We start from the raw sequence: 55,501 nt of genomic DNA, 5'->3' as shown, positions 1-55,501 counted from the left end.
CGGGTTCGCGGACCCGCCGGTGCACACGCGGCTGCGCAAGCTGCTCACGCCGGAGTTCACCATGCGCCGGCTGAGCCGCCTGGCCCCGCGCATCGACGAGATCGTCGCCGGCCAGCTCGACGCGATGGCCGCCACCGACGGCCCGGTCGACCTGTGGCAGGCGTTCGCGCTGCCGATCCCGTCGCTGACCATCTGCGAGCTGCTCGGCGTGTCCTATGAGGACCGCGAGGACTTCCAGCGGCTCAGCACCGCGCGCTTCGACCTCTTCGGCGGCGCGGGCGCTTCGCTCGGCGCGATGTCGGAATCGCTGACGTACCTGCTGGACATCGTCAAGAAGCAGCGCGAAGAGCCCGGCGACGGCCTGCTCGGCATGCTCATCAAGGAGCACGGCGACGAGATCGACGACCGCGAGCTGGCCGGCCTGGCCGACGGCGTGCTCACCGGCGGCCTGGAGACGACGGCGAGCATGCTGGCCCTGGGCGCGCTGGTGCTGCTGCGCGACGAGAAGGCGATGGACGCCGTCCGCGGCGACGACGAGGCGGTGCACCGGTTCGTCGAGGAACTGCTGCGCTACCTGACGGTGGTGCAGATGGCGTTCCCGCGGTTCGCCAAGGAGGACATGGAGATCGGCGGCGTCCGCATCGCCGAGGGCGACATCGTGCTGGTGTCGCTGTCGGCCGCGGACCGCGACCCGAAGCTGGGCGAGGACATGGAGGTGTTCGACGCCACCCGCGAGCCGACGTCCCACCTGGCGTTCAGCTACGGCATCCACCGCTGCATCGGCGCGGAACTGGCCCGGATGGAGCTGCGCACGGCGTACCCGGCACTGATCCGCCGCTTCCCGAACCTGCGCCTCGCGGTGCCGGAGGAGGAACTGTCGTTCCGCAAGGTGTCCATTGTGTACGGTCTGGACGAGCTGCCGGTCCTGGCGGACTGACGGCGGCGTCCGTCCTCTGTGGATTCTCAGCGCACCCCGCGCGGCCGGAACTGGATGCTGATCCGCGGCCCGGCCGCCCGGTTCGTCTTGGGAATCGCGTGTTCCCACGTGCGCTGGCACGAGCCGCCCATGACGATCAGGTCGCCGTGGCCGAGGGCGTAGCGGCAGGACTCGCCGCCGTCGCGGGGGCGCAGGGCCAGCTGCCGGGCCGCGCCGACCGAGAGGATCGCGACCATCGTGTCCTCGCTGCTGCCGCGGCCGAGGGTGTCGCCGTGCCACGCGACGCTGTCGCGGCCGTCGCGGTAGTAGCACAGGCCCGCGGTGCGGAACGGCTCGCCGAGCTCGCCGGCGTAGTGCTCGCTCAGCGCGTCACGGGCCTCCGCCAGCACGGGGTGGGGGAGGGGCGCCGCTTCGCGGTAGAAGCACAGCAGTCGCGGGACGTCGACGAGGCGGTCGTACATCCGGCGCCGCTCCGCCTGCCACGGGACGCCGGTGACGAGGTCGGTGAACACCTCGTCGGCGCCGTCGAGCCAGCCGGGCTGGACGTCGATCCAGGCGCCGGAGCCGAGTTCGGTCCGCCGCGGCGCCAGTGCGTGCAGCCTGACGGGACCGGATTCGCCGAATAGCGAGGCCTGGAGAGCCGGGGTCGTCATGGGTCCGACCGTACACGATGTTCGAACAGATGTTCTACGTGAAACATCGGCCGGACCCGGCGCCGATCAGCGCACGACGTCGTAGACCAGCTTCTGGATCCCGTTTCCGTAGGACTCGCTCTCGACGAGCTTCAGGTTCTGCTTGTCCTTGTCGGTCTCGCTGAACAGCCGCTTGCCCGCGCCGAGCAGGACCGGGAAGACCAGCAGGTGGTAGCGGTCGATCAGGCCGGCGTCGGCCAAAGCGCGGTTGAGGGTGGCGCTGCCGTTGACGATGATCGGGCCGCCCTCGGTCTCCTTCAGCGCGGCGACCTCGTCCAGCGAACACAGGATCGTCGTCTCGCCCCAGTTGTCCACCAGGTCCGCCTCGGTGAGGGTGGTCGACACGACGTACTTCGGCATCGCGTTGTAGCCGGCGAACTCGACGGTCATGCCCGGCCAGACCGGCGCGAACGCCTCGTAGCTGACCCGGCCCAGCAGCAGCGCGGTGGCTTCGTCCTGCTCGGAGCCCTTGATCGCGTAGGCGGCCGGCTCGAAGTCGACGTCCTTGAACGTCCAGCCCGCGTTCCGGTAGCCCGGCTCCCCGCCGGGGGCTTCGACGACGCCGTCGAGCGAGACGAACGAGGTGGAGATCAGGGTGCGCATGGGGTGCTCCTCGGTGGTCGATCTTGCTTCTGCAAGTCTGTCGAACGGGCCGGGCCGGATTCGACAGCGGGCCGGAAGAAAACTTCCGACGTACCCCGTGGGCGGGACGTGGGTCTTGCCCGGGGTGGTCCGGGCTCGTACAGTCACTCCCACGCCGGGTAGAGGTCTGGACCTTTGACCGAGCCACCGCCGCCTCGAGTGACACAGGAGGTTGACGGTGCGCAGACTTCACGGTGCGGGCGTGGCCGCGGCGGTCGCGGCGGGACTCGCGATCCTCGCCCCGGCGGCGGACGCCCAGGTCGGGACCGGTCCGTGGACCGCGGACTCGCCGGGCTACACCGAGCAGGAACGCGGGTGCGGCCAGGCGTCCGGGCTGACGTTCCAGCTCACCTGCTCGACGGGCAGCGGCGACCAGCGCGCGGAACGCCGCTACACCACCTACACCGGCGGCACCCACCAGTTCGAGGGCTCCTTCAAGATCACCAGCATGTCCGGCACCCGGATCAGCCTCAAGCAGACGTTCCGGGACGGCTCGAACGCCGGCCCGTACTTCCTGCTGGCGGTCGAGAAGGGCGGCCGGATGTACGCGGTGGAGGGCGGGGCGACGCTCGGCAGCGGCGCCACGGTCGGCACGTCGGTGCGGGTCAACACGATCAACCAGGTCGGCAGCTCGCACAAGGTGTACCTGAACGGGTCGCTCAAGCAGACGATTTCGAGTCCCGGCGGCAGCTACTACGACAAGTTCGGCACCTACCGCACCGCGAGCGGCGCCGGGCCGATCACCGTGCAGTGGAGCGGCGTCAAGTTCTGGCACAAGTGAGTCCGCGGTGGCGCCCCCGGTTCACGCCGGGGGCGCCGCCCAGGCGTCGAGGTCGTCCCAGGCCGTCAGGCGCCGCCCGCTGGTGAAGCGGCGGTGCGCGCCGGTCAGCGGGTCGTCGAAGTCGAGCACCTTGGCCAGCAGCTGCAGCGGTTTCGTGAAGTCGCCCAACGGCTTTTCGTGCAGCTGCGGGTAGAAGTCGTCGCCGAGGATCGGGACGCCGAGGCCGCTCAGGTGCACGCGCAGCTGGTGGGTCCGCCCGGTCGACGGCGCCAGCCGGTACCGGCCGAGCCCGGCGCGGTGCTCGAGCAGCTCGACGTAGGTCTCGGCGTTCGGCTCGCCCGGCACCTCCTGGGCGGCCAGCACCCCGCGTTCCTTGACGATCCGGCTCCGGACCGTCCTCGGCAGCGCCAGTTCCGGGTCGTACGGCGCGATCGCCTCGTACTCCTTGTGCACCCGGCGGTCGCGGAAGAGGGTCTGGTACCTGCCGCGCAGCTCGGGCGTGATCACGAACATCACCAGGCCCGCGGTGACGCGGTCGAGCCGGTGCGCGGGGGACAGCTGCGGCAGGTCGAGGTCCCGGCGCAGCCGCACGAGCGCGGTTTCGAGGATGTGCTGCCCGCGCGGGATGGTGGCCAGGAAGTGCGGCTTGTCGACGACCAGCAGGTGCTCGTCGCGGTGCACGACATCGATCGCGAACGGCACCGGCACCTCGTCCGGCAGGTCGCGGTGGAACCAGATGAACGAGCCGGGCGCGTACGGCGTGTCGACGCCGAGCGGGCCGTCGGTGCCGTGGATGCGTTCTTCGCGCAGCATCTCTTCGATGCGGTCCGGCGCCACGCGCGGCAGCCGGTCGACGAGGTGCGCCAGCAGCGTCGGCCACTCGCCGTCGGGCAGTTTCAGCCGGGCGGGGTCCAGCCCGTGGCGGGGCGGGATCGGCGGGCGGAGCTTGCGTCTCATCGTCCCCCGACTGTAGCTAACCCTCCGACGGCGTCCGGTAGCGCGCGAGGTACCGGGCGGTCGCCTCGGCGTTCTTCGCCTCCGCGGCCTCGGCGCGGAGGCGGCGGCCGGTGTGGTGCGGGAAGCCCTGCCGGCCGAGCCGGTGCTCGACGCTCTCCTCCATGTACGCGCACGAGTAGAAGTACGCGACGAGCGCGGCCATGAGGACCAGCGAAAGCCGCAGCCAGATCGAACCGGGCAGCAGCAGCCACACGGCGCACAGCGGCACGATGCCGATCGACCGCTGGAGCACGAACCGCGCCCGCCAGTGCTTCGACGTCGCGTCGTGCAGCGCCCAGTCGTTGAAGCGCTCGGGAAGCCGGACGCCCACGGCGTAACCGAACCAGCGGAGCACACTCGGTCGTTCCATGACAGTGATAGTACACTAATACTTAGTGCACTAACTATTAGCGGCGACACAGTAGGATCGGGACATGATCGACCTGGGTGAGGACCCCCTGAAGCTGGACCGGCAGGTGTGCTTCGCGCTGTCGGTGGCTTCGCGCAGCGTGATCGCGATCTACCGGCCGCTGCTCGAACCGCACGGCCTGACCCACCCGCAGTACCTGGTGATGCTGGCCCTGTGGGAGCAGTCGCCCCGTTCGGTGAAGGAGCTCGGCGAGGCCCTGCGTCACGAGCCGGCGACGCTGTCACCGCTGCTCAAGCGCCTGGAGGCGCTCGGGTACGTCACGCGCAGCCGCAGCCGCGCGGACGAGCGCCGGCTGACGGTCGAGCTGACCGCGCCCGGCCGGGCGTTGCGGGCGGAGGCGGAGAAGATCCCGTACAAGGTGGTGGAGACGCTCGGTATGGAGGTGGCGGAGCTGGAAGCCCTGCACCGCGTCCTGAGCCGCGTCATCGCCGCGACGGCCTGAGGAATTCCCGGCCGCCCGGCGCGTTGCTCCCGGAGAGAGCCTTCCGGGAGGAACCGTGGTGAAGATCAGGTTGGGTGTCGCCCCCGCGGCGGGCACCGGGCCGGCCGAGTTCGGCGGCCTCGCGCAGCGGCTGGAGGAGGCCGGCGTCGACTCGCTGTGGCTGTCCGAGCTGGTCTACTCACCCGAGGTCGACCCGATGATCGGCATGGCGCACGCGCTGGCCCGGACGTCGAAGCTCAAGGTCGGCACCGGCGTGGCGATCCTGCCGGGCCGCCACCCCGTCCTGGTGGCCAAGCAGCTGCTCACCCTGGCCGGCCTCGCGCCCAAGCGGGTCCTGCCGGTGTTCGGGCTGCGCCCGGCCCGCGCCGCGGAAAACGACCTGTTCCCGGTGCCGCCGGGCCGCCGCGCCGCGGTGTTCGACGAGTCGCTCGTGCTGCTGCGGCGGCTGCTCGAAGAGGACGAAGTGTCCTTCCACGGCGAGTTCTTCGACGTCGACGGCGTCCGCCTCGGCCCGCGCCCGGCCAAGCGCCTCGACGTCTGGCTGGGCGGCTCGGCCCCGGCGGCTCTGCGCCGGACGGGCCGGCTCGCGGACGGCTGGCTGGGCAGCTTCCACACGCCCGCCCAGGCGCGGGCGGCCCGCATCGCCATCCAGGAAGCCGCTGCGGACGCGGGCCGCGAGATCGAAGAGGACCACTTCGGCCTCAGCCTGGCGGTGGCCGACCGCGGCGTCCCGGACGAGCTCGCGGCGATCGCGGCCCGCCGCAGCCCCGGCGTGCCGCTGACGGACCTGGTCGCGACGAGCTGGCCCGAGGCCCGGCGGCTGGTGGAGCAGCACATCGAGGCCGGGCTGTCGAAGTTCGTCATCCGCCCGTCGCACGGCGATTTCGCGGGCTTCCTGGAGCGGTTCCAGGCGGAACTGGTGCCGTTGCAGAACTAGCCGTGGTTGAGGTTGCCGTGCACGTGGCCGACCTGGATCGCGGTCCCGCCGTGCATGTCGTGGATGACGTTGTGGGTGCCGGCCGGCTCCGGCACCGGTTCGATCGCCGCCTTGGCCGCGGCCAGCTCTTCGGCGTAGTCGCCGGCCCCGTACCGCAGCAGGTCCCCGCTGGGGTTCGGGATGTAGAGGTAGACGGTCCCGCGGTACTCCTTGACCGAGACGTCCGCCGGCACCACCTTCGTCGCCGGGAGGGTGGCGTATTCGCTGGCGAGCACGTCTTCGAAGACCCGCTGCGACAACGCGACGGCGAGGAAGGTCTGGTCCGGATCCGACCGCTCCAGCACGGCCCGCACCGGGCCGGCATCGAGCAGCCGGTGAGTGGTGATGACGGCACTCCCGACCGCGGCGGCCGAACTGGTGCCCGGAGCCGGTTCGAGCACGGGCCCGACGTTCAGGCTGGCCCGCATCCGCAACCGCACGGACCGCCCCCCGGCCCGCAACCGCGCATCCCGCGCAGCCAGCACGACCTGCAGCTCATCGAAGAACCGGCTGACGACGGCGGGCAGGAACCGCGGGTCGAAGCCGAGGCCGTAACCGTCACCGGTGCCGTGCGGGAAGAGGGCGGTTTCCCAGACCTCACCGAGCCCGGCACGTTCGAAAGCGAGGCCGAGCACATCCGGAATGGCCTCGGAAACGGTGGCCTGGACAGCATCGGCGTTGCTGCCGAACCCCTTGGTGTCGACAACGAGCAGAGCACGGTACGGCGGGAGTTCGGCGAGCACGGTGGAGCCTTCCTGATCGCGGCCGTGGCCACCCGATTCTGACGGACGGGGTGCGTCACCGGCACGACCGGGACACGATCTCCGGCACCGGCGCCGGAGAGAGCGGGGCGGTTCGCGAAGGTTCGCTCAGGCCGAGCAGTTCGTACATCACCTTCCGCAGGATCGTCGCGGCTTCCCCCGGCCGAGAGGTCAGCAGGCCGGCGATGCGGGCACCGAGGCCGCGGCTCTGCGCGCCGGCCGCCGCATCGAGCTGGGGGAGGAGGGGGCGCGTGACGTCCCACAGCGGGGCGCGCTCGGCCAGGACGGCGGAGGGGCTGCCCGCCAGCATCGGCTGCGGTCCGTGCGGGATCCGCAGGACGGGGGTGCCGAGGCCGGCCGCGAAGGTGCCGACCGACGTGTAGTCGGCCAGCACGTGGTCGGCGGCGGCGACCGCGCCGCGCCAGTCGGTGTGCGGAGCCAGCACGGCGAGCCCGCCTTCGACGCCTTCGGAGAGCCAGCCGAGCACCTGGCCGGTGCCGTGTTGCGACCAGATCTGCGGGTGCAGGGAGGCGACGACCCGGAACCGGTCGCGCGGCGCGGCGGCCACGACCTGCCGGAAGAGCTCGGGATTGCTGCCGAACCCCGACCGGGGCGACCAGGTCGAGGTGACCAGCAGGATTTCGCGGTCGTCGGTGACGCCGAGGGCACGCCGGTGCCGGTCCCGGTGTTGCCCGGTGGCGACGAGCCGGTCGAAGGCGATGTCCCCGGTGACGACGGCGTGCGGGACGGCCTCCGGGCAGAACCGGGCGAGGAGGTCCCGCTCGCGTTCGTGGGCGAGCGCGATCCGGTCGGGCCGGACCCGGCCGTCCCGCACCAGCTGCTCGGGGTGGAGGCCGGTGACGAGGCCGTCGTCCGTGGCCGTGCGCCAGGGGCGGTACTGCCCGAGGCCGCCACCGTGGGCGACCATGAGCGCCGGGCCCCGCACGTCCCCGAGACCGCGGGAACTCGCGGCGAGCACCAGCCCGTGGGTGTCCCGGCGGGCTTGCCGCATCGACAGGAGCACCTCGCCGCGGGCGCGGATGCGTTCGGCGGTGTCGGGCCGGTCCTCCCCGTCGTCCGGAACGGCGTAGACCCGTTGCGTCCGGTGGTCGGTCTCGATGAGGCGGACGAGGTCTTCGAGCCTGGTGAGCGCCACGACGTGCGGGGCGAGGACGAGGACGGACGCGCCGATCCGGGTCGCCCAGTTCTCCGTGGCCAGCGCTCAGAACTCCAGCTGCTCGGTCTTCCGCGGCATCAGCAACAACGCCCCCACGGACAGAACGGCCACCGCCAACAACCCCAGAAACACATAGTGCGTCGCATCCGCCAGCGCACCCCGCACGTACACCGCAGCAGGCGAGTCCGCGTGCCCGCCCAGCACCAGGCTCGTCGCATCCACCGAAGGCGGCAGCGGACCCACCCCCGCAGGCGGCGAAGCGAACCGCGAAGCCAACGTCGCGTTCGCGATCGCCCCGAACACAGCCGCCCCCACCGCGCTCCCCAGCGACCGGCTGAACAAGTTCGTCGCCGTCACCACTCCGCGCCGGTCCCAGCCCACCACCGACTGGATCGCCACCAACGTCGGGCTCGCCGCCAACCCCAGCCCCACCCCGAGCACGAACGCCGCGAACGCCGCCGCCCACAGCGACGAACCCGCGCCGAGCAGAGCCACCAGCACCCCGCCCAGGATGATGAACACGCTGCCGATCAACGCCGTGTCGCGGAAACCTATGCGCAAATAGATCTTGCCCGCCAATGACGCCGAAATCGGCCAGCCCACCGTCAGCGCCGCCACCGCGAAGCCCGCCACCAGCGCTCCCGCGCCCAGCACCCCCTGTGCATACGTCGGCAGGTACGACGTCAGGCCCATCAGGACCGCGCCCACCACCAGCGCCACCAGGTTGCCGCCCACCAGGACGCGGCGGGTGAACACCCACAGTGGCAGCACCGGCTCCGCCGCGCGCTTCTCCACCAGCACGAACGCCACCAGCAGCGCCGCGCCCGCCACGAAGATCGCCACGCTCGGCACCGAACCCCACGCCCACGCCACGCCGCCTTCGAGGAGGCCGAGGATCACCAGGGAACAGCCGATCGTCAGCAGGGCCGCGCCCAGGTAGTCGACCTTGTGCGGCTTGCGCTCCACGCGTTCGCTGAAGTTGCGGTGCAGCATCAGCGCCGCGATCGCGCCCAGCGGCAGGTTGATGAAGAAGATCCAGCGCCAGTCCAGGTACTCGGCGAACAGGCCGCCGAGCGTCGGGCCGACCACCGAGGCCGCGCCCCACACGCTGGCCACGTAACCCTGCACCCGCGCGCGCTCCTCCACCGTGTAGAGGTCGCCGATCACCGTCATCGACATCGGCTGGATCGCACCCGCGCCGATGCCCTGCACCGCGCGGGCCGCGATCAGCACCGGCATGCTCCACGCGGCTCCGCACAGCACCGAGCCGACCAGGAACGCCGCGATGCCGAAGAACATCACCGGGCGGCGGCCGAGGACGTCGGCGAACTTGCCGTAGAGCGGCACCGTCACGGCCTGGGTGAGCAGGTAGATCGAGAACAGCCACGGGAACTGCGCGAACCCGCCCAGGTCCTGCACCACCGACGGCACCGCGGTCGCGATGATCGTGCTGTCCAGCGCGACCAGCGCCGTGCTGAGCATGACCGCGATCAGGACCGGGCCGCGGTCCGACCGGAAACCGACCCCTCTCGCGGTGGCGGACGTCGTCATCGGCGGGGTGCTCCTCGGGACCGTCATGACCGGAGTCAACTGCTTTGCAGTCCTAAGCATTCCAGCCCGGCGGCGCCGGTCCCAGCGAATTTCCGCCTCCGGTGCCGGAAGATGGGCAGGATGAGCGACTGGATCCGGCCGATCAGGCGGGGCTGGGTGGTCCGCGACGCGGTCCCCGGCCCCGACGTCGACGAGTTCGCCGAGCCCGACCGCGTGGTCGCCGCGCTGGCCGCGCCCGGTGCCGCGGACAGCCTGCTGGCCGTGCAGCACCCCGCCCGCACGCCCGCGGCCCTGGCCCGCGGCCTCGACCTGGCGGCCGCCGTCCCGGTCGCCCGCGCCGTGCTCGAACGGCTGCGCCGGCGGTTCTACCGGCCGGTGCACGACATCGTCGCGCCCTACCGCGTGGAAGGGCCGGACGGCGTGGCCCTCGGCCTGCTCTGCCTGGTCGACCCGGCGGCGGTGACCGACGACGGCGCCGCGCGCGTGCGCCACACCGAGGACGTCTACCCCGACGTCGTCGCCGAACGGGCCGCCGTCCTCGCCGGGCTGGGCTGCGCGACCAGCGCGGCCCTGCTCGTCCCGGCGGCCGGCGGCCGGGCGCTGACCGAGCAGGTCGAGCAGGCGTGCGCCGGGCTCGGGCTGCCCGATCTGTCCACTTCGGACGCGGCGGGCCGTCGCCACGACCTGTGGCTGGTGCCCGCCGGGCCGCTGCAGAGCCGGCTGCTGGCCGCGGTCGCGGACGCGGACCTGCTGGTCGCCGACGGCAACCACCGCGTGGCCGCCGCCGCGGCCGCCGGGCACAGCGCGCTGCTGGCCCTGGTCACGGCCGGGCCCGCGCTGAAGATCGGCGCGATCCACCGCGTCCTCACCGGCACCGGCCTCGGCCCGGAAGACCTGGTGTCGCGCTGGTGCGCGGCCGGCCTGGACGTCCGCTACGACGAGCACGCCGTACCGGTCACCGGCGAGGCCGTCGTGCGCGCCGGTCCGGCCGTGCTGCGGGTGCCGCTGCCGGCCCCGGCCGGGCCCGGGCCGGTGATCGACCACGAGCTCGTCGAGCAGGTCCTGTTCGCCCGCGCGCTCGGCATCGACCCCGACGGCCCGTGCGTCCGCCCGCTCCCGGCCGGGCGCCCGCTGCCCCCGGACGCGGACGCGGTGGTCCTGCTGGCCCCGGTGAGCTACGCCGACGTCCTGGCCGTGCACGCGGCCGGCCGCCGGATGCCGCGCAAGGCCACCTACTTCACGCCGAAGCCGCGCAGCGGGCTGGTGCTGGCGGAGCTCTAGCGGGCGTCCCACCAGTTCAGGACGCGGGTGGCGGACAGCGTCAGCCACTTCGACGGCTGCCCGGCCGGGACGTCGACCTCGAACCACACGCGGCCGGGGTCGTCCCTCGCCTGGAGCCACCTGCCGTCCGGTTGCCGCGCCGCGCGGATCAGCTCGATGGCCTCCGCCAGGCGCGGGTCGGGCCGGTCGGCCGCGCGGAAGTACTCGGCCGCGTTCAGCGCCGTGAACCGCCAGCGGACCGGGGCGGAGAACTCGCCCACCCCCGGCACGATCGGCTCGCCGGTCGAGAGCCGCCGCAGGAGGTGGCGCTCCAGCAGGTACTCCTCGCCGCCGCGGCGGGCGGCGCGGGTGGCGGGCGAGCCGCCGGTGGCCGTTTCCCAGGCGAGGAGGCCCTTGAGCGAGTTCAGTGTCGAGTGGACGGACGAGCGCGTCGAGCCCTCGACCCATTCGCAGTTCCAGCCGCCGTCGGGCAGCCGGTGCCCGGCGAACCAGTCCGCGATGCCGGCGACGTCCGCGCCGAGCCACACCCCGTTGGCCAGCGTCCAGGCGTTGATGCAGCAGTCGACCTCGCCGCCCCAGTACGGCAGGTCGTGGTACTCCCAGCGGCAGTGCCGGTCGAGCAGTCCGGCCGTCCCCCGCAGGGCGGCGGCGTCGAGCCCCCATTCGCGCAGGGCGTTCAGCGACCACGTCGTGGCCGTCCACGGCTGGGGTTCGTCGCCGCGGAAGCCCGCGGGGAAGAACGCGCCGCCCGCCCACTGGCCGTCGGCGTCCTGCAGGGCCAGCAGCCGGGCGCCGAACCCTTCGGTGGCGATCCGCGCCCGCGTCGCCTCCCAGACGGCCGGCGGCTCGCCCGCCAGGTCGCGCTCGACCTGCCAGCGCAGGGCCGGGTCGGCGTCGCGCAACCAGGCGAGCACGTCCATCAGGCGCCCGTGACGCCGTCGATGGCTTCCCGCAGGAAGTCGGCGTGGCCGTTGTGGCGGGCGTATTCGTGGATCATGTGCAGCATCACCAGCCGCAGCGAGACGTCCTCGCCCCAGCGCGGCTGGTGGCCCGTGACGTCCAGGGACTCGGCCGCTTCTTCGATCTTGCGCGATTGCCCGACCTCGGCCTCCCACGCCGCGAAGGCTTCCGAGCGCGTCGACGAGCTCGCGTCGTAGGCGGCCTGGTAGTCGCCCTCGGCCGACCACACGAGCGGGACGTCTTCGGCGCCGATCACCCGCCGGAACCAGGTGCGCTCGACCTCGGCCATGTGCCGGACCAGGCCCAGCAGGGACAACGTCGACGGCGGGCTCGAGGCCCGGCGGAGGTCCTCGTCGGACAGTCCGTCGCACTTCATCGCGAGGGTGGCGCGGTGGAAGTCGAGGAAGGTACGCAGCATTTCGCGCTCGCCCCCGGTCAGGGGCGGTGCGGGGCGTTCGGTGGTCACGAGGGAGTGTGTATCACGCCCGGCTGGGTCGTTCTCCCGGAATTGTCGTACCCGTGTTTTAAGCTCGCGCCGTGGACTTGCCCGTCATGCCGCCGGTGCGGCCGATGCTCGCGAAAGCGGTGCACGAAGTACCTCGTGCCCCGGGGCTGCTCTACGAGCCCAAGTGGGACGGCTTCCGCTGCGTCGTGTTCCGCGACGGCGACGAGATCGAGCTCGGCTCCCGCAACGACCGCCCGCTGACCCGCTACTTCCCGGAGCTGGTGGAGCTGCTGGCCGCCGCGTTGCCGCCCCGCTGCGTCGTGGACGGCGAGATCGTGCTGGTCACCCCGTCCGGGCTGGACTTCGAGACGCTGCAGCTGCGGCTGCACCCGGCGGCCTCGCGCGTGCGCAAGCTCGCCGAGGAGACCCCCGCCAGCTTCATCGCCTTCGACCTGCTCGCCCTGGGTGACACCGACCTCACCGAGGAACCGTTCCGCGAGCGGCGAAAACAGCTCGAAAGCGTGCTCGCCACGAGCGCCGAAGGGCTGCAGCGCGTCCACCTGACCCCGCTGAGCGAGGACCCGGCGCAGGCCGAGGACTGGTTCACCCGGTTCGAGGGCGCGGGCTTCGACGGCGTCATGGCCAAGCCGGCCGACCTGCCGTACGAGCAGGACAAGCGGGTCATGCTGAAGGTCAAGCACGAGCGCACGGCCGACTGCGTCGTCACCGGCTTCCGCTGGCACAAGGACGGCGCCGGCGTCGGCTCGCTGCTGCTCGGGCTGTTCGACGACGACGGCGTGCTGCACCACGTCGGCGTGGCCAGCAGCTTCACCAAGGCGCGGCGGGCCGAGCTGGTCGAGGAGCTGGCGCCGCTGCGGGAGAACGCGCTCGAGAACCACCCGTGGCGGTCCTGGGCCGAATACGAGCCCGAACCGGGGCGGCAACCGGGCGTGAACAGCCGGTGGGCCCCGCAGAAGGACCTCTCGTGGGAGCCGCTGCGCCCGGAGTGGGTGGCGGAGGTCCGCTACGAGCACCTGCAGGGTGGCCGGTTCCGGCACGGCGGGCGGCTGGTCCGGTTCCGGCCCGACCGCACACCGGAGTCGTGCACGTACGCCCAGCTCGACGAGGCGCCGCCCGCCGAGCTCGCGAAACTGTTCGGGGAGGCGCGGTGAGCGGGGCGGTCCTGCTCGACGTCGACGGCGTCGAGGTCAAGATCAGCAGTCCGGACAAGGTCTACTTCCCGGAACGCGGGGAGACGAAGCTCGACCTGGTCGAGTACTACCGGGCCGTCGCCGGGCCCCTGCTGGAGCGGCTCGGCGGCCGTCCGCTGCTGCTCGAACGCTATCCGGATGGCGCCGGCGGCAAGAACTGGTACCAGAAACGCGTGCCCAAGGGCGCGCCGCCGTGGCTGACCACCACGGTCGTCTCGACGCCGAACGGCACGACGAGCGACGCGCTGGTGGCGAAGGACCTGGCGCACATCCTGTGGGCGGTGAATCTCGGCTGCCTCGGCTTCCACGTCTGGCCGTACCGCGCGGACACCCCCGAGGTCACCGACGAGCTGCGCGTCGACCTCGACCCCTCGCCCGGGATCGGCTTCGACGAGCTGCGCGAGGCCGCGGTGCTGACCCGGGAGTTCCTGGCCGAGCACGGCATCGAAGGCCACCTGAAGACGTCGGGTTCGCGCGGGCTGCACCTGTACGTGCTGCTCGAGCCGCGCTGGGACGGCTTCCAGGTGCGGGCCGCCGCGGTCGCCCTGGCGCGCGCGCTCGAACGCCGGCACCCGGAGAAGATCACCGCGCAGTGGTGGAAGGAAGAACGCGGCTCGCGCGTGTTCGTCGACTTCAACCAGAACGCCCCGCACAAGACGGTGTTCGGGGCCTGGTGCGTGCGGCCGCGCGTCGGCGGCCAGGTGTCCACCCCGATCGGCTGGGACGAGCTGGACACCGTCGAGCCGGCCGGGCTCACCCTGAGCACGGTGCCGGCGCGGCTCGCCGAGGGCGGCGATCCGTGGGCCGGGGCGGGGGAGCGGCCGCAGTCGATCGAGCCGCTGCTGGCGATGTCCGAACAGGACATGGCGAACGGGCTGATGGACGCGCCGTGGCCGCCGGTGTACCCGAAGATGCCCAACGAGCCGCCACGGGTCGCGCCGAGCCGCGCGAAGAAGGCGTGATCACGGTGGCCCGAGGCGGGGGTGCAGCTGGCTCCACGCGGTGAGCGCGAGCAGGGCGGTCAGCCCGAACACCGTCGCCGACCCGAGCCCACTGGCCAGCGCGCCGGCCAGTGGTGACGCCACGGTCTGGCCCACGCCGAGCCCGGCGAACGACCACGTGATGCCCCGCGCCGGCCGCGTGGGGAACACTCGCGCGGCCCAGAGGATGCACAGGCCGGTCAGCGCCAGGTAGGTGACGCCGAACAGCGCCCCGGACAGCAGCGCGACGGGCACGCCGGGGTGGGGCAGCGCGAGGAGGGCGAGGCCGGCCGCGGAGAGGGTCCACGTCACGAGGTTGACCGTCCGCAGGCCCGCGCGCTCGGCCGCCCGCCCGGCCGCGCCGCCGAGCAGCCCGGCCACGCCGATCGTGGCCCAGCACCAGGTCGCGGCCACCGGGCTCAGGCCGGCTTCGGCGAGCCGGGAAGGGGAGAACGTCCAGTACGGCGCGCTCGTCACGCCGATGAGGACCGAGTTCACCACGAGCGGTACCGCCCCACGGACCGGCCCGGAATCAGGTTCGTCCGCGGGCCCGGCCGGTCGCGGCAACGTCCGCCAGGCGATCCACGTCACCAGCACGCCGAGGGCGGCGAACCCCGACCAGATCACCGGCCAGCCGAGCGCGAGCAGGGGAGTGAACGCCGACGCGGCCAGCCCGAGGCCGGTGCCGGTGTTGGCCCAGGTCTGCGCCCGGGCGCGGGTGCGCTCCGCGACCGTCTCGCCGATCAGCTGGGCGACGCCGGGCGAAACGAGGCCCGCGCCGGCCCCGGCGACGACGATCCCGGCGCCGAACACCGTGACGTGCGGCGCGAGGGCCATCAACCCCAGGCCGAGCGTCGCCGACCCCGCCGCCAGCAGTACGGTGCCGCGCGCCGACCGCGCGGACGTCCTCGGCGCGAGCAGCAGCCCGAGGCCGTACCCGGCCGTGGACAGCCCGCCGAGCACGCCGACGCCGACCGGCGTCAGCCCGAACGTCTCGCTGAACCGCGGCACGAACGGCCCGTAGGCGTAGCGCGCGAACCCGTAGCAGAGGGCGATCACGACCGCGCCGCCCACCGCTGTGGCCTGCCAGCTGTCCGTCTTCGTCCGCGTCACCATTACCTCCACCAAACAGACAGGTCTGTCTGGTGTCAAGCAGTGCTACGATCAGGCCAGGTAGATACCCATACCGATCTGTTCGAAGGGGAAGCGCGGTGGGCCGGACTCGTCCAGGCGACGCGGGTGCGAAGGTGCTCAAGGCCGCGTCGGCGCTCTTCTACCGCGACGGCATCCACGCGGTGGGCGTCGACACGGTGGCGGCCGAGGCCGGGGTGACGAAGGCGGCCCTCTACGGCAACTTCGGGTCCAAGAGCCGGCTCGTCGTCGCGTACCTGCGGGACCGCGACCGGCGGTGGCAGGAGGAGATCGACGCGATCACCATCGCGCACGCCGGTCCGCGGGAACGGGTGCTGGCGGTGTTCGACGCCTACGAAGCCTGGCTCTCGGCCGACGGCTACCGCGGCTGCGCCTTCCTCAACGCGACCTCGGAGTTCCCCGATCCCGCCGACCCGGTCCGCGAAGTGGTCCGCCACCACAAGACCGCGCTGCACGGCTACCTGCGGGCGCAGCTTCAGCGCGCCGAACCGCAGCGTGCCGACGTCCTCGCCGACGAGCTGATGCTCCTGCTGGAGGGCGCCGCGGTCACGTCGGTGGTGGCCCAGAACGCGCAGCCGTTCCGCACGGCGAAGCGGCTCGCGCGGACCCTGCTCTAAACCGGCAGGTCGAGGGCCAGCTGGCCGCGGTCCTCGCCGATGCCGGACAGCGTCGCGACGCACGCCGGGCACGGCGTGATCTCGGACGTGGTCAGGTCCAGGGGCTTCCAGCTGCGGGATTCCCGCTCACCGCAGGCCGAGCGGCGGTAGCGGAGGTCGCCGGAGCGGGTCATCAGGTGGGCCAGGGGGACGTCTTCGGGCAGCACGCCGACCAGGTACCAGCGTGGTGCGCTCACCGCGGTGGTCGTCATGGCCGCCAGTGTCCGCGGGCCGCCCGGGCCCCGAGCGCATTTGCCGGTCTTCGGCGTGGCGGCGGGGCTCAGGCCTCGTCGGGCAGGTAGCGGAGGATGTGCAGCAGGCCGCGCTCGTCGACGGTGTCCGGGTCGTCGGCCAGGCAGCCGTCCAGGTTGGCGAGGACGGCGCCGGTGTCGAGGCCGGCGCCGATCAGCACCAGCTCGGTCCGCCGGGGTGCGCCCGGTGGCCAGGCCGACCGCTCGAGCTGCACGAACCCGCCCACGGTGTGCAGGTGGAACCGCGACTTCGGGCCGGTGGGGCCGAAGTCGGCCTGGCCCTTCATCCGGTAGAGCCCGGCCGGCCGCCGCTCGAGGAACCCGACGAAGGCGCGCGGCGCCAGCGGCTCGTCCGCGGTGAACGTGACCGTCTGGTACTCGGCGTGCAGGTGCTGCGAGTGGTCGTGCTCCTCGCGCAGGTCGTCGAACGTCAGCTGGCCCACCCGCTCGCCGCGGGGTTCGGGATCGAAGAACAGCCGGGGGTCGACGCGGCCGTGCTCGGTGACCAGCAGCGGACGGCCGGGCGCGAGCTCTTCGACGGTCGCGGTGAGCTTCGCGAGCGCCTCGGCGCCCACCCGGTCGGCCTTGTTCAGGACCACGAGGTCGGCCAGCCGCAGGTGGTCGGCCAGCTCGGGGTGGCGTTCGCGGGCGGCGTCGAACTCGGCGGCGTCGACGACCTCGGCCAGCCCGCCGTAGCGGATGTCGGGGTTCTCGCTGGCGATCATCAGCCGGATGAGGTCGCGCGGCTCGGCGATGCCGCTGGCTTCGACGACGATGACGTCGATCCCGGCTTCCGCGTCGGACAGCTTCGCGAGCATCGCGTCCAGCCCGCTGGCGTCGACAACGCAGCAGAGGCAGCCGTTGCCGAGCGAGACCATCGTGTCGACCTGGCCCGCGACGGCGAGCGCGTCGACGTTCACCTGCCCGAAGTCGTTGACCACGACGCCGACCCGGGCGCCCTCCCGGTTGGCGAGCAGGTGGTTGAGCAGCGTCGTCTTGCCCGCGCCGAGGAACCCGGCGACGAGGACCACGGGGATGCGCTTGGTGCTCACGAATCGTCCCTCCTCTGCCGATCACCGCGACTCTAACGCGGGCGCGCGTACACGGGCGGCCGCCCCCGGTGAAGGCCGTTCGTCGAATGCCCACGAAAAGACGCAGGCGGCCGCGCGGGAAAGGATCACGCGTGTTTCGTAAGCCGTCGTGATCAATTGACGGAAAATGCGCAGTGCCATGTCCGGATAACGCTTGGTAGCAGTTATTTTTTCCGGAACTTCCCTGGCGGGAAGGGAATTCCGGGACGGTCGGGACGGCGGTCCCGACCGGCGGAGTGCGGGCCGCGAAACGTGGGGTATCCTCCCCCGCCTGGCCGGAGTCCCCAGGGCGGTGGGGACTTCCGGCCGTCAGTGTCGACGGCGACCTTCGGAGGAACGGTGGACCTTTTCGTCGGGATGCAGATCGTGATTTCGGAGAGTGGGGTAACGCGGTGACTGTTACACCCGAGCGGGTGACGCCCCCGCTGCCGCTTTACCCTCAGCGTGTCTCGGGGGAGCAGAGCGTCGATTCCGCGGCCGCCGAAGAATTCCTGGACCGGATGTTCGCCGAAGGCGCCGCGGAAGAGGGGGACCGGTTCGAGACCCGGCTCGCCGAGGTCCGCGCGGAAATCATGGAAACCGGCACCTACCGGCACACCGCGGCCGAGCTGGCGTACGGCGCGCGCGTCGCGTGGCGCAACTCGGCGCGCTGCATCGGCCGGCTGTACTGGCGCAGTCTCCGGATCCGGGACCGGCGCCGGGTCACCGACCCGGCGGCGATCGCCGGCGAATGTGTCGCGCACCTGCGCCAGGCCACCCGGGGCGGCCGGATCCGCCCGACGGTCACCGTCTTCGCGCCGGACACCCCGGCCGCGCCGGGGCCGCGCATCCACAACGAGCAGCTGATCCGCTACGCCGGGTACCGCCTCGAAGACGGATCGGTCCTCGGCGACCCGCGGTACACCGGGTTCACCGAACAGGTGCGAAGACTCGGCTGGCGGCCACCCGAGCGACGCGGGTCCTTCGACGTCCTGCCCCTGCTGGTCGAGGCCGAGCCGGGCGAGCCGCGGCTGTTCACCCTCCCCCCGGACGCCGTCCTGGAGGTGCCGCTGACCCACCCCGACCACCGCTGGTTCGCGGGGCTGGGGCTGCGCTGGCACGCCGTGCCGGCGATCAGCAACATGCCGCTGGAGATCGGCGGCGTCACCTACCCCGCCGCGCCGTTCAACGGCTGGTACCTCGGCACCGAGATCGGTGCCCGCAACCTGGCCGACGAGCAGCGCTACGACCTGCTGCCGGTCATCGCCGAGCTGATGGGCCTGGAAACGACGTCCGAGCGCACGCTGTGGCGCGACCGGGCGCTCGTGGAGCTGACGCTGGCGGTGCAGCACTCGTTCGACGCGGCCGGCGTCACGCTGGCCGACCACCACACCGAGTCGCACCGGTTCCTGTCCCACCTCGAACGAGAGGAACGGGCCGGCCGCCGGTGCCCGGCCGACTGGAGCTGGATCGTGCCCCCGGTTTCGGGCGGGCAGACCGCGGTTTTCCACCGCTACTACGACGAGCCCGACCCCGCGGAGCGCCCCGCGTTCCTGCCGCCGGGGTGAGGGACGGAGAGTAGCGTGGGAGCGCCCGTTCGGCGGATCGTGCGCAACCCACGGGGCAGAGGAGCGCGGAAAGGCCGACAATGGACCCATGACCGCAGTCCTCGTCGCCTACGCCGGGCGTCACGGCGGAACCCGGCAGATCGCCGAGGTGATCGCCGCCGAACTCGGCGCGGCGGGCCTGTCCGTCGACGTGCGCGACGCCGCCGACGTGGCCGGGGTCGAGGACTACGCGGCGGTCGTCGTCGGCAGCGCCCTGTACTACCACCGGTGGCGGCCGGAGGCGGTCCGGCTGCTGGAGCGCAACGCCCGGGCGCTCGCCGAGCGCCCGGTGTGGCTGTTCCACAGCGGACCGTGCGGTCCCGGCGCCGCCACGCACCAGGTCAGCCTGCCGTCCAACGTGGCGCTGCTGGCCGCGCGCATCGACGCGGAGCGCACCGCCACGTTCGGCGGCAAGCTCGACCCGTCGACCGTGCGCGGCCTGATCCCGCGGCTGCTGGCCTCCGGCAGGCGGGCCGGCGACTTCCGCGACTGGGACCGGATCAAGGCCTGGGCCCGGGACGTCGGGCGCCGGGTCCGCACCCGCGTCTCGCTCTGAGGCTCTTGCCCGCCCGGGGTGGTGGGTGCTAAACCGGGCCAGAGGTATTCCGGTGGGAAACCGACGGAACGGGGCGAACGTGACGGAACGACAGCCGGGCCGGAAAGCGCCTACATCCGACCAGCGCAACGCGTTCCTCGCGGCGCTGCTGGGCTGGAGCATGGACTCGTTCGACTACTTCCTGGTCGTCTTCGTCCTGGCGGACATCGCGAAGGACAAGTCGTTCGGCGCGACGGCGACGCAGCTGGCGTTCATCACGACGGCGACGCTGGTGATGCGCCCGGTCGGCGCGCTCCTGTTCGGCCTGTGGGCCGACCGGGTGGGCCGCCGCATCCCGCTGATGGCCGACGTCCTGCTGTACTCGGCGGCCGGCCTGCTGTGCGCGTTCGCCCCGAACTACACGGTGCTGCTCCTGCTGCGGTTCGTCTACGGCATCGGCATGGGCGGCGAGTGGGGCCTCGGCGCGGCGCTGGCGATGGAGAAGATCCCGGTGGCCCGCCGCGGGTTCTTCTCGGGGTTGTTGCAGGTGGGGTATTCGATCGGGTACCTGCTGGCGGCCCTGGCGTACCTGTTGTTCCACTCGGCCCTCGGCCTGCAGTGGCGCTGGATCTTCGTGCTGAGCATCTTCCCGGCGTTGATCACCCTGCTGATCAGGGCGCGCGTCCGCGAGTCGGAGGTGTGGCAGGAGACGCGCGAGAAGCTGCGGGTGACGCGCACGTCGGTCAAGGACATCCTGCTGAACCCGAAGGTGATCCGCCGCTTCGGGTACCTGATCCTGCTGATGACGGCGTTCAACTGGATGAGCCACGGAACGCAGGACGTCTACCCGAGCTTCCTGAAGGCCCACGAAAACGGCGGCGCGGGCCTGAGCGCTTCGACGAGCACGTGGATCGCCGTGCTGTACAACATCGGAGCGATCATCGGCGGCCTGACGTTCGGAACGCTGTCGGAGAAGCTGGGCCGCCGCCGCACGATCGTGACGGCGGCGGTACTGGGCCTCCCGGTGATCCCGATCTTCGCCTTCGACCACGGCGCGGGAATGCTGGCCCTGGGATCGTTCCTGATGCAGATCATGGTCCAGGGGGCATGGGGCGTGATCCCGGCCCACCTGACGGAGATGTCCCCGGACGCGATCCGCGGCTTCTACCCGGGGGTGACGTACCAGCTGGGCAACCTGCTGGCGGCGTTGAACCTGCCGATCCAGCAGGCGATCGCGGAGTCCCACGGGTACACGTCGGCTCTGGTGTGGACGGTGGTGCCGGGGTTGGTCGCGGTGGCGGTGCTGACGGCGGTGGGGAAGGAGGCGAAGGGCATCAGGTTCGGCGAGTCGGCGGTGGCGACTGCGCCGACGGGGTCGAAGTGACCGGAAACGCCCGTCGGCGTGCTGCCGGGCTACGGCTGTTCGCCCGGTTCCTCGTTGCCGCTGGACGCATTGTCGAGGGCGATGATCATGTTCAGGAACTCACGTGAACCGACACTGGCGACCTCTTCGGAGTACTGGAGCAGTTCCTCGAGGCGGTCTCTCCTGCCCTCGGACTTGATGCCGACGGCGAAGCCCTGGAGGCTGTCCACGTCATCGGAGTCGATCGCTTCTCTGGCCAGCGTCATCAACTCGCTCATGCCTTCCTGCTTTGCGAGCGGCACAATGGCGGTGAGAACCATGTCCTCCTCGTCGGCGAGCAGGGCAGTCTTGGTGAATTCAGCGATTTCGCCGAATCTCTTGTCGTGCGCGAGCCACGCGAGAATGGCCGCCTCATCGCTGGTGTTGCCGCTACGCATCGCGTGCTGAAGCAGCCTCGAAGTCAGGGCAGAATCCGGGTTCACGTTGACGAGGGTCGAGATGATGACATCCTCGTTGTGGCTGTCGACCGCGTGGCAGGCCAATTGCACAAGCCGATCTTCGTCGATGTGCTTCGTGATCGAAGCCATCACTGCGCTGACCATGTCCGGCAGGTTGTGGTCGATGGTGTAGAGGGCAAGCTGCTGGAGATCGTCCCAGCGTCGGCTGTTGACCAGGCAGTTGGCCAGGGAGAGGAAGGCGTACCGGTTGCCGGCTTCGGCATTCCTCCGGCCCAGGTCCAGCATGTCGTCGAACCAGTCGTTGAAGGAAAGCGACAAGGCGGCGCGGAGCATGGTCGCCCGGTCGCCGGACCGCGCTGCGTCCTCGAATATCTTCCTGACCTCGGCCAAGCGGCCCAGCTTGCCGATGGCGATGGCCACCAGGCCCAGGGCCGACCCATCTCCGGCTTCGCAGGCGCGCCGGAAACACTTCTCCGCCACCTCGAACCGGTCGGCCCGGTAAGCGCCGAAGCCGAGCGCTACGACGCTCTGGTCGGAGCAGAGCCGGAACAGCACTTCCCACGTGCCGTCCGGGATCGGGGCGCCGGCCAGGGGGCTGGTGCCCTCCTGGGCCAGGTCCACCAGGTAGTCGGACACGAGATAGGTGCCGCCGGTGCGCGGTTGCAGGCACGAACTGGCACCCAGCACCGGCCGCGCCGCCCAAGCCAGACCTTCCGCGACCGGCGGCAGGTCGGGACGATCGCACCACGGCGCAGGCAGGTACGGTCGATGCAGCTCGGCCAGGGTGGCGCCCGGCACGGCGTCGGCGTACCCCGCCCGTCGGCAGTCGACCGCCGCGCTGATCAGCGCCTGGCCGACATGGAACAGCGGGTTGTCGCCGATCGACCACCGCTCCAGCATCGACGTTCCCGCCGCCAAATACTCGGCGAATCCCTCGGGGGCCGCGAGTGCGCGGCCGACTCGCGGGTCACTCGCCTGCGCGACCCTCGCGCGCTCCTGCTCGGCCTCCGTCAGGTGCTGCTTGATCACGATCAGGTGGCTCGGCGGTATGGCCGTGATCAGGTCCGTCCCCGCCTGGTTGATCGCGCCCTCCGTCGTGCGGAACGCCGCGAGTTCGTTGTCGCGGATCGTGGCGACCACGCACACCGGCGAACCCGGGGGAGCCAGCTGCTGGAGCAGGCCGACGTCGAGGCCACCCGGCACGAGGAAACGTTCGAGGTCGTCGAGCCACACGACGGTGTCGGAGAGCTGTTGCCCGGACTCGACGATCCTCCGCAACGCGGGGCCGTCGACGGGAACGAGCAGTTCGTGATCGGGACGCAACCGCCGCACGGCCTCGGCCGCCGCTCGGCTCTTGCCCGCGGCTGCGCGGCCGTGCAACAGCACGAGACCGCCGCCGGCGATCGCCCACTCCAGGTCCTCGTCGCGGTCGCGGGGCACGTAGCGGGGGAGGGCCTGGCCGTCGGATGTGCCCACCGCCCGCTTCACCCTCAGCGCCAACAGCGACACATCGGCCACGCGAGGCAGCCGGTCGCCGTCGAGGTGCAACGCCCGGCCCACGTAAACACTGCGCGAGACCACCGGTTCCGGACGCTGCCTCCGCAGTTCGAAGACGGAAAAGCCCACCGCGACGAGCGCCGCGATCCAGCTCAGCGCTTCGAGCGTCTTGCGGACCGGGCCTCCGTCCGCGACCAGCCAGCTCAACCAGCCGAGCCGCAGCGCCACCAGGAGCGCAACCGGAACCACGACCAACAAGCCACGGCGAACCCAGCGGGACCTCACGGCGTCACAAGCGCCGCTTCATAAGCGAAAATCGTCAACTGCACCCGATTCGACACGTCCAGCTTCGCGAACGCCCGCGTGATGTGCGTCTTCACCGTCGCCTCGCTCAAAAACAACTCCCCGGCGATCGAAGCGTTCGGCTTCCCCTGAGCAACAGCCGTGACGATCTCCCGCTCCCGCTCACTCAACAACCCGAGCTTCGCCTGAGCCCGCGCCCGCCGTGGGTTCGCCCGCGCCGCCACGAACTCGCCGATCAGCTGCTTCGTCATCCGGGGGGACAACATCGCGTCGCCGTTCGCCACCACGCGGACGCCTTCGATGATCTCCTGCGGGGAACCCTCCTTCAACAGGAATCCGCTCGCCCCCGCCGCCAAAGCCTCGAACACGTACTCGTCCAGGTCGAACGTCGTCAGGATCAGGACCTTCGGGGGCCGGGGCTGGGCCAGGACCGCGGCCGTGGCCACCAGGCCGTTCATGCGGCGCATGCGGATGTCCATGATCACCACGTCCGGTGCGTGCCGGGCGACCTGCTGGACCGCTTCGTCACCGTCGCCGGCCTCCGCGACCACCTGCAGGTCCGGGGTGCTGCCCAGGATCATCGACAGTCCGGTGCGGACCAGCGGGTCGTCGTCGACGAGCAGTACGCGCACGCTCACCCGCCCATGCTAGGGCGCCGGTGCCACCCACGGCAGCCAGGCCCGCAGCGCGAACGTCCGCTCGTCCGCCGGGCCCGCCGTCAGGGTGCCGCCGAGCAGGGAAATCCGCTCGTTGACGCCGGTGAGCCCGGTGCCCGAACCCGGTGACGGCACCGGGTGCGGCGGTTGCGGGTTCACCACCTCCAGCGACAGCCCCGCGCCCGGGCCGCCGCGGACCAGGACCTCCGCCGGTGCGCCCGGTGCGTGCCGCAGCACGTTCGTCAGGGCCTCCTGGAGCACCCGGTACGCCGCCGTGCCGAGCTGAGCCGGGGCCGTCGATGCCTGGTCGAGCAGGATCGTCACGTTGACGGCCAGCCCGGCCTGCCGGGCGCCGGTGACCAGGTCGGGGATGTCCGCCAGCGTCGGCTGGGGCGGCTCGGCCGGGCCGCCCGGGGCGCGGTCGGCGTAGCCCGTGCTGCGCAGCACGCCGATCACCTGACGCAGGTCGTCGAGCGACTGGCGGGCCGTCGTCCGGACCGTTTTCGCCGCCTCGGCCGCGTCCGGAGTGGTGGCCGCGGTGACCTCCAACGCGCCCGCCTGCAGCGAAAGCAGGGACAGCCGGTGCCCGAGGACGTCGTGCATCTCGCGCGCGATCCGCGCCTGCTCCTCGCGGCGGGCCACCTGGTCGCGCAGCGCCGCCTGCTCCGCGGTCCGGCGGCGCGTCTCGGCGAGGCTGCGCCGGACGATCCCGGTGGTGAGCGGGACCGCGGTGAACAGCAGCGCGGTCAGCAGCACCCCGACGAGCTCGGCCGCGGTGGTTTCGGTCGACACCCACGCCGCGGCGATCGAGAGGTCCGGGTGCCGGCCCGCGTCGCGCCAGACCGCGAGCCCGGTGGCCGCGCACACCAGCGCCGCCGCACTCCACCGCCACCAGCCGACGTACCGCGCGGCGAGCGCGGCGAGGGCGATCAGCGCGGCCATCGAGTCGCCGGGGAGCAGCACCGGCGGCACCAGCGCGAGGCCGGTGACGAGCACCGGCCAGCGGTGCCGCCAGACCAGCATGACCGCGGCGCCCATGCCGGCGCACCAGCCGAGCATCCCCAGCACCGTGGTGTTCGTGGCATCGCTTCCCGGCACGGAACTGGCCAAGGCGACGTTGACCGTGCTGCTCAGCACGCCCGCGGCGACGGCCAGCACGGTGTACAGCACGCGAAGCACGGACCGTCCCATGGGGAAAGCCTACGAGGCGGCATCCACCGCCCCATCAGCCGTTCCGCTCGTCCGCCCGGGCGGGGACTCCGACGAAAGTCGTACCGGCCCGAGGCTTGCGGACGACGCGGCCGCGGGGCCGCCGCTGGTTTCCTTCTCGCCGTCCAGCAGCGGCGAAAGGAAACCCCCGATGACCGACTACACCCCGCTCCAGCAGCACGCGGCCCCGCCGGCCGCGCCGCCGCGCAACGGCCTGGGCACGGCCGGGTTCGTCCTCGGCCTGATCGGGCTGGTGATCGCGCCGATCCCGCTCGCCGGCGTCGCGGCCTGGCCGCTGGCCGTGCTCGGCCTGATCCTGTCGGCGGTCGGCATCGCCAGAGTGCGGGCCGGGAAGGCGACCAACAAGGGCCTCTCGATCGCCGGTGTCATCCTGTCGCTGCTCGCCCTGGTCGTGAGCATCCTGTGGCTGGTGGTGATCGGCAAGGTGGTCAACGACGTCAACGAGCAGGCCACCCAGCACCACACCATCGTCTACGAGGTCGGCGGCGACGCGAAGGCCGCCGACATCGACTACAGCACGTTCGACCGGAACACGATCCTGATCACCACCGAGGCCGGCGCCGCGGTGCCGTGGACCAAGACCGTCGAGGCCACCGGGTTCCTGGCCGGCGCCCAGTTCACCGCGACCGCCGGGCCGGACGGCGGCTCGGTCAGCTGCAAGGTGACCGTCGACGGCAAGGTGGCCAAGACGGCGACCGCGGCCGGCCCCGGCGCCGTCGCCGGCTGCACCGGCTTCTGAACCGCCCGTGCCACCCGGACGAGGGGGCCGGGTGGCACGGGAGGAGGGGGACCCGCCCGGGTCCCCCTCCGCGGGTTTTTCAGCCGCAGTGCTCGAATTCGCTGTCGTAGGCCTGGCCGCCGGCCGAGCCGCCCCATTTCACGCACTTGTCCGCCGCCGCGGCCTTGACCGGGCCGGCGAACCAGGAGAACGACCCGGAATCCGTCTGCCGCGCCGAGCCCTTGACCTCGAGGTAGGCCGAGGTCGCGGTGGCCGTCCCGGCGGAGGCGTTCTTCATCGTGCTGACGCAGTTCTGGCCGGTGGCCGCGTTGTACGACAGGTAGACCGTGCCCGCCGCGCCGCCGGTGCCCAGCGGCGCCGAGTCGATGACGCCGTAGCCGCCACCGCAGGCCGGGGCGCCGAGCGCGTCGGCGGTGACCGCCGCGAACCGGATGGTGTCGTTCGCGTGGAACTCCGGGCCCGCTTCGAACAGCACGCCGACCGAGGACTGGGACAGCTGCACCATGTCGGAGTACGCCGCGTCTTCGCCCCACACGAGCAGGCTGCCCGCGGTCGGAGTCCAGTTGGCGCCCTCGTCGAACGACGAGTGGATCCGCAGTTCCTTGCGGCGGTCGCAGACCGACGGCGCCGCGAACACCAGGCGGTTGTACTTGCCGCCGGCGTCGGTGGCGCTCATCCGCGCGGTCGAGCCCTCGACGACCGGGGTGACGAGGTCGGTGGCGAAGGCGAACTTCGAGCTGAACGTCGCACCGCCGTCGGAGCTGATCGCGAAGGCGCGGTTGTGGGTGCCGTCGGCGAGGCACTTGTCGTCGTTGTTGGCGTCGTTGCGCGCGGCGGCGTAGACCCGGCCGTCCCGCAGCTCGGTGACGCTGATCTCCTGCGGGTTCATCAGGTCCGATGTGGACGTGTCGGTCGCGCCGCGGTGCCAGGTGGCGCCCTTGTCGTCGCTGTAGACCAGCGAGCCGGTGTTCTTGCCGCCGACCGTGTAGCTCATGCCGGCGACGAGCCGTCCGGCGTGCGCGCCCCGGCTCAGCACGATCCCGTGCGACGGACCGGTGGCGAGCCAGCCGGGCGCGCTCGCGAAGCCGAGTTCGGTGGTCAGCACCTTCGGCCCGGCCCACGTCTTCCCGTTGTCCTCACTGATGGACACGCGCGGGATCCGGCCGCAGGACGGGGTGGTGAAGCACTGCATCGTCGACAGCAGCACGATCCGGTTGCTGCCCGGGACGACGATCGGCGCCGGGTTGCCCTTCACGTCACCGAAAGCCTCGATGACGGTGCTCAGCGCACCCCACGTCTTGCCGCCGTCGGTCGAGCGCTTCATGACGAGGTCGATCTTGCCGAGGTCGTTGCAGAACGAGGCGCCGCCGTTGCGGCCTTCGGCGAAGGCGAGCAGGTCGCCGTTGTTCGCCTTGACGACGGTCGGGATGCGGTAGCAGTCGTGGCCTTCGGTGTTCTTGGTGAACACCAGGGTGCTGGCCACGTCGGCCTGGGCGGCCGCGGTGCCGATGGCGGCCGGGACGGCGACGGCGGCGCACCCCAGCAGCCCGGCGAGCAGGCCGCGGGCGAGTCGGGTGATCTTCACGGTACGAGCTCCCTACGGGTTTCTTCTACGTCGGCGACAGCGTCGACGCGGCCCGTACAAGAGGTGTACAACCTCGCGTATAACGAACTATACCTGTCCGGGAGGGAAAGTTCAGGTGAACGCGGCCAGCGTGCCGAACCCGGTCCCGAGCACCAGCAGCGTCGACAGGAACCCCAGGAGCAGCGCCCGCCCGCCGCGGCGCAGCAACGCGCCGAGCCGGACGGCGCAGCCGAGGCCGAACAGCGCCCCCGCGAGCAGGAGCGTCGACGCGGTCTTCGCGACGTCCAGCGCGAACGCCGGAACGAGCCCGGTGCTGCGGACGGCGACCATCGCGAGGAAGCCGAGGACGAACAGCGGCACGAGCGGCGCGTGCCCGCCGCGGCGCGTGCGTTCGGTGGCGCCGACGAGCGCGACCACCGGGGCGAGCAGGACGACCCGGCTGAGTTTCACCACGACGGCGATCCCGACCGCGGTGGCGCCCGCCGGCCCGGCCGCCGCGACGACCTGGGCGACCTCGTGCACGGAGATCCCCGCCCAGCTGCCGGTCCGGGTCGCGTCCAGGCCGAGGGCGCGGGCGAGCAGGGGGAGGACGGCCAGCGCGAAGCTGCCGTAGAGGGTGACGAGCGCGACGGCGGTCGCGACGTCTTCGTCGTCGCGCTCGACCACCCCCTCCACGGCGGCGATCGCGGAGGCGCCGCAGATCGAGAACCCGGTGGCGACCAGCAGGGCGAGGCTGCGCGGCACCCGGACCAGCCGGGCGAGGCCGAGCGTGCCGAAGAAGGTGACCGCGACGGTCAGGACCACGGCGGCCAGTGTGCCGGGGCCGAGCGCGAGCACCGTGGGCACGGCGAGCTGGAGCCCGAGCAGGACGACTCCCGCGCGCAGCAGGCGTTTCGTGAGGCGGGCGACGGCCTGGCGCTGCTCGTCGGCCAGGAGCGGCGTGCTGCCGAGGACGACGCCGAGCACGACCGCGACGGTGAGGGCGCCGGCCACCGGCCAGGCCGAGCTGAGCGCGTACGCCGCCGCGACGCCGAGCCCGGTGATCGCGAGGCCGGAGGTCTTCGCCGTCGTCAGTGCCATGCCTCCAGCGTCGCCGCTCGCGGGCGTGCGCGGTAGCCGTCGGTACGTGGTGAGGTCATAGACTGAAGCTATGACCGGACCCGATCTGGACTCGTTGCGCCTGCTGGTGCTCGTCGACGACCTCGGCAGCATCGGCCAGGCCGCCGGGGCGCTCGGCATCGCCCAGCCGTCGGCGAGCAAGCGTCTGTCTACTTTGGAGCGTCAGCTGGGACTGTCCCTGGTGGACCGGACGCGCCGCGGCTCGGCCCTGACCCCGGACGGCCGGGTGATCGCGGGCTGGGCCCACCGCGTGCTGGCCGAAGTGGACGGACTGCGCACCGGCGCCGAGGCCCTGCGGACCCAGCGCGGCGCGCAGCTGCGGGTGGCGGCGAGCATGACGCTCGCCGAGCACTTCGTCCCCGCGTGGATCGGCGAGGTCAAGCGGACCGGGCCGGACACCTACGTCGGGCTCGAGGTGGTGAACTCCGAGCAGGTGGCCGACCTGGTCGCCCGCGGCCGCGTGGACCTGGGCTTCGTCGAGTCGCCGGGGCCGTGGCCGGGCCTGGCGACGCGCCGGGTGGCCGCCGACCGGCTCGTGGTCGTGGTCCCGGCCGGGCACCCCTGGGCCCGGCGCCGCCGCCCGCTCACCGCCGCGGAGCTGGCCGCGACGCCGCTGGTGGTGCGGGAACCGGGGTCGGGCACGCGCGAGACGGTGGAGGCGGCCCTGCGCCGGGCCGGGGCGGGGCCGGTGCAGCCGCTGCTGGAGCTGGGGTCGGCGTCGGCGGTGCGCAACGCGGTGACGGCGGGGGCCGGGCCGGCGGTGATCAGCGACCTCGACGTCGTCCGCGAGGTGGCCGGGCGGCGGCTGGTCCCGGTGCCGGTGGCGGACGTCGAGCTGGGCCGGGTGCTGCGGGCGGTGTGGCCGGCGGGCCGCCGCCTGACCGGTCCGGCGGCGGAGCTGCTGACCTTGGCGGTGAAGTCCGGCTGACCTCGCGCGTGGTTGCCGTCGATCGAGCGGCGATATATCGTGTGAATGTCGCCGATACGACTAGGAGGCCATCATGGAGATGAGCGCGGGAGCGGACCGGATCTTCGCCGGGTTCGGCGGGCACTTCGGGCACCACCACCCCGGGCACCCCGAGCACGCCGTGCCGGGGCACGAGGACTGGCACGGCGGGCCCGAGCTGGCGCGCGGCGGACCGCCCGGCGGATTCCCGCCGCATCCACCGCACCCCCCGCAACCGCCGGGGATGCCCGGGTTCCCGGGCGGGCCGGGCTCGTTCGGCGGTCCCGGCGGCTGGTTCGGCGGGCCGGGGGCGTTCCAGCGGGTGCGCGACTTCCGCGGCGGCCGGCCCGCGGCCCGGCCGGTGCGCCCGGCCGTGCTGGCGCTGCTGGCGGAGGCGCCCATGCACGGCTACCAGCTGATGCAGGAGATCCGGCGCCGCACCCACGACCGGTGGCGGCCGAGCCCCGGTTCGGTGTACCCGATCCTGCAGCAGCTGGAGGACGAAGGCCTGGTCCACACGGCCGAGACGGCGGGCCGCCGCGTCGCCGAGCTGACCGACGCGGGCCGGGAGCACGTCGCCGGCCGCGAGGCGGAGTTCGCGGCGCTGTGGGAGGAACCCGCGGAGGAGCCGGGTGCGGACCGGTTCGCGGCCCTGTGGCACGCGCTGGGCGAGCTCTCGGGCGCGGCGGCCCAGGTGGGCTACAGCGGGACGGAGGCCCAGGTGGCGGAGGTCAAGAAGATCCTCGCCGACGCGCGCCGCCGGGTGTACGCGGTGCTGGCCGACGCGGGCCTGGAGGAAGAGGACGCCTGAGCGAAGGGGCGGCCGGGGGTTCCGGCCGCCCCGCGCTTGGTCGTCCGCGGAACTCGAGCTACGTCCGCGCGTCGCTCACTGCTGGTACGGCGCGGCCGCGGCCTTGGCGGCGGTGATCAGCGCGCCCTTGTTCTTCGGCCAGAACGTGCTGTCCACGCAGGTGTAGCGGGGCAGGAACCCGCCGCACGTGCCGCTCGAACCGCCGACCTCGAACGTCACGCTGGCGACGCCGAGCACGCCGTAGGTGAAGTCGTCGGTGGTGCCGGTCGTGTCGTAGCCGACGGTCTCCTCGTTCGTGCCGACGAGGTAACCGTTGGACGCCGCGTACTTCGCGCCCAGCCGGCGGTACTGGGCGTCGTTCGGCGAGGTCGCCTGGGTGAAGCCCCACGGGATGATGATGTCGTTGCCGTAGCTGTGCAGCGTGATCATCGTGCCCTTGGCCGTCGACGGCGCCGGGTCGTTGTCGCCGGTGCCGCGCTGGTCCGGGAAGATCGCGCGGGCCAGCTTCTCCAGCGCCTGCACCTCGGGCTCGGACCCCGCGCTCACGCCCTGGTAGGTCTCGGAGCACGCGGAGTTGGAGTCCCCGCCCCACTTGAACGTCGAGTTGCGGTTGAGGTCGACGCCGATGTTCGTGCCGGTGCAGCTGCCCCGGGAGTTGTTCGCGTTCTTGCGTTGCAGCTTCGGCGAGTTGCCGCCCGAGGCGACGATGTCGACGCCGTCGGGGTTGGCGATCGGCACCACCCACACCTCGGTGGTGTCCAAAATGGACTTCGCGGTGGCGTCGGTGGCGTAGCCGTCGGCGAGGTAGTCGATGAAGCGCCAGGCGAGCTCGCCGGTCGACAGCTCACGCGCGTGGATCTGGGCCATCAGGAAGAACTTCGGCTTCGGCGACGTCGTCGAGAGCGTGCAGTCGCCGGCCTGCTTCTTCGTCAGGCAGATGGCCTGGACGTCGTGGCCGCCCTGGCCCTTCGTCTTCTTCCAGGACTGCCCGATCGTGTACTTCGTGGCCAGGTCGGGGTGCGCGGCGGCGACCTGCGTCAGGTGGTTCTCGTGCGCGGTGACGGTCCGGTACCCGCCGTAGAAGGTGTCCGCGGCCAGCCGGTTCGTCTCGGCGGGCAGGTCCTTGTAGACGGTGTCGAAGAACGACGGCCGGAACCCGAGCGCCCGCAGCTTCCCGGCGACGGCCTGGCCCCCGACGACGTTGACGGTGCCGGCTTCCCCTTCCTCGACGTCGAAGCCCGCCGCGGCCAGCGCCTGCGCCTGGGCGGCGGTGGCCGGCACGCGCCAGAACACCGGCGTGTCGGCGGCCTGCGCGCCGGCGGTGCCGCCGAGCAGGGAGGTGAGCAGGACCCCGGTCGCCACGAGGGCGAGCCGGGACAAGGACCTTGACGCCATCGGGGGATCTCCTCACGCCGCACGGATGGAGGTCCGGTCGGAACCCGTGGTCACCGTACCGGCACGGACAGTGTGTCGGCCCGGCGCAAAGGGGCCATACCCCCGAAAGTCGCGAAACGGCCGGCGGTGGCGGGACGACTCGGGGGACGAGGCCGGTCGGTCCGGCCGGGAAGGGTGACCATGAACTGGTCGTCGGTTTCCGCGGTCGCGAGCGCCACCATCGCGCTGGCCGCCGTGGTGGTGAACGTCCTGCTCTTCCGGATGGCCCGGCGGGCCGAACGGGACCGGGCCCGGCAGCAGCGGATGCCCGTGCTCGTGGCCTTCCGCGAACACGATGGCGTGATCCGGGTGTCGAACGTCGGCTGGGGACCGGCGACGAACGTGTTCTTCGCCAGCCTCGAACCCGCCACCGGCGCCTGGTTCAACCCGCTCCACCTGCCACCGATCCCGGTCGGTGGCACGGAAGTCATCCCGGCCGAGTACGGGAACGTGAAGTCGGCGGGCGTCGAACGCTTCGCGATCTCCTACACGGACCCGCTCAAGGCGCCGTACTCGACCAGGACCGGCGACGACGGATCCGAGGTGCTCCCGAGCCGGGTCCTGCCGGACTGGGCCGGCCTGCGGATCCCGTATCCCGGTCAGCTGCCCCCGGACCGGACCTGGGGCCGGCCACCGCGGTGACCGGCCCCGAGCCCGCTACTTCTTCAGACCGTGTTCGATGGCCTCGATGATCCGCGGCCGCAGTTCGGCGGCGCTGATGATCGCGTCCACCGAGCCGACCTCGACCGCGCGCTGGATGCTGTGCACCCGGTCGAACTCCGCCGCCACCTCGCTGACCTTCTCCGCGCGGACCGCCGACTGGACCTCCGCCAGCTTGGCGCCCAGGGTCGCCCGGGACGCGCCGCTCGCCGCCGCGACCTCGGCCTGCAGCTGCGTCACGCGCTCGTCGTTCGCGGTGCGGTTGGTGACCTCGCCCGCGAACACCACCGCCGCCGCCGGGGCGCCGCCCAGCACCGAAGCGAACGAACCCTCCAGCGCCAGCACCGTCATGTCCGGGTTGAGCGCCTTGGAGAACACCACGAACGCGCCGCCGTGGTAGCGCGAGATCACGGTGAACACGATCGGGCCCTCGAAGTTGACGATCGCCCGGCCGATTTCCGCGCCGTACTCCAGCTGCAGCTTGCGCAGCGACTCCGGCGAGCCGTCGAACCCGGACAGGTTCGCCAGCACCACCAGCGGCCGGTTGCCCGACGCCGCGTTGATCGCCCGCGCGGTCTTCTTCGACGACCGCGGGAACAGCGTGCCCGCGGTGTAGGTGTCCGGCCCGTCGGTGGGCGGGAAGCCGCGGCGGGGGACCGACCGCGACTCGATGCCGACCAGGCAGACCGGGCGGCCGCCGATGTGCACGTCCTGCACCGCCGCGGTGTCCGCGTCGGCCATGCCCGCCCAGCGTTCCAGCACCGGGTGGTCCTGGTCGGACAGCGCGCGCATCACCGTGCGGATGTCGAACGGCTTCTTGCGGTCCGGGTTGTGCTCGGCCGAGAAGATCTCCCCGACCGTCCGGAAGTCGCTGCCGACGATCGCGTGCGGGAACGCCGAGACGTCCCGGTCCACCGGGTCGCTCGTGCCCACCTTGCGCGGCCCGGCCTCACCCGGCACCACGTACGTGTGGTCGTAGTGCGCCATCAGCACTTCCCGCGCGGCCGGCAGATTCGGCGCCCAGTACTGCGCCTGGCCGTTCGGGCCCATCACGCGGTCGTAGCCGCCGATGCCGAAGTTGTCCTCGGCCGACACACCGCCCGAGAAGTCCAGCGCCTGCTTGCCGGTCAGCACCATCGCCGAGTCCGGCGTCATGATCAGCACGCCCTTGGTGTGCATGAGCATCGTGGCTTCGGCGTTCCAGTACGGCTGGGCGCCGACGTTGATCCCGTTGACGACGATGTTGATCTCGCCGCCGTCCTGGGTGAACGTGACGATCCGCTTGAGCGCCGCGGCGACCCAGTCCATGTTCTCGGTGCCCGAGGTCATCGAGATCCGCGCGCCCGAGGACAGCGCGAACCACTCCAGCGGCACCTGCATCCGCTCGGCCAGGTCGAGCGCCGCGATCACCCGCGAGCACTCCGGCTCCGACAGCGCCCCCAGCGACTTCGTCGGGTCGCCGAGCAGCACGACGCGGGTGACGCCCTCGGGGTGCCGCTCGGTCGGGGTCGTGACGACACCGGCGACGATCGCCGCGGTGTTCTTGCCCTTGGGCCGGTCCACCGGCACCAGGACACCGGAGGAGTCCAGGTCGTGCTCGGCGAAGGTGCCGGCCGCCCCGGCGAGCAGGTCGGTCAGCTCGTACGGGTAGACGTTGCCGCGCCGCGCCGCGCGCAGCACCTTCAGGCGGTAGTCGTCGAGGGGCTTGACCGGCTCGGCCGACGGCGGCTCGACGTGCAGTCGCGCGCCGTGCCCGGGGTCGAGGGCGATCCGGACGGCGAGCTCGGTCAGCTTGCCCGCGTCCGTGCGCCGCCGCGCCAGGAACTGGACCTCCTCCAGCCCGGCGCCCACCGACGTCGGCAGGATTCGCTGGACGAGCTGGTTGAGCTCCTCGGTGGTCAGGTCGGTCGGCGGCCAGATGTACATCATGATCCGGTTCGTGTCGAACCGCTTGTGCTGCGGCCGCTGCGCCTGGATGTTGCGGATCGCGTCGAGGCAGGCGGTGACGGCGTCTTCGAGCGCGGGCAGCGCGACCAGGCGGCCGTCGGCCTCGCGCAGCGGCGTCAGGTCGCGAACCTGGCCCATCGCGATCAGCCGCTCGTCGGCCGGGTTGGTCTTCGCCGCGGCCTTGAACAGGTAGATCTCCTCGTCCGCCGACGGCAGCCGGGTGAGGTCGAACTCGCGCAGCCGCTGCAGCTGCAGGCGCTGGGCGATCTGCGGGTGCAGGCCACGGATCAGCCGGTCTTCCGTGAAGCCTTCGCCGTCGCGCTCGAAGGTGAAGTGGTGGTGCATCACCGCGCCACCGGTGCCGGCCACGGTGATCACGACCCGGCGGACCCCGGCGGGCAGCGGGTTTTCCGCCAGCAGCGTGCCGAGCCGCTCGGCGGTCGCGTCGACGTCCGGCTGGTCCTCCCAGCGCAGGTACAGGTCGGCGATGACGCCGTCGGTGGCCACCTCGCCGAGCGCGCCGAGGGCGGCGGGCAGCTCGGCGATGTCGACGGCGGTGGTGACCAGCGGCAGCGCACCCTCGGGGGCGTTCAGCTCGGCGGTCAGCCAGCGCTGGCCGCCGGCCTCGCGCACCGCGACCGCGGACAGCCGCCGGTTGCCGTAGTACCGGCGGGTCAGCACCTCCAGCAGCGGCGCGTGGTCGCGGCCCGGGCGCCCGATCCGCTGCCCGATCAGCCGGACCAGGGGCTGCGAGCCGGTGATCATGGCCTGGATCCGCTCGGCGCGGTCCGGCGCGTCCGGGTGCTGGTCGAGGTAGGTCAGCTCGGTGCGGACGGCGGCGTAGACGCGGGCGCGGCTGCGGCGCAGCAGCGGCTGGGCGAACCAGCGGAAGACCACGCCGCGGGCCAGGTCGGACACCACCGGGAAGCGCACCTGCGTGGCCTCGACCAGGTGTTCCAGCGCGAGCCCGGCGCGTTCGCTGAGCGCCTCGGGCGGCGGGGCCCCGGTCAGCCACTGCCGCAGCAGCTCCGAGACGACGGCGACGTCGGCCGTCATCCGCTGCTGGGCCAGGAAGATCCGGAAGACCGCGGCCTCCAGCTCCGGCGTGCGCTCCAGGTCGGTGACGCCGTAGTGCGCGAGGACGCGCTTCAGCTTCGCCTGGAACCCTTCGGTGACGCCGGCGCGTTCGACGTCGAGGCTCTGCAGGTAGCTGTGGAAGAACTCGCGCGGGCTGTGCACCGCGCCGTTCGGCACGGTGTCCTCGCCGCCCGGGGTGTTGCGGCTCAGCTCGGACAGGTCGGCGAAGACGGTGAGCAGCTCCAGCTCGCCTTCGACCGGGCGGCCGCCGAGCTCGGTGCGGGCCTCCAGGTACGCGGCCAGGACGCGCTTGCGCTCGGCCGGGTCGACGTCGAAGCCGAGCAGCAGGCTGCGCAGGTCCTGACGGCCGCGTTCGACGCGGTCGGCCGCGGACACGCCGTCCGGCACCGACGGCAGCTCGATCTCGACGGTCTCGCCGGTGTCGGCGGCTTCCTCGGCGTCGTCGTCGGCGAGCGGTTCCAGGCGCATCAGCGGCGCGCCGGTTTCGACCTGGCTGCCGACCGAGACCGGGCATTCGCGGACCCGGGCGCGGAACGGCGCGCGCAGCACCGTCTCCATCTTCATGCTCTCCAGCACGAGGATCGGCGCGTTCGCCTCGACCTCGTCGCCGACGGCCAGGGGGGTCGCGACGACCAGCGCGGGCGCGGGGGAGCGGACGACACCGCCCTCGTCGCGGCTGACGCGGTGGGTGACGCCGTCGACCTCGACGAGGTGGATCGGGCCGTGCGTGGCCGCCACCAGCCGGAACCGCCGTCCGTTGACCGAGATCCGGCCGCTGTGGGCGTCGAAGCGGTCGATCTCGATGTCGGCGTGGTGGACGTCGGAGGCGCCGGAGGAGATGCCGACGCGGAAACGGGTCCGGCCGGCGCGGGCCACGCTGACGCGGTAGCCGACGCCCCGGAGCTTGAGGTCGAGCGGGCGGCCGCTTTCGTGCTGCACCTGCGGGCGCCCGCCGTGCGCGGTGGACAGCAGCCGCTGGACGGAGACCTCTTCTTCGTCCTGGTAGGCCTCGATGGCGGCCGCGGCGAGCGCGATCGCGGAGTGCCGGTGGGTGACCAGGCGGCCTTCGGCGCGGACGCGGTCGATCCAGCCGGTGTCGGCGCTCGCGTCGATCACCTCGGGCTGGTCGAGCAGGTCGAGCACGAAGCTCTTGTTGGTCGCGCCGCCCTCGATGATGACGGTGGTCTCGGCCATCGCGCGGCGCAGCCGGCCGAGCGCCTCGTCGCGGTCGCGGCCGTAGGCGATGATCTTGGCGATCATCGAGTCGAAGTCGGCCGGGATCGTGTCGCCCTCGCTGACACCGGTGTCGACGCGGATGCCGGGGCCGGCGGGCAGGGCCAGCCGCGCGATGCGGCCGGGGGAGGGGGCGAAGTCGCGGTCGGGGTCTTCGGCGTTGAGCCGGGCTTCGATCGCGTGGCCGAGCTCGGCGGGCTGGTCGCCTTCGAGCTTGCCGCCGTTCGCGACGTGCAGCTGCAGCCGGACCAGGTCGGTGCCGGTGGTGATCTCGGTGATCGGGTGCTCGACCTGCAGCCGCGTGTTGACCTCGAGGAAGGCGAAGAGCTTCTCGCCCGGGTGGTACAGGAATTCGACGGTGCACGCGCCGCGGTAGCCGACGGCCACCGCGAGCCGTTCGGCCGACGCCTTCAGCTCGGCGGTCTGCGCCGGCGCGAGGACCGGCGACGCCGACTCCTCGATGATCTTCTGGTTGCGCCGCTGCACCGAGCAGTCGCGGACGCCGAGCGCCCACGCCGTCGCGCCGTCGGAGATGACCTGGACCTCGACGTGCCGGGCGCCGGTGACCAGGCGCTCCAGGAACACGACGCCGGAGCCGAACGCGCGCAGCGCCTCCTGGCTGGTGCGCTCGTAGGCGTCGGCGAGGTCTTCGCCGGAGGCGACCATGCGGATGCCGCGCCCGCCGCCGCCCGCGGTGGCCTTGAGCATCAGCGGGTAGCCGATCCGCTCGCCGGCCTCCAGCGCCGCTTCGAGGGTGGCGACCTCGCCGCGGCTCCACGGCGCGACCGGCACACCGACCTCTTCGGCGATCAGCTTCGCGCCGATCTTGTCGCCGAGCTTGCGCATCGCGTCGGCACTCGGCCCGACGAAGGTGACGCCGACCTTCTCGCACAGCTCGGCGAACGCCGGGTCCTCGGCGACGAAGCCCCAGCCGACCCAGGCGGCGTCGGCCTTCGTCTCGACCAGCGCCTTCTCCAGCTTGGCCAGGTCGAGGTAGGGACGCGCGGAGGCCGGGCCGAGGTCGTAGGCCAGGTCGGCTTCGCGGACGAACGTGGCGGTGCGATCGGCGTCGGTGTAGAGGGCGACCGTCTCGATCCGCGTCCCGGTTTCCGCCGACAGGTCCCGGACGGCGTGGATGAGCCGCATCGCGGCCTCTCCGCGGTTGACGATGGCGACACGACTGAACACCGGCTGAGCCTCCCAAGTACGCACGCGCAGAAGGCGACGCACCTGTCCTGGAACGTCGCCCGCACCTGTGTACACCCTCGCGGATTACCGCGGGGTAGACCAATGTCCGCGATGGCGCATGCCGGGGCGGCTGCGTTGTGGGAACCCCACAAAAAGCGACCCGCACCACATCGTCTCGACCCGCTTTCACGCGAGGTCTGCCACAAAACCCCTACGGCCGGGAAACAGGGGGTGACGGGCGGGCGATCAGGAGGCGAGCAGGACGTCGGAGTCCAGCACCTGCCCGAGCTCCCGGCGTTCGGCTTCCGACAAGGGCACGGCGGCGACCTCGCACCGGCCGTCGGGCCCGGGCGCGGTGGTGACCGCGAGCACGGGCCGCCCGTCGATCTCGCGCAACGTCACCCGGCCCCCGCAGGCCAGGTCGACGGTGACGCCGGGGCGGTCGCGATGCCTGCCCAGCCAGCGGCTGACGAAGTCGAAGGTCATCGCGGTCTCCCCTCGGTACGGCGTGCTCCCCCGGAGCACAGGTGTCGGTTCTTGATGCCCCGGATATCGCGGGTTCACACCCGAAAGGGGAGTCCCTCTTCGGGGAAACGGGGCCGGCCCGACCGAACCCCGGGTGGCGGGCGAGGGTCCGCAGCTGCGCCGGGCTCGGGTCCGGGTCGAGTACGAGGGCGCGCCCGACCTCGGTCTCCAGGGCAGGTTCCGCGAGCCGCTCGAGGGGGTTTGCGCGGCCGGATCGACGGGCGACGCCCCCGTCTTCCACTTTACCGGGGACCACCGACAAAAACGGCGGAGCGGGGTCTCCGCCACCCATGAGGCGCGTCCGCGCCGGGGCGTCGTCATGCTGGCCGGATGAAGCTCGGGCAGTGGGTGCCGGCCGCGCGGGAGCTGCTTTCCGCGCGGCTCGTCTACGGCGAACCGGTGGAACAGGACGGCACCGTCGTCATCCCCGCCGCGGCCGTCTTCGGCGGTGGGGGCGGCGGTGGGGCGGACGGCGGCCCGCTGCGGGAGGGCGCCGGACTGGGGGTGCTCGCCCGGCCCGCCGGTGCCTTCGTCATCCGGGACGGGTCGGTGACCTGGGTGCCCGCCGTCGACGTCACGCGGCTCGGGCTCGCCGCCGCCGTCACCGTGGTCGCGCTCGCCAGGATCCTGGGTAGGCGCTGACCGAGAATTCACCGCCGGTTTCCTTGTCCGCACCTCCGGGGCGCGCCTAGCGTCGCCACCGGAGGTAGGCATGGACACTGGGGACTTCAGCCGCCGGACGTTGCTGCGGGCAGGTGGGGTGGCGGCGGCCGCCGGGATGCTGCCCGGGGTCGCGTTCGCCGACCAGCCCGGTGGCGCCGGCAGCCAGACGCGGACCGTCACCGGCACCCTCCGGCCGGACGTGCCGGACTGGTACTACCTGCCCGTCGACGTCCCGCGCGGCGTGCGGCAGATCGACGTCGTGTACTCCTACGACCGGCCCACTGTGCCCGCCGGCACCCGCGGGAACGCCTGCGACATCGGCATCTTCGGCCCCGAGGGCCACGAGCTGGGCAACGCGCGCGGCTTCCGCGGCTGGTCCGGCGGCTTCCGCGACCGGTTCTCGATCAGTGCGTCCGAGGCGACGCCCGGCTACCTCGCCGGTCCCGTCAAGCCGGGCCGGTGGCACGTCATCCTCGGGCCGTACACCGTGGCGCCGCAGGGCCTGAACTACCGCGTCGACATCACGCTCACCTTCGGCCCGGACGGCCCGCCCTTCAAACCGGACCCCGCGCCGGAAACCGCTCCGGCGCGGGAGCGCGGCCGCGCCTGGTACCGCGGCGACAGCCACCTGCACACCGTCCACTCCGACGGCCGCCGGACGCCGGAGCAGCTGGTCGCCGACGCCCGCGCCGCCGGGCTCGACTTCATCGTCTCCACCGATCACAACACCTCGAGCTCGCAGCTGCAGTGGGGCGCGCACGCCACCGACGACCTGCTCATCCTCAACGGCGAAGAGGTGACCACCCGCTCCGGGCACTGGCCGGCGATCGGCCTGCCCGCCGGCACCTGGATCGACTGGCGCTACCGCGCGGGCGACCCGCGCGACTTCCGGCGCTTCGCCGACCAGGTGCACCGCGCCGGCGGCCTGGTCACCGCGGCGCACCCGTTCGCCAACTGCTTCGGCTGCACCTACGAATTCGCCTACGAGCTCGCCGACCTGGTCGAGGTGTGGAACGGCCCGTGGACCCAGGACGACGAGGCGAGCGTCATCCACTGGGACGGCCTGCTGCGCGGCGGCCGGTTCATCCCGGCGATCGGCGACTCCGACGCGCACAACCCCGACCAGCGCGTGGCCCTGCCGCACACCGTCGTGCTCGCCGAGCGGCTGCGCCGCCCGGACCTGCTGGCCGGCCTCAAGGCGGGGCGGTCGTGGCTGGCCGAATCGGCGTCGGTCCAGCTCGACTTCACCGTGTCCGGCGGGGGTGCGGTCGCGGGCATCGGCGAGCGGCTCGCCGCGGGCACCGGGACGCCGGTGACCGTCAAGGCCGTCGTCGCCGGCGTGCCGGGCACGACGGTCACCTTCCTCGACCAGCTCGGTCCCGAGCACACCGAGACCATCGGCGACGCGGGCGCGGCCACGGTCACCTGGACGACCTACCCCCGGTACAGCCGGTGGGTGCGGGTCGAGGTCCGCCGCCCGTCGGCGAGTCCGAACACGACGGTCCCCAACGCGATGGTGGCGATGTCCAACCCGATTTTCCTCGGCCCCGGGCACTGAACCCCGCCCCGGTGCACCGCGTCCCCCTTTTGGGAGACTGGTGCGAACGGGTGACGGGGAGGCAGTGTGCGTGGTTGTGGCCTGAAGGTGGCCATGGTCCTGGGTGCGGTCATCGTGCTGACCGCGGGGATCATCGTGGTGGTGGTGCTGACGCGCAGCCCGGTCCGGACACCGGGGTGCACGGTGGCGCTGCCGGGCGGCGACGCGACCGCGTACACGTTCACCCCGGAGCAGATGAACAACGCGGCGACGATCTCGGCCGTCGGCACCAAGCTGGGCCTGCCCGCGCACGCGGCCACGGTGGCGCTGGCCACGGCGCTGCAGGAGTCGAAGCACCTTCGAAGGCGGCGACCGCGATTCGGTCGGCCTGTTCCAGCAGCGCCCCAGCCAGGGCTGGGGCACGGTGGCGCAGCTGCGCGACCCGGTGTACGCGGCGACGGAGTTCTACCAGAAGCTCGAAAAGCTGCCGAACTGGGACACGCTGCCGATCACCGAAGCCGCCCAGGCGGTCCAGCGCTCGGGCGTCCCGGACGCGTACGCGCAGTGGGAGCCGCAGTCCCGGGCGATGGCGGCGGCCTTCAACGGCCAGTTCCCGGCCGTGCTGACCTGCCGCAACCTGACCCTGGCCGCACCCGGCGACCTGGCCGCGGCGGCCACGCAGGAGCTGGGCGCGGCCGCCTTGAGCGGCGCTCACCCGGCGGCGCAGGGCTGGGCGTACGCGACCTGGCTGGTGGCCCGCGCGGAGGCGCTGGGCGTGGACAAGGTCAGCTTCGCGGGGCAGACGTGGACGGCGGAGTCGGGAAGCTGGGCCGAGGACGCGGCGGCGGGTCCGAGCCTCTCCCTGCACCAGGCCCCGGCGGCGCGGGTCAGCGAGTAGCCGGGCGCGAACGCCCCGAGCGGGCGCCCGCGGCTCAGCGAGTAGCCGCCGCCCGGCGGACGGCCGGGCCCATCGCCCAGCCCGCCGCCAGGAACACCGCGCCCAGCAGCAGCCAGCCCGGCAGGCCCCCGCCGACCACCACCGTGCTCAGCAGCAGCGGGCCCACCGCGCGGGCCACCGAAATGCCGCTGCCGAAGAAGCCCTGGTACTCGCCCTGCTTGTCCGCCGGGGCCAGCGCGAAGCCGATCTCCCACGAGCCCGCCGACTGCAGCATCTCGCCCAGCACCTGCACCAGCGCGCCTGCCACCAGCACCGCGAACGCCACCGCCGGCGACGTCCCCAGCGCCGAGGCCGCGAACGCCACGCAGGACGCGAGCAGCAGCACGCCCGACCGGCGCACCATCCGCGCCGCCGAACCCAGGGTCGTCAGCCGGCCCGCGACGCGGACCTGCAGCAGGACCACCACCACCGTGTTGAGCACGAACAGCGCCGACACCGTCCAGCCCGGCGCCGCCGTGCGCTCGACGATCCACAGGGGAATCGCCACGCTCAGCAACGGCATGCGCAGCAACAGGATCGCGTTGAGCAACGTCACCAGCGCGTACGGCCGGTCGCGCAGCACCGCGGACTTCCGCGCGGTGCGCTCCGACAACGTCCGCGGCACCAGGGGCAGCGCATGCAGCAGCCCCGCCGTCACCACGAACATCGCCGCGTCGAGCACGAAGACCGTCAGGTACGCCGAAGCCGTGTCGGCCGACAGCGCCAAGCCGCCCAGGCCGGCGCCGACCGCCAGCCCGGCGTTGCCCGCCGACTGCAGGTGGGCCCGGATGCGCGTCCGGCGTTCCGGGTCGGCGAGGTCCGCCAGCAGCGCCTGGCGGACGGCGGCCAGCCCGGTCTGGCAGCTGCCGTAGAGGCACGCCGCGAGGACGAACAGCACCGGGGACCGCACGACCAGGAACGCGAGGATCGACGCGCCCGTCGCCAGGGCCAGCAGCACCGCCGACGCGCGGGTGCCGTGGCGGTCGGCGAGCCGGCCGAGCGGCACGCCCGCGACCGAGCCGGCCGCCCAGCCGAGCGTGAGCCCGAGCCCGACCTGGGCCGGCGTCAGCCCGGCGATCCGCGTGAAGAACAGCACCGAGCAGGTCAGGAACGCGCCGTCGCCGAGCGAGCCGGCCAGCTGGGCGGCCGCGAGCAGCCGCCCGGCCCGCCGGGTCGCCGGACGTTCGAGGAGCACTGTCATGGGAAGTACGTTAGAGGCCGCTTTGGCCCGATCCCAGATCCAATTCGTGGCAAAGCAGTTGGGCCAATGTACGGTCGGCCGATGGACTTCCACGTCAGCCTGGCCGGGCGCGGCGACCTCAGCGCCCGGATCTACCGGCAGCTGCGCGACGCCGTGCTGGACGGCAGGCTGCGCGCGGGGGAGCGGCTGCCGCCGACCCGGGAACTCGCGCGGCGGCTGGCGGTTTCGCGCAACACCGTCGCGGTCGCCTACGACCGCCTCACCGCCGACGGCTTCCTCGCCGGCCGCGTCGGCGCCGGGACCTACGTCTGCGCGCACCTCCCGGCGCCGAAGCCGCGCAGGGTGCCGTCGGAAACCGGGCCGCAGCCGAAGCCGGTCTGGCGGGAGCTGCCGGCCCCGGCCAGCGCGTCCGGTCCCGCGCCGGTGTTCGACTTCCGCGTCGGCATCCCCGACGCCGGCCTGTTCCCCCTGGAGACCTGGCGGCGCCTGCTCACGCGCGAACTGCGGGACGCCGCCGGGTTCGCGCACTACGCCGAACCCGGCGGCCACCCCGGGCTGCGCGCGGCGATCGCGCGGCACGCCGGCGTCTCCCGCTCGGTGCGGGCCGATGCCGACGACGTCCTCGTCACCCAGGGCGCCCAGCAGGCCCTCGACCTCCTGTGCCGCGTGCTGCTCGAACCGGGCGACCGGGTCGCCGTGGAGGAACCGGGCTACCGGATGGCGAGGCTGCTGTTCGCCTCGCACGACGCCGAGGTCGTCGGCGTGCCGGTGGACGGCGAAGGGCTCGACGTCGCCGCCCTGCCGCTGCGGACGAAACTCGTGTACGTCACGCCGTCCCACCAGTTCCCGCTCGGCACGCCGATGTCGCTCGCCCGGCGCGCGGCGCTGCTGGCCTGGGCCGGGCGCACCGGCGCGGTGGTCGTCGAGGACGACTACGACAGCGAATTCCGGTTCTCCGACCGTCCCCTGGAACCGTTGCAGAGCTTGGACCGCGACGGCCGGGTGGCGTACGTCGGCTCGTTCTCCAAGACGCTGCTTCCCATGCTGCGCCTGGGTTTCCTGATCGCGCCGGCGTCGCTGCGGGAGGCGCTGCACCACGCCCGCCAGCTCTCCGGCTGGCACGGCGACCTGCCCGCGCAGGCCGCCCTCGCCCAGTTCGTCGACGATGGGTTGTTCGCCCGTCACCTCCGCCGGGCGACGAAGGTCTACGCGGACCGCCACGAGCGCATCACGACGACCCTGGAACGGGTCTTCGCCGGTCGCCTGGAGCTGGTGCCGTCGGCGGCGGGGCTGCACCTGTGCGCCCTCGCCGCCGACGGCACGGACCTGGACCCGATCGTGGCGCGGGCGGCCGCGGCCGGGGTGGCCGTGCAGACGCTTTCCGATCTGTGCGGTGGGTTTCCCCGGCCGGGCCTGGTGCTCGGCTACGGTTCGATCGCCTCGGACAGCATCGGCGCCGGGCTTGCGGCCCTGGACGCCGCCTGGGGCTCGGCGTAGTGGTCCGTGCGACGGCGGCCCGCGATCAGCAGGCCGCCCAGCGCGGTCGCCACCGCGGTGGCCAGGACCAGCAGCCAGCCGCGGCGGAAGGCGGTCAGGTCCGGCGTGCCGGCGAACACCGCCACCAGCACCGCGACACCGAAAACCGTGCCGATCTGCCGCGCCGTGTTGACCATCGACGAGCCCGCGCCCCAGCGCGCCGGCGGCAGGACCGTGCCGACCACGCCCGACAGGCTCGGCAGGATCAGCCCGACGCCGAGGCCGGTCAGCAGCTGGCCGGGCAGCATCGACGCCGCGTAGTCGGGCGTGGAACCCATGCGCAGCACCCAGATCAGCACCCCGGCCCCGAACGAGACGCCGCCGAGGGCGACCACCGGGCCCGGGCCGAAGCGGTGCACGAACCGGCCGCCGAGGATCGACACCGGCACCACCACCAGCGGTCCCGGCGCCAGTGACAGGCCCGCGACCAGCGCCGAGTCGTGCCAGACCGACGTCAGGAACAGCACGTTGCCGAACAGCATCGCCGCGAACCCGGCGGCGAACACCCCGGTCGTCACGCAGGCCAGCCACAACGTCGGGACGCGCAGCGCGGGCAGGTCCAGCACCGGCACCGGGTGCCGCGCCGAGCGCAGCGGGACCCACAGCAGCGCGAGCGCGGCCACCGCGAACGCCAGCAGCACCGGCCGCGCACCCCAGCCGCGGTCCGACGCCTCGACCAGGGCGTACGCCAGCGCGCCGACGCCCACGAGCAGCCCGGTGGCCCCGATGACGTCCGGGACGCCGGTCGAGCTGTCCCGCGACTCGCGCAGCACGCGCGGACCGGCCAGCAGCGTCACCGCGCAGATCGGCAGGTTCACCAGGAATACCCAGCGCCAGGACGCCTCGACGAGCAGGCCGCCGACCGGCGGGCCGAGGGCCGCGGCCGCCGCGCCCACCGACGCCCAGACGCCGACCGCCACCGGGCGCCGGTGCGGCGGGAACGCCGTGAGCAGCAGCGCCAGGGACGTCGGCATGACGAGCGCGGCGCCGATCGCCTGCACCGCGCGGAAGGCGACCAGCACCGCAACCGACGGCGCGGCCGCGCACGCCGCCGAGGCGAGGGTGAACACGGCGACGCCGAGCAGGAACAGTCGACGGCGGCCGTAGCGGTCGGCCAGCCGCCCGGCCGGGGCGAGGCAGGCGGCGAACAGCACGGTGTAGCCGTTGAGCACCCAGGACAGCGTGGCCAGGCCGTCGCCGGGGAACGCGGCCCGGATGCCGGGGAAGGCGATCGTGACGATGAACGTGTCGAGGCTCGCGAGGAACGCGGCCGTCGAGACGACGAGCAGCACGAGGCCGGGCTTGGGCGCGGTGGCGGGCATGGTCCTCCTAGGTTCGATAAAACAACCTAGCTGGACAAGTGCGTTTCAACAAGAGACTCAGGCGGCGGCGCGCTCCTCGGCGCGGGCCTTCAGCGCCGCGAGGGTGTGCTCGATCGACCGGACGTTGTAGCCGGGCCGGTCGGCGCGGCCGGTGACGCGCGGCCCCATGAACTTCCGCACCACCCAGCTGCCGATCCGGTACCAGTTCTCGGTGACGACGCAGCCGCCCGCGGCCGGCGCCAGCACGTACTCCCACCGCGAAACCCGCGAGCCCAGCGGCGTGCGCACGTCGAAGGCGAACCGGCGGCCCGGCTCGAACGCGACCACCTTGACCCGCGTCCACCACCGCAGCTCGCCGTTGCGGTTGCGGCCGCGGAACCGCGCGCCGAGGGCGGGCCCGGTGCCGTCGAGCCAGCGGCCGCCGACGTTCTCCGGGCTCAGCTCGCCCATCCGCGGCAGGTCGGTGACCCACGACCACACCGTGGCCGGAGCGGCGGGGACCGTGACACTGCGCGAAATCGTCGGTTCCACGCCCCGACGGTGACAGCGGTTCCGGCGGCCGGGCAAGGCCCGCGCGCGCAGTCCGCAGCCGAGAAGAGCCGAACCGGGAAATCCGGTCCTTCCGGGCGGATTGCGAACGCCCCGATGTGGGTACTACGCGCGCGGAGGACTCCCACGACACGGAGGGTGCGGTGGTCAGCGTGATCCCGATCGAAGTGGTGGGGATGGCCGTTCCGGTGCCCGGCGAGGCGCCCCTGATGCTGCTCCGCGAGCCGGAAGGGGCCCGCCGCTGGCTGGCCATCATGATCGGGTACGGCGAGGCCGAAGCCCTGGTGCGGGCGCGCGAGCAGATCGCGCAGCCGCGCCCGGGCACGATCGAGCTGCTCGGCGACGTCCTCGCGGCGTTCGGCCAGGGCGTCGCCGCGGTCGAGCTGACCGAGGTGCGGGACGGCATCTTCTACGCCGATCTCGTGCTCGCCTCCGGCACCCGCGTGTCGGCTCGCCCCAGCGACGCGGTCGCGCTCGGCCTGCGCCAGGGCGCGCCCATTCGCGTCGCCGAAGAGGTGCTGGACGTCGCCTCCGTGCAGCTCGAGGTCGAGCAGGAGACCGAAGGACCGGCGGCCGACGTGCTGGACACCGAGGCCGAGGTCGCCCGCTTCCGCGCCGAGCTCGACGGCCTGCGGCCCGAGGACTTCGACGACCTGTAAAGAATTTTCTCCCGGTTGCGATGAATCCCGTCGGTGGCGCCGGTACACCCACCGCCACCGGCCGACGGGAGAACGATGCTGGACTTCGCGACGCGCACCGAGCCGCACCGGCGCGAGCTGCTCGCGCACTGCTACCGCATGCTCGGCTCGGTCCACGAAGCCGAAGACCTGGTACAGGAGACGCTGGTCCGCGCCTGGAAGGCGTGGGCGGGCTACGACCCGGCCCGCGCGTCGGTGCGCACCTGGCTCTACCGGATCGCCACCAACGCCTGCCTCACCGCGCTGGAGGGCCGCGCCCGGCGGCCGCTGCCGTCCGGGCTCGGCGGCCCGAGCGGCGATCCGGGCGCCCCGCTGACGCCGTCGGCCGAAATCCCCTGGCTGCACCCCTTCCCGGACGCCCGCCTCGACGACCCCGGCCTGGCGCTGGCCCGCCGCGGCACGCTCCGGCTCGCGCTGCTGGCGGCGATGCAGACCCTGCCGCCGAAACAGCGGGCGGTGCTGATCCTGCGGGACGTCCTGGAGTTCAGCGCGGCCGAGGTGGCCGGGTTCCTGGACACGACCCCCGCGGCGGTCAACAGCGCCCTGCAGCGCGCCCGCGCCGGGCTCGGCGGCCTGTCGGCCGACGAGGTGCCCGAGCCGGACGACCGCGCGGTCGAGGCGGTCCTGGACGCCTACGTCCGGGCGTTCGAACGAGCCGACGTCGCCGGTCTGGTCGAGCTGCTGACCGAGGACGTCGTGATGGAGATGCCGCCGGTCCCGCTGTGGTTCCGCGGCCCGGACGGCTACGGCCGGTTCCTCGAGCGCCTGTTCGCGATGCGCGGCCCCGGCTGGCGCATGGCGCGCGCGAGCGCCAACGGCCAACCCGCGCTCGTCGCGTACTGCCGCGACGAGGCCGGGGTGTACCGGCTGCACACCCTGCAGGTGTTCACCGTGCGCGGCGGCCGGGTGGCGCACAACGTCGTGTTCGCCGATCCCGCCGTCCTGGCGCTGTTCGACCTGCCCGCGGCTCAGCCGGCGGCGCGCGCCTCCGACGGGCGGCCGTAGCTGCCGCCGTCGTTGCTGCGCTGGAGCAGGCCGTCGTCGACGAGGTAGCGGCGCAGTGTCGCGTGGTCGTCGTGGACCATGGAGAGCTTCTCGCGGACGTCCTGCTCGGTGTAGAGGCGACCCGGTTCGAAGCGCTCGGCGAGGTGTTCCAGCAGCAGCTGCCGCCGCCGGCCCGAGTGCGGGATCGAGATCAGCCGGCCGCGGCGGAAGAGCGCGTCGAGCGGGTCGGCCGGGGCCTTGGCCAGCGCCTCGCGGAACACCTCCGGGGTGGCGCGGTAGCGGCCACCGGCCTCGGTGACGAGTCCCGCGTCCAGCAGCCGCTTCACGGCCTTGGCCGTGGCCGGCTCGGCGGGCAGCCCGTCGGGGGCGGCGCTGATGCGGGCGAACAGCTGCAGCCGGTCCGCGTCCGCGAGAGCGGAGACCAGTGCTTCCGGGGAGGCCATGGTCTGCGACCGTACCCGGGGCGCGCCCCGGGCGTGCACCGGCTTTCCGGCGCCCGGTAGGTTGCCCAGCGTGCCTCGTCCGTCCGTGCCGGCGACCGTGCCCGAGGCGGTGCTGCGCGTCTCGATCGTGGACCGGCTGTTCGCCCGTGCCGACGACGACCGGCCGTTGTTCACCCACCAGGACCACACGCGCAACGCCGAGCACACCTGGACGTGGGCCGAGTTCGCCGCCCGGGTCCGCGTGGTCGCCGGTGAACTGCGCCGGGCCGCCGAGCCGGGGGAGCGCGTCGCGATCCTCGCGGGCCAGGAACTCGCCTACCCGCTGGCGTTCTTCGGTGCGCTGGCGGCCGGGCTCGTCGCCGTCCCGCTGCTGGCGCCGTCGAGCCCCGCGCAGGCCGACCGGCTCGCCGGCGTCCTGGCCGACGCCGGCGCGCGGGTGTGGCTGACGTCGGCGGCCGCGGCGGCGCGGCTGCCCGCGCACGACCACGTCCTGGTGGCCGACGAGCTCACCGGGCCCGGCGCCGACCCGGTGCCCGTGACGCCGGAGAGCCCGGCCTACCTGCAGTACACGTCCGGGTCGACGCGCGAGCCGGCCGGCGCGGTGATCCCGCACCGCGCGATCGTCGCGGCCTGCTGGCAGGGCAGTCTCGCCTACGCCGTCGACGAGGGCACGACCTGTGCCGGCTGGATCCCGTTCTTCCACGACATGGGCCTGATCCAGCTGCTCTGCCTGCCCGTCTACGGCGGTGGCCGGTCGGTGTTCATGGCCCCGGCCGAGTTCGTGCACCGGCCGGGACGCTGGGTGCGGCAGCTGGCGGAGTACCCGGCGGTGTTCACGGCCGCGCCGAACTTCGCCTACGACCTCGCCGCCGACGCCGACCCGGGGGAGGACTTCGACCTGTCGGACGTGCGGGTCGCGCTCAACGGCAGCGAACCCGTCCGGCCGCGCACGATCGAGCGCTTCCAGGAGGTGTTCGGGCCGCGCGGGTTCCGGCGGGAGGCGCAGCGGCCGTCCTACGGGCTCGCCGAAGCCACGGTGTACGTCGCGAGCGCGGGCGAGGACGGCCCACGCAGTGCGGTGTTCGACCGCGAGGCCTTGGCTCAGGGCCGGGCCGTCGAAGTCGACGGCGGTCAGGAGCTCGTCTCGGTCGGCCGTCCGGTCGGGCAGCTCGTGCGGATCGTCGAAGACGGCCGCGAGCAGCCCGAGGGTCACGTCGGCGAAATCTGGGTGCACGGCCCGAACGTCGCCACCGGCTACTGGGGCCGCGGCGACGCGGCCGCGTTCGGCGCCGAGCTCGACGGCCTCGGCGGCTGGCTGCGCACCGGCGACCTCGGCGTCGTGCACCGCGGCGACCTGTACGTCACCGGCCGGCTCAAGGACCTCATCGTCATCGACGGCCGCAACTTCCACCCCCAGGACATCGAGGCGGCGGCCGGGGAGGCCCACCCCGCGGTCCGCCGCGACCGGGTCGCCGCGTTCGGCGTCGCCGACGACGACGGCGAGGGCGCGGTGGTGGTGGCCGAATGGGCGCGCGGCGCCGAAGCCAACGTCCGGGAGGTCACCCGGGCGGTGCTGCGCGCGGTGTCGCGGGAACACGGCCTCACGCTGCGCGCGGTACGTCTGGTCCCTTCCGGTGGACTTCCGCGCACATCCAGCGGCAAGGTCGCCCGGTCGGCCGCCAAGGCACGTTATGGTGACTTCCGTGGGTGATCACCGCGCCGAGGTCACGAAGGTCGTCTGCGACACCTTCCGGCTCGACCCGGCTCTCGTCGAGCCCGACGCACCGCTGGAGGAGCTGGGCATCGACTCGAAGGGGCGGATCAAGCTGCTGGCCGCGCTGGAGATCTACTACGGCGTGACGATCGACCTGGACCGGCTCGACCGGTTCACCGACGTGGGATCCGTGGCCGGCGTGCTCGCGGAAGCCCTGGGAACTCGCGGATCCGAAGAGAGGCGCTGACATGAGCGGCGGGGGGTACACCGCGACGACCGAGGCGTTGTCGACGGCGGCCAAAACCATCGGTGACCTGGCGGAGCACCTGCTGGACGACAACCCGGACCTGCAGACGCCACAGGTGACCGCGGAGAAGTTCGGCCGCGCGCACGGCGCGCACGCCACCAAGTACACCGCCGGCGCGCAGGCGTTGTGGGCCGCGGTCTCCGGCTACAGCGGCACGCTGGGCTCGTTCGGCTCGAACCTCGGCACCGCGGGCTCGAAGTACGGCACCAACGAGGGCAACCAGGCCGGCGCGATCACGAACGCCGGGGGCTCGCTCTGATGGCCGACAAGAAGAAGTGGTCCGACGTCAAGGCGATCCTGGACGACCCGAGCGTCCCGCCGGGGCAGAAGAGCGCGCTGATCAGCAGCTGGCTGCGCGAAAACCCGCCACCGCCGCCGTTCCTGTCCGACCAGGAGCCGGACGACATCAAGCAGAAGCGGCAGGAAGCCGAGAAGTACGCCAACGCCTACAACGCGAACCCGCTGTTCGCCGGCCAGTCGGTCGACGAGGCCTACGACAAGGCCAAGAAGAGCGGTGACCAGAACAGCTACAACGAGGACCAGGAAAAGAAGGCCGTCGACGACGGCAAGAAGAAGCTCGACGACACGAAGCCGCCCGCCGCCGACAGCGGCGGGGAGAGCAGCGGGACCAAGACCTCCGACGAGATCTTCGACGCCGCCGCGCCCGCGCTGAAGCTGTTCGAGACGTTCGGCTCGCTGCTGGCGAAGATCCCGGCCGACTGCCGCGGCAACACCCGCGCGCTCGACCTCGACAAGGACATCCGGGCGCCGTTCGACGAGCAGCGCGGGATCAGCTTCGCGGACTTCGTCGCCGACGCCGGGCACTTCAAGCACGGTTCGGAGACGGTGGACCGGACGCTGCAGGACACCGGCTCGCAGCTGAGCAGCCTGTACCAGAGCTGGAGCGGCGCGGGTGCCGACGCCGCGTCGGACAACTACAACGAGAAGATCCAGCCCAAGGCGGCGAAGCTGTCCCAGACGCTCGGCAACGCGAGCGAGGCGACGCTGAACACCGCCACGACGGTGTTCCAGCTGTGCAAGGGCAAGGCCGACGCCGTCGTCGGGATGTACACCGACCTGGTCGGCAAGGCCGACTACACGATGGCGCAGAAGGTCGTCGCGGTCGCCAGCGGCGAGCACGGCAACGAGCAGGACCTGGCCCAGATCGCGGGCTGGATGGACCTCAACTTCGGCACCAACCTGGTCAAGACCCTCAACGACCAGGGCTGCTGCGACGGCGACGAGATCAAGAAGCACGGCCAGGACCTGGCCAAGCAGTGGATCCAGAACCAGTTCAACCCCGACATGTGGGACCGGCTGTACCAGGGCTTCGCGAAGACCTGCAAGGACACGAAGGACCTCGTCGACAAGGCCTACGACGCCCTCGACAAGGTCATGGGCGGGATCCGGAACGAGTTCCCGGCCGCTTCGGGTCCCGGGGGCGCGGGCGGCGGTCCCGGCGGCCCGGGCGGCGGCCCGGGTTCGACCGGGGGCGCGGGCGGTGGGCCGGGCTCGACGGGTGGCGCGGGCGGTGGCCCGGGTGCGACCGGCGGCTCCGGCGGTGGCCCCGGCGGTGGCCCCGGTGGCTCGGGCAGCGGGTCGGGTGCGGGTGCGCCCGGCGGCGGTTCGGGCTCGGGCGGCGGTGGCGGTTCGGTGCCGCCGATTCCCGACACGACCACGGGATCCGGTGCGCCGGGCGGGGGTTCGGGCGCCGGTGGCGGCTCGGGGGCCGACCTGCCGAGCGGTGCCGGTTCGGGCGCGGGCGGTTCGGGTTCCGGCGGTTCGGGGTCCGGGACGGGCGGTGGCGGCTCGATACCGCCGATCCCGGACGGGTCCGCGGGTTCCGGCGGCGGCTCCGCGGGTGGCGGCTCGGCGGGCGGCGGCGCCGGCTCGCCGGGCGGCCAGGACGACCAGGCGGCCGCGGCGGAGGCGGCCAAGCAGCAGGCCGCGCAGCAGGCCGAGGCGGCGAAGCAGAAGGCCGCCGACGCGCTGAAGGAGTTCAGCGGCCCGGGCATCCAGACGGATTCCGGGGCCGGCCTCGGCTCCTCCGGCGGCTCCGGCTCGGGTGGCCCGGGATCCGACAGCACGGCACCGTCTTCCGTGCCGCCGCCGTCCGACACGGGCCAGGACTCGGCCGCCGCGGCGGCCGAAGCGGCCAAGAAGAAGGCCGCGGACGCGCTGAAGGAGTTCAGCGGCCCGGGCATCCAGACGGACTCCGGCGACGGTGCGGGCAGCATGGGCGGCGGCTCCGGCTCGGGTGGCGGCGACTCGGGCGGGGGTTCCGGCGACGACGGCAAGGCCGGGGCCGAACAGGCCGCGGAAGAGGCGAAGAAGAAGGCCGCGGACGCGTTGAAGGAGTTCGGCGGCCCGGGCATCGCCACGGATCCCGCCACCGGCGAGGCCCTGCCCGGCGCGGACGCCGACCACGACGGCAAGCCCGACGGCCTGCTCGGCGACGACGGCAAGCCGGGCGAGCACGGCGAGCACAAGGGTGACGACGACCCCGACGTCCTCAAGGTCAAGCAGGGCGACAAGACCTTCGAGATGACCGAGCCGGACCGCGACGGCAAGATGGACATCAAGGTCGGCGACGGATCCGGGGACCCGAAGGACTTCAAGCTCGACTGGTCCGGCGACGGTGACGGCAAGCCCGGCGACGGTCCACAAGGGACGGACAAGGACACGTACTGCCCCGGCCCGGACGGCAAGATCCACATCAAGGACGGCGACCTGCAGATCACCGCCGAGCGGCCCGACGGCCCGGACGGCCCGACCGTCGTCACCGTCGACGACGGCAAGGGCACGCCGACGACCTACACCCTCGGCGAGGACGACAAGCCCGGCGGGGACGCCCTCGGCGACACCCCCGCGAAGAAGGTCGACGACCTGCCCACCCACCGGGGCACGCTCGATGACCTCAAACCGCACGACGGCGGCGACCCGGGCGCCCACCACGGCGGCGACGGCGGTGGCGGTGCGCACCACGGCGGCGGCCCGTCGCCGGCCGGGATCGGCGGCGGCTCGCACGGCGGCGGGGCCGGCTTCTCCGGCGCGGGCTTCGAACCGGCCGGCGCCGGGCTGGGGGAGACGCCGATGTCCGGCGGCGCCCACAGCGGTGTCGGCGCGACGCAGCCGCAGCCCGCGCCCGCCTTCGCCTCGGCGGCCGGGGCCACCGGCGCATCCGGCTCGTCGATGGCCGGGATGCCGGGCATGGGCGCCATGGGCGGCGCCCACGGCGGCGGTGGCGGCGGCGACACCGAACGCCGTGCCGCGTACCGGATCGAGGGTGCCGTCTTCGACAACCTCGGCGAACCCGGGCGCCGGATCATCGGCTCCCTCAACGACGACGAAGACCCGCCGTCCGCCCGGACCTGGTAGGAGGACCCGTGACCGACATCGGCGGGATGAAGGCCGAGCTCGACGCCCTCGTCCGCGAGCAGGCCGATCGCCGTACCCTGCGGGAACAGCAGGGCGAGGAGATCAAGGCCCGCTCGCAGGAGTACATGACCAAGCAGGTCCAGGCGGCCGAGCGGTACGTCCAGCACGTCCGCGAAATGGCGCAGCGCAAGACGAAGTCGGGCTGGAGCACCGACCGGTCGCACGCCGAGCCGGCGTCGGCCTTCGCCGCGGAGGAGTACCCCGGCCCGGCCGGTTTCGAGGCGGCGCCGGCCCCGCGGCCGGCGCGGGACGAGCCGCGGGCCGCCCGCCGTCCCCGCGCCGCCGTCGAAGAGGACGAGGACTTCAACAACCCCTGGTGAACCACAGGTCGACGGCGATCTCGCGCAGCGGCATGGTGAACGTCTCCGCCGGGGCGAGCCGCCGCCGCAGTTCCCCTTCGAACTCGGCCCGCCGTTCGCCGAACAGGTGCGGCGCCGAGCTCGACAGGGAGAACACCCCGGCGACGACGTCGTCGACCGTGCGGGTCACCACCCGGCCCGGCACCTCGAACCGCCGCGGGCCGTGGAAGCCGGCCGCGCGGTAGATCCCGGCCTCGCCGCCCGCCGTGCCCTCCGGCAGCGTGCCCTGTCCCGCGCGCCGCACCGGGCCCAGGTACTCGCGCACCAGCTCGGCGATCGCCGGGTGCACGGGCTCGAGCGTCGACGCGTGCACGTGCGCGCAGACCCCGTCCGGCGCCAGCATCCCGCGCACGGCGGCCGCGACACGGGGCCGGTCGAACCAGTGGAAGGACTGCGCGAAGGTGACCAGCCGGAACCGGCCCAGCCCGGCGGGCAAATCTTCCGCGCGCCGATGCACCCACCGGCAGTTTCCCAGCCCCGCGTCCGCCGCCAGCCGCGCAGCTTCGGCGAGCATGTCGGGATCGGCGTCCAGCCCGACGGCCTCCGCGAAGGAACCGGCCAGCGGCAGCGTCAGCGAGCCGGGCCCGCAGCCGATGTCGAGCAGCCGCCCGGTTCCGTCCAGGTCGAGTTCGCGGGCGAAGGCCGTGGCGAGCCCGGCGGGGTACGCCACCCGGCCGCGCGGGTAGTACTCGGCACTGCCCGAATAGAGGGTTGGATCCCATTCCCACGCACCGGTCACGATCCCCAGCCTAGGGAGCGCGGCAAGGCTTTTCCGGAGATGAGCGGGCACCACCCGGACGGGTTCGGTGGAGGGTGTGAAACCCGGCGCGGCGGGGTATCCGGTCGCGTTCGTTCCGCCGCCGAACCAGCCGGAGGTCTTCCGATGCCCGTGCGCACCGCCACCCCGCCCGCCACCGACGTCGTCGGGCTGGCCCTGGAAGTCCTTGCCGCGCAGGGGTTGAGCCGGGCGGCCGCGAACGCCGCCCTGGTTTCGCTGGCCAGGGAAAGAGGCGTGACCGTGGCGCGCTGCGCCGCTCTGGTCGTGGCCGCGGTCGACGGGCGGATGGGCTGATGGCGTTCACCGCGCGGGCCGGGAACGACGACGCCACCTCGATCGGCGGGAGCGCGCTGCTCGCCGTCGGGCTGGTCGTCGCCTTCTTCGGCGGGTGGTCGTGGTGGACCGTGGCCGGGGTCGGCGCGGCCGCCGCGGGCGCGCTCTGGCTCACAGTCGCGAACCGCGGCAAGTAACCGGCCCGGGACGGGGAACGCTGCCTCCACCCGAACGACCGAGGAGGAGGCCGTCCATGGCGGAGCACGACGAGGACGTCATCGAACTGCTGCAGCGGCAGCACCGCGAGATCCGGGAGCTGTTCGCCGGGCTGGAGACCGCGGAGGGGGACCGGCGCCGGGAGCTGTTCCACGACCTCGTGCGGCTGCTGGCGGTGCACGAGACGGCGGAGGAAATGG

54 protein-coding genes (2 of these 54 cut by a window edge) are annotated in these 55,501 nt (G+C 72.9%); 29 read left to right on the top strand and 25 right to left on the bottom strand.

What is annotated here, in order from left to right; all coding sequences use genetic code 11:
* Positions 1-937 carry the 3' portion of a cytochrome P450 gene (locus ABZW17_RS21755; RefSeq protein WP_354816830.1) on the top strand. Its footprint begins 341 nt before the window's first position, so 937 of the gene's 1,278 nt are visible here — the last part of the coding sequence; the start codon falls outside the window, past its left edge; its stop codon occupies positions 935-937.
* 26 nt (positions 938-963) lie between these two features.
* Here ABZW17_RS21755 and ABZW17_RS21750 read toward each other — a convergent pair whose 3' ends face one another.
* Together ABZW17_RS21750 and ABZW17_RS21745 are read right to left on the bottom strand one after the other, a co-directional pair.
* Positions 964-1,590: an alpha-ketoglutarate-dependent dioxygenase AlkB gene (locus tag ABZW17_RS21750; protein WP_354816827.1), complete on the bottom strand. Its 627-nt coding sequence runs from the start codon at positions 1,588-1,590 to the stop codon at positions 964-966.
* A gap of 66 nt (positions 1,591-1,656) precedes the next feature.
* A complete protein-coding gene (locus ABZW17_RS21745; protein ID WP_354816824.1) occupies positions 1,657-2,232 on the bottom strand; it encodes a dihydrofolate reductase family protein in 576 nt (191 codons plus the stop codon).
* Between the two features lie 241 nt (positions 2,233-2,473).
* Here ABZW17_RS21745 and ABZW17_RS21740 point away from each other — a divergent pair, with 241 nt between their 5' ends.
* The gene (locus ABZW17_RS21740) at positions 2,474-3,052 is read left to right on the top strand and encodes a hypothetical protein (protein WP_354816887.1); all 579 of its coding nucleotides are present in this window, start codon (positions 2,474-2,476) and stop codon (positions 3,050-3,052) included.
* Positions 3,053-3,073: 21 nt separating this feature from the next.
* On the opposite strand, the gene ABZW17_RS21735 is transcribed toward ABZW17_RS21740, so the two are convergent.
* Positions 3,074-4,009, bottom strand: a complete 936-nt coding sequence (locus ABZW17_RS21735) for an RluA family pseudouridine synthase (protein ID WP_354816821.1) — start codon at positions 4,007-4,009, stop codon at positions 3,074-3,076.
* Between the two features lie 16 nt (positions 4,010-4,025).
* Positions 4,026-4,403, bottom strand: a complete 378-nt coding sequence (locus ABZW17_RS21730; protein WP_354816884.1) for a DUF5313 domain-containing protein — start codon at positions 4,401-4,403, stop codon at positions 4,026-4,028.
* Between the two features lie 79 nt (positions 4,404-4,482).
* On the opposite strand from ABZW17_RS21730, the gene ABZW17_RS21725 reads away from it, so the two are divergent.
* Both ABZW17_RS21725 and ABZW17_RS21720 read left to right on the top strand, forming a co-directional pair.
* Complete coding sequence (locus ABZW17_RS21725; protein ID WP_354816817.1) at positions 4,483-4,920, top strand: MarR family transcriptional regulator; 438 nt, start codon at positions 4,483-4,485, stop codon at positions 4,918-4,920.
* A gap of 55 nt (positions 4,921-4,975) precedes the next feature.
* Entirely contained in the window at positions 4,976-5,857 is an 882-nt protein-coding gene (locus tag ABZW17_RS21720) for a TIGR03854 family LLM class F420-dependent oxidoreductase (RefSeq protein WP_354816814.1), read from the top strand.
* Here the strand turns inward: ABZW17_RS21720 and ABZW17_RS21715 are convergent.
* The 3 genes from ABZW17_RS21715 to ABZW17_RS21705 form a co-directional block, all read right to left on the bottom strand.
* Positions 5,854-6,639 (bottom strand): hypothetical protein, encoded by a 786-nt coding sequence (locus ABZW17_RS21715; protein ID WP_354816811.1) that lies wholly within the window; start codon positions 6,637-6,639, stop codon positions 5,854-5,856. The genes ABZW17_RS21720 and ABZW17_RS21715 overlap by 4 nt on opposite strands.
* A gap of 55 nt (positions 6,640-6,694) precedes the next feature.
* Positions 6,695-7,813, bottom strand: a complete 1,119-nt coding sequence (locus tag ABZW17_RS21710) for a hypothetical protein (protein ID WP_354816808.1) — start codon at positions 7,811-7,813, stop codon at positions 6,695-6,697.
* Positions 7,814-7,879: 66 nt separating this feature from the next.
* Positions 7,880-9,385 (bottom strand): MDR family MFS transporter, encoded by a 1,506-nt coding sequence (locus tag ABZW17_RS21705; RefSeq protein WP_354816881.1) that lies wholly within the window; start codon positions 9,383-9,385, stop codon positions 7,880-7,882.
* A gap of 120 nt (positions 9,386-9,505) precedes the next feature.
* Between ABZW17_RS21705 and ABZW17_RS21700 the strand changes: the two genes are divergently transcribed.
* Positions 9,506-10,666 (top strand): DUF1015 family protein, encoded by a 1,161-nt coding sequence (locus ABZW17_RS21700; protein ID WP_354816805.1) that lies wholly within the window; start codon positions 9,506-9,508, stop codon positions 10,664-10,666.
* Here the strand turns inward: ABZW17_RS21700 and ABZW17_RS21695 are convergent.
* Both ABZW17_RS21695 and ABZW17_RS21690 read right to left on the bottom strand, forming a co-directional pair.
* The gene (locus ABZW17_RS21695; RefSeq protein ID WP_354816802.1) at positions 10,663-11,586 is read right to left on the bottom strand and encodes a squalene cyclase; all 924 of its coding nucleotides are present in this window, start codon (positions 11,584-11,586) and stop codon (positions 10,663-10,665) included. The genes ABZW17_RS21700 and ABZW17_RS21695 overlap by 4 nt on opposite strands.
* Entirely contained in the window at positions 11,586-12,092 is a 507-nt protein-coding gene (locus tag ABZW17_RS21690; protein ID WP_354816799.1) for a DinB family protein, read from the bottom strand. Before ABZW17_RS21690 ends, ABZW17_RS21695 begins: the two co-directional genes overlap by 1 nt.
* Before the next feature lie 71 nt (positions 12,093-12,163).
* Here ABZW17_RS21690 and ABZW17_RS21685 point away from each other — a divergent pair, with 71 nt between their 5' ends.
* On the top strand, positions 12,164-13,243 hold the full coding sequence (locus tag ABZW17_RS21685; RefSeq protein ID WP_354816796.1) for an ATP-dependent DNA ligase: 1,080 nt from the start codon (positions 12,164-12,166) through the stop codon (positions 13,241-13,243).
* Positions 13,240-14,244 carry a non-homologous end-joining DNA ligase gene (ligD, locus tag ABZW17_RS21680; protein ID WP_354816793.1) on the top strand — a complete coding sequence of 335 codons (1,005 nt, stop codon included), beginning with the start codon at positions 13,240-13,242 and terminating at the stop codon, positions 14,242-14,244. The genes ABZW17_RS21685 and ligD overlap by 4 nt, the downstream gene beginning before the upstream one ends.
* On the opposite strand, the gene ABZW17_RS21675 is transcribed toward ligD, so the two are convergent.
* Positions 14,245-15,378, bottom strand: a complete 1,134-nt coding sequence (locus ABZW17_RS21675) for an MFS transporter (RefSeq protein WP_354816790.1) — start codon at positions 15,376-15,378, stop codon at positions 14,245-14,247. It abuts the gene before it with no gap.
* A 95-nt stretch (positions 15,379-15,473) separates the two neighbouring features.
* On the opposite strand from ABZW17_RS21675, the gene ABZW17_RS21670 reads away from it, so the two are divergent.
* Entirely contained in the window at positions 15,474-16,031 is a 558-nt protein-coding gene (locus ABZW17_RS21670; RefSeq protein ID WP_354816788.1) for a TetR family transcriptional regulator, read from the top strand.
* Here the strand turns inward: ABZW17_RS21670 and ABZW17_RS21665 are convergent.
* Both ABZW17_RS21665 and ABZW17_RS21660 read right to left on the bottom strand, forming a co-directional pair.
* Positions 16,028-16,282 carry a hypothetical protein gene (locus tag ABZW17_RS21665; protein WP_354816785.1) on the bottom strand — a complete coding sequence of 85 codons (255 nt, stop codon included), beginning with the start codon at positions 16,280-16,282 and terminating at the stop codon, positions 16,028-16,030. The genes ABZW17_RS21670 and ABZW17_RS21665 overlap by 4 nt on opposite strands.
* Positions 16,283-16,350: 68 nt before the next feature.
* Positions 16,351-17,373, bottom strand: coding sequence for a GTP-binding protein (locus tag ABZW17_RS21660; RefSeq protein ID WP_354816782.1), 1,023 nt, complete (start codon positions 17,371-17,373; stop codon positions 16,351-16,353).
* Positions 17,374-17,825: 452 nt separating this feature from the next.
* Between ABZW17_RS21660 and ABZW17_RS21655 the strand changes: the two genes are divergently transcribed.
* The 3 genes from ABZW17_RS21655 to ABZW17_RS21645 all read left to right on the top strand — a co-directional run bounded on the left by ABZW17_RS21655 (position 17,826) and on the right by ABZW17_RS21645 (position 20,917).
* Positions 17,826-18,959, top strand: a complete 1,134-nt coding sequence (locus tag ABZW17_RS21655; protein WP_354816779.1) for a nitric oxide synthase oxygenase — start codon at positions 17,826-17,828, stop codon at positions 18,957-18,959.
* Positions 18,960-19,047: 88 nt separating this feature from the next.
* Positions 19,048-19,554: a flavodoxin domain-containing protein gene (locus tag ABZW17_RS21650; protein ID WP_354816776.1), complete on the top strand. Its 507-nt coding sequence runs from the start codon at positions 19,048-19,050 to the stop codon at positions 19,552-19,554.
* A gap of 79 nt (positions 19,555-19,633) precedes the next feature.
* Positions 19,634-20,917 carry an MFS transporter gene (locus tag ABZW17_RS21645; RefSeq protein WP_354816773.1) on the top strand — a complete coding sequence of 428 codons (1,284 nt, stop codon included), beginning with the start codon at positions 19,634-19,636 and terminating at the stop codon, positions 20,915-20,917.
* 29 nt (positions 20,918-20,946) lie between these two features.
* Here the strand turns inward: ABZW17_RS21645 and ABZW17_RS21640 are convergent, their stop codons facing one another.
* From ABZW17_RS21640 to ABZW17_RS21630, 3 genes are read right to left on the bottom strand one after another with little or no spacing between them, the layout of a single operon-like run.
* Positions 20,947-23,100 carry a hypothetical protein gene (locus ABZW17_RS21640; RefSeq protein WP_354816770.1) on the bottom strand — a complete coding sequence of 718 codons (2,154 nt, stop codon included), beginning with the start codon at positions 23,098-23,100 and terminating at the stop codon, positions 20,947-20,949.
* Between the two features lie 32 nt (positions 23,101-23,132).
* Positions 23,133-23,792 (bottom strand): response regulator transcription factor, encoded by a 660-nt coding sequence (locus ABZW17_RS21635; RefSeq protein WP_354816767.1) that lies wholly within the window; start codon positions 23,790-23,792, stop codon positions 23,133-23,135.
* 9 nt (positions 23,793-23,801) lie between these two features.
* On the bottom strand, positions 23,802-25,001 hold the full coding sequence (locus ABZW17_RS21630) for a histidine kinase (RefSeq protein ID WP_354816764.1): 1,200 nt from the start codon (positions 24,999-25,001) through the stop codon (positions 23,802-23,804).
* Between the two features lie 169 nt (positions 25,002-25,170).
* On the opposite strand from ABZW17_RS21630, the gene ABZW17_RS21625 reads away from it, so the two are divergent.
* The gene (locus tag ABZW17_RS21625) at positions 25,171-25,779 is read left to right on the top strand and encodes an MmpS family transport accessory protein (protein WP_354816761.1); all 609 of its coding nucleotides are present in this window, start codon (positions 25,171-25,173) and stop codon (positions 25,777-25,779) included.
* A gap of 79 nt (positions 25,780-25,858) precedes the next feature.
* Here ABZW17_RS21625 and ABZW17_RS21620 read toward each other — a convergent pair whose 3' ends face one another.
* Together ABZW17_RS21620 and ABZW17_RS21615 are read right to left on the bottom strand one after the other, a co-directional pair.
* On the bottom strand, positions 25,859-27,364 hold the full coding sequence (locus tag ABZW17_RS21620; RefSeq protein ID WP_354816758.1) for a sialidase family protein: 1,506 nt from the start codon (positions 27,362-27,364) through the stop codon (positions 25,859-25,861).
* Between the two features lie 111 nt (positions 27,365-27,475).
* The gene (locus ABZW17_RS21615; RefSeq protein ID WP_354816755.1) at positions 27,476-28,444 is read right to left on the bottom strand and encodes a putative sulfate exporter family transporter; all 969 of its coding nucleotides are present in this window, start codon (positions 28,442-28,444) and stop codon (positions 27,476-27,478) included.
* 70 nt (positions 28,445-28,514) lie between these two features.
* Between ABZW17_RS21615 and ABZW17_RS21610 the strand changes: the two genes are divergently transcribed.
* Complete coding sequence (locus ABZW17_RS21610; RefSeq protein WP_354816752.1) at positions 28,515-29,411, top strand: LysR family transcriptional regulator; 897 nt, start codon at positions 28,515-28,517, stop codon at positions 29,409-29,411.
* Positions 29,412-29,484: 73 nt separating this feature from the next.
* Positions 29,485-30,240, top strand: coding sequence for a PadR family transcriptional regulator (locus tag ABZW17_RS21605; protein WP_354816749.1), 756 nt, complete (start codon positions 29,485-29,487; stop codon positions 30,238-30,240).
* A 75-nt stretch (positions 30,241-30,315) separates the two neighbouring features.
* On the opposite strand, the gene ABZW17_RS21600 is transcribed toward ABZW17_RS21605, so the two are convergent.
* Positions 30,316-31,635, bottom strand: a complete 1,320-nt coding sequence (locus ABZW17_RS21600) for a M14 family zinc carboxypeptidase (protein WP_354816746.1) — start codon at positions 31,633-31,635, stop codon at positions 30,316-30,318.
* A 180-nt stretch (positions 31,636-31,815) separates the two neighbouring features.
* Between ABZW17_RS21600 and ABZW17_RS21595 the strand changes: the two genes are divergently transcribed.
* Positions 31,816-32,316, top strand: coding sequence for a hypothetical protein (locus tag ABZW17_RS21595; RefSeq protein WP_354816743.1), 501 nt, complete (start codon positions 31,816-31,818; stop codon positions 32,314-32,316).
* Positions 32,317-32,331: 15 nt separating this feature from the next.
* On the opposite strand, the gene ABZW17_RS21590 is transcribed toward ABZW17_RS21595, so the two are convergent.
* Both ABZW17_RS21590 and ABZW17_RS21585 read right to left on the bottom strand, forming a co-directional pair.
* Entirely contained in the window at positions 32,332-37,800 is a 5,469-nt protein-coding gene (locus tag ABZW17_RS21590) for a biotin carboxylase N-terminal domain-containing protein (RefSeq protein WP_354816740.1), read from the bottom strand.
* A gap of 246 nt (positions 37,801-38,046) precedes the next feature.
* Complete coding sequence (locus ABZW17_RS21585; protein ID WP_354816737.1) at positions 38,047-38,286, bottom strand: hypothetical protein; 240 nt, start codon at positions 38,284-38,286, stop codon at positions 38,047-38,049.
* Between the two features lie 369 nt (positions 38,287-38,655).
* Between ABZW17_RS21585 and ABZW17_RS21580 the strand changes: the two genes are divergently transcribed.
* The 3 genes from ABZW17_RS21580 to ABZW17_RS21570 all read left to right on the top strand — a co-directional run bounded on the left by ABZW17_RS21580 (position 38,656) and on the right by ABZW17_RS21570 (position 41,423).
* Positions 38,656-38,967, top strand: a complete 312-nt coding sequence (locus ABZW17_RS21580; RefSeq protein ID WP_354816734.1) for a hypothetical protein — start codon at positions 38,656-38,658, stop codon at positions 38,965-38,967.
* 70 nt (positions 38,968-39,037) lie between these two features.
* A complete protein-coding gene (locus ABZW17_RS21575) occupies positions 39,038-40,546 on the top strand; it encodes a CehA/McbA family metallohydrolase (protein WP_354816731.1) in 1,509 nt (502 codons plus the stop codon).
* A 403-nt stretch (positions 40,547-40,949) separates the two neighbouring features.
* Positions 40,950-41,423, top strand: a complete 474-nt coding sequence (locus ABZW17_RS21570; RefSeq protein ID WP_354816728.1) for a hypothetical protein — start codon at positions 40,950-40,952, stop codon at positions 41,421-41,423.
* A 34-nt stretch (positions 41,424-41,457) separates the two neighbouring features.
* Here the strand turns inward: ABZW17_RS21570 and ABZW17_RS21565 are convergent, their stop codons facing one another.
* Positions 41,458-42,663: an MFS transporter gene (locus tag ABZW17_RS21565; RefSeq protein WP_354816725.1), complete on the bottom strand. Its 1,206-nt coding sequence runs from the start codon at positions 42,661-42,663 to the stop codon at positions 41,458-41,460.
* Positions 42,664-42,744: 81 nt separating this feature from the next.
* Between ABZW17_RS21565 and ABZW17_RS21560 the strand changes: the two genes are divergently transcribed.
* A complete protein-coding gene (locus ABZW17_RS21560) occupies positions 42,745-44,160 on the top strand; it encodes a PLP-dependent aminotransferase family protein (RefSeq protein WP_354816722.1) in 1,416 nt (471 codons plus the stop codon).
* On the opposite strand, the gene ABZW17_RS21555 is transcribed toward ABZW17_RS21560, so the two are convergent.
* Both ABZW17_RS21555 and ABZW17_RS21550 read right to left on the bottom strand, forming a co-directional pair.
* Complete coding sequence (locus ABZW17_RS21555; RefSeq protein WP_354816719.1) at positions 44,088-45,521, bottom strand: MFS transporter; 1,434 nt, start codon at positions 45,519-45,521, stop codon at positions 44,088-44,090. The two genes, ABZW17_RS21560 and ABZW17_RS21555, sit on opposite strands and share 73 nt — an antisense overlap.
* A gap of 57 nt (positions 45,522-45,578) precedes the next feature.
* Positions 45,579-46,052 (bottom strand): SRPBCC family protein, encoded by a 474-nt coding sequence (locus tag ABZW17_RS21550; RefSeq protein ID WP_354816716.1) that lies wholly within the window; start codon positions 46,050-46,052, stop codon positions 45,579-45,581.
* A 161-nt stretch (positions 46,053-46,213) separates the two neighbouring features.
* On the opposite strand from ABZW17_RS21550, the gene ABZW17_RS21545 reads away from it, so the two are divergent.
* Together ABZW17_RS21545 and ABZW17_RS21540 are read left to right on the top strand one after the other, a co-directional pair.
* Positions 46,214-46,729, top strand: a complete 516-nt coding sequence (locus ABZW17_RS21545) for a bifunctional nuclease family protein (protein WP_354816713.1) — start codon at positions 46,214-46,216, stop codon at positions 46,727-46,729.
* 75 nt (positions 46,730-46,804) lie between these two features.
* The gene (locus ABZW17_RS21540; RefSeq protein WP_354816710.1) at positions 46,805-47,773 is read left to right on the top strand and encodes a sigma-70 family RNA polymerase sigma factor; all 969 of its coding nucleotides are present in this window, start codon (positions 46,805-46,807) and stop codon (positions 47,771-47,773) included.
* Here ABZW17_RS21540 and ABZW17_RS21535 read toward each other — a convergent pair.
* Positions 47,737-48,216 (bottom strand): DUF2087 domain-containing protein, encoded by a 480-nt coding sequence (locus ABZW17_RS21535; protein WP_354816707.1) that lies wholly within the window; start codon positions 48,214-48,216, stop codon positions 47,737-47,739. The two genes, ABZW17_RS21540 and ABZW17_RS21535, sit on opposite strands and share 37 nt — an antisense overlap.
* A 70-nt stretch (positions 48,217-48,286) precedes the next feature.
* Here ABZW17_RS21535 and ABZW17_RS21530 point away from each other — a divergent pair, with 70 nt between their 5' ends.
* Genes ABZW17_RS21530 through ABZW17_RS21510 form a run of 5 tightly spaced genes read left to right on the top strand, consistent with a single transcriptional unit; the run spans position 48,287 to position 53,995 of the window.
* Entirely contained in the window at positions 48,287-49,927 is a 1,641-nt protein-coding gene (locus ABZW17_RS21530) for a fatty acyl-AMP ligase (protein ID WP_354816704.1), read from the top strand.
* Positions 49,920-50,177, top strand: coding sequence for an acyl carrier protein (locus tag ABZW17_RS21525; RefSeq protein WP_354816701.1), 258 nt, complete (start codon positions 49,920-49,922; stop codon positions 50,175-50,177). The genes ABZW17_RS21530 and ABZW17_RS21525 overlap by 8 nt, the downstream gene beginning before the upstream one ends.
* 1 nt (position 50,178) lies before the next feature.
* Positions 50,179-50,496: a hypothetical protein gene (locus tag ABZW17_RS21520; protein WP_354816698.1), complete on the top strand. Its 318-nt coding sequence runs from the start codon at positions 50,179-50,181 to the stop codon at positions 50,494-50,496.
* Positions 50,496-53,615, top strand: a complete 3,120-nt coding sequence (locus tag ABZW17_RS21515) for a WXG100 family type VII secretion target (protein WP_354816695.1) — start codon at positions 50,496-50,498, stop codon at positions 53,613-53,615. Before ABZW17_RS21520 ends, ABZW17_RS21515 begins: the two co-directional genes overlap by 1 nt.
* Before the next feature lie 8 nt (positions 53,616-53,623).
* A complete protein-coding gene (locus ABZW17_RS21510; RefSeq protein ID WP_354816692.1) occupies positions 53,624-53,995 on the top strand; it encodes a hypothetical protein in 372 nt (123 codons plus the stop codon).
* Here the strand turns inward: ABZW17_RS21510 and ABZW17_RS21505 are convergent.
* Positions 53,979-54,773, bottom strand: coding sequence for a class I SAM-dependent methyltransferase (locus ABZW17_RS21505; RefSeq protein ID WP_354816689.1), 795 nt, complete (start codon positions 54,771-54,773; stop codon positions 53,979-53,981). The genes ABZW17_RS21510 and ABZW17_RS21505 overlap by 17 nt on opposite strands.
* A gap of 144 nt (positions 54,774-54,917) precedes the next feature.
* Between ABZW17_RS21505 and ABZW17_RS21500 the strand changes: the two genes are divergently transcribed.
* The 3 genes in view from ABZW17_RS21500 to ABZW17_RS21490 are tightly spaced (at most 56 nt apart) and all read left to right on the top strand, a layout consistent with a single transcriptional unit that may run on beyond the window.
* Positions 54,918-55,106 carry a hypothetical protein gene (locus tag ABZW17_RS21500; protein WP_354816686.1) on the top strand — a complete coding sequence of 63 codons (189 nt, stop codon included), beginning with the start codon at positions 54,918-54,920 and terminating at the stop codon, positions 55,104-55,106.
* Positions 55,106-55,282, top strand: a complete 177-nt coding sequence (locus tag ABZW17_RS21495; protein WP_354816683.1) for a hypothetical protein — start codon at positions 55,106-55,108, stop codon at positions 55,280-55,282. The genes ABZW17_RS21500 and ABZW17_RS21495 overlap by 1 nt, the downstream gene beginning before the upstream one ends.
* Before the next feature lie 56 nt (positions 55,283-55,338).
* Positions 55,339-55,501, top strand: partial view of a hemerythrin domain-containing protein gene (locus tag ABZW17_RS21490; RefSeq protein WP_354816680.1) — the 5' portion only. The gene runs 392 nt beyond the window's last position; 163 of the gene's 555 nt are visible here — the first part of the coding sequence; it begins with the start codon at positions 55,339-55,341; its stop codon lies beyond the right edge, outside the window.

The sequence above is a fragment of the Amycolatopsis sp. NPDC004625 genome (genome assembly GCF_040609695.1).
GTDB lineage: Bacteria > Actinomycetota > Actinomycetes > Mycobacteriales > Pseudonocardiaceae > Amycolatopsis.
This window is presented reverse-complemented; position numbering and strand designations above follow the sequence as displayed.

Excerpts from the sequence above, each read along its gene's own strand:
- ABZW17_RS21750 (WP_354816827.1), bottom strand. The coding sequence starts at position 1,590 with ATGACGACCCCGGCTCTCCAGGCCTCGCTATTCGGCGAATCCGGTCCC.
- ABZW17_RS21745 (WP_354816824.1), bottom strand. The coding sequence starts at position 2,232 with ATGCGCACCCTGATCTCCACCTCGTTCGTCTCGCTCGACGGCGTCGTC.
- ABZW17_RS21735 (WP_354816821.1), bottom strand. The coding sequence starts at position 4,009 with ATGAGACGCAAGCTCCGCCCGCCGATCCCGCCCCGCCACGGGCTGGAC.
- ABZW17_RS21725 (WP_354816817.1), top strand. The coding sequence starts at position 4,483 with ATGATCGACCTGGGTGAGGACCCCCTGAAGCTGGACCGGCAGGTGTGC.
- ABZW17_RS21705 (WP_354816881.1), bottom strand. The coding sequence starts at position 9,385 with ATGACGACGTCCGCCACCGCGAGAGGGGTCGGTTTCCGGTCGGACCGC.
- ABZW17_RS21700 (WP_354816805.1), top strand. The coding sequence starts at position 9,506 with ATGAGCGACTGGATCCGGCCGATCAGGCGGGGCTGGGTGGTCCGCGAC.
- ABZW17_RS21695 (WP_354816802.1), bottom strand. The coding sequence starts at position 11,586 with ATGGACGTGCTCGCCTGGTTGCGCGACGCCGACCCGGCCCTGCGCTGG.
- ABZW17_RS21675 (WP_354816790.1), bottom strand. The coding sequence starts at position 15,378 with ATGGTGACGCGGACGAAGACGGACAGCTGGCAGGCCACAGCGGTGGGC.
- ABZW17_RS21665 (WP_354816785.1), bottom strand. The coding sequence starts at position 16,282 with ATGACGACCACCGCGGTGAGCGCACCACGCTGGTACCTGGTCGGCGTG.
- ABZW17_RS21650 (WP_354816776.1), top strand. The coding sequence starts at position 19,048 with ATGACCGCAGTCCTCGTCGCCTACGCCGGGCGTCACGGCGGAACCCGG.
- ABZW17_RS21630 (WP_354816764.1), bottom strand. The coding sequence starts at position 25,001 with ATGGGACGGTCCGTGCTTCGCGTGCTGTACACCGTGCTGGCCGTCGCC.
- ABZW17_RS21625 (WP_354816761.1), top strand. The coding sequence starts at position 25,171 with ATGACCGACTACACCCCGCTCCAGCAGCACGCGGCCCCGCCGGCCGCG.
- ABZW17_RS21615 (WP_354816755.1), bottom strand. The coding sequence starts at position 28,444 with ATGGCACTGACGACGGCGAAGACCTCCGGCCTCGCGATCACCGGGCTC.
- ABZW17_RS21610 (WP_354816752.1), top strand. The coding sequence starts at position 28,515 with ATGACCGGACCCGATCTGGACTCGTTGCGCCTGCTGGTGCTCGTCGAC.
- ABZW17_RS21605 (WP_354816749.1), top strand. The coding sequence starts at position 29,485 with ATGGAGATGAGCGCGGGAGCGGACCGGATCTTCGCCGGGTTCGGCGGG.
- ABZW17_RS21600 (WP_354816746.1), bottom strand. The coding sequence starts at position 31,635 with ATGGCGTCAAGGTCCTTGTCCCGGCTCGCCCTCGTGGCGACCGGGGTC.
- ABZW17_RS21595 (WP_354816743.1), top strand. The coding sequence starts at position 31,816 with ATGAACTGGTCGTCGGTTTCCGCGGTCGCGAGCGCCACCATCGCGCTG.
- ABZW17_RS21585 (WP_354816737.1), bottom strand. The coding sequence starts at position 38,286 with ATGACCTTCGACTTCGTCAGCCGCTGGCTGGGCAGGCATCGCGACCGC.
- ABZW17_RS21580 (WP_354816734.1), top strand. The coding sequence starts at position 38,656 with ATGAAGCTCGGGCAGTGGGTGCCGGCCGCGCGGGAGCTGCTTTCCGCG.
- ABZW17_RS21575 (WP_354816731.1), top strand. The coding sequence starts at position 39,038 with ATGGACACTGGGGACTTCAGCCGCCGGACGTTGCTGCGGGCAGGTGGG.
- ABZW17_RS21565 (WP_354816725.1), bottom strand. The coding sequence starts at position 42,663 with ATGACAGTGCTCCTCGAACGTCCGGCGACCCGGCGGGCCGGGCGGCTG.
- ABZW17_RS21560 (WP_354816722.1), top strand. The coding sequence starts at position 42,745 with ATGGACTTCCACGTCAGCCTGGCCGGGCGCGGCGACCTCAGCGCCCGG.
- ABZW17_RS21555 (WP_354816719.1), bottom strand. The coding sequence starts at position 45,521 with ATGCCCGCCACCGCGCCCAAGCCCGGCCTCGTGCTGCTCGTCGTCTCG.
- ABZW17_RS21540 (WP_354816710.1), top strand. The coding sequence starts at position 46,805 with ATGCTGGACTTCGCGACGCGCACCGAGCCGCACCGGCGCGAGCTGCTC.
- ABZW17_RS21535 (WP_354816707.1), bottom strand. The coding sequence starts at position 48,216 with ATGGCCTCCCCGGAAGCACTGGTCTCCGCTCTCGCGGACGCGGACCGG.
- ABZW17_RS21520 (WP_354816698.1), top strand. The coding sequence starts at position 50,179 with ATGAGCGGCGGGGGGTACACCGCGACGACCGAGGCGTTGTCGACGGCG.
- ABZW17_RS21515 (WP_354816695.1), top strand. The coding sequence starts at position 50,496 with ATGGCCGACAAGAAGAAGTGGTCCGACGTCAAGGCGATCCTGGACGAC.
- ABZW17_RS21500 (WP_354816686.1), top strand. The coding sequence starts at position 54,918 with ATGCCCGTGCGCACCGCCACCCCGCCCGCCACCGACGTCGTCGGGCTG.
- ABZW17_RS21495 (WP_354816683.1), top strand. The coding sequence starts at position 55,106 with ATGGCGTTCACCGCGCGGGCCGGGAACGACGACGCCACCTCGATCGGC.